A 57,671-nucleotide genomic window follows, 5' to 3' on the forward strand; every position below is an offset into this window, starting at 1 on the left:
ACGGCGATACGAGCAATAAGTGATGCCCATGCCGCCCCTTCGACATTCCAACCAAATCCAAAGATAAATAGAGGATCAAGAATCGCATTAACAATACCCCCAATCAGGGTGGCCCACATGGAGCGTTTAGCATCACCAGCGGCACGAAGGCCAGCACCTGCAGCCATACCGACAGCCAGTAGTGGTGTACTAGGAAGTAAGATATTTAGATAGGCTGCTGCACGTTCAGCCGCCACGCCCTTTGCGCCAACACTCGCAAGCAGCTCGGGCATGTAGATCATCATTAATGCGGTGAAGAAGGTACTAATGATAAATGCGACCACCATGATACTCGCACTGAGATCACGAGCGTGTTTCACTTCATCACTGCCTATCGCTTTAGAGACGAGTGCCCCCATTGCTATTGAGGTACCAATGGATACTGAAGTAGCAAAGAATAGCAGCGTACCCGCAAAGCCTACTGCAGCGGCTAACTCGACTTGACCAAGCATACTGATAAACAGCATGTCTAATAGGTCGACAATAAACAGCGCCATTAATCCAATTGAGCCTGAACCTGTCATCACCAGAATGTGACGCATTGTTGAGCCTTGGACAAATTTTGCTTGTGTTGTCATATGTCAGCCTTGGGGAAAGAATGTTAAAGAAAGGTAAAACAGGAAAGGCGCATAATGCGCCTTTCTTTGTTAAATTACAATATCTTATACGGGGTGTTTAAAGCAGGCTTCGAGGTTTTTCGCTATGGCTTTGAGTACGTCTCGTCGTGAAATAATACCAACCAGCTTTTTGTTATCGATAACCGGATACACCTTAGGCTTACCTACTTTCATGTGTTCAGCCAGTTCGATGATCGACATCTCTGAATTGACAGACAACACTTCTTGGAACATCAGATCACCAACGGTGTGCGTGTCTTGGCAGTGATAGCTCACCTTAACCAACTTCTCTAATAGATCTTGCTCAGAAAGGAAGCCGATGACATTTTCATTGCTATCGATAACTGGCCCACCTAGTACTTCGCCTTTGACCACTTTATCTAGTGCAGCACTGAGAGACATGTCCGTTGTAAACGTGATAACTCGGTGCGCCATATAATCTTTGACTTTCAGTGATTCCATTTTTCTTATCCTCTACCAAGTCCCATAACTATAGTGTTGTCTAATTTCTTGATTTTGCATAAAAGAATTAAACAATTTTATTAATAGATGTTTCCGATGGAACTCTTAACCGATGAATCCTCACTAGCGAACGTTTAAAAGATTAGGCACAATAGCCGACCTTATTGAGTAATTGACTGATCGTTATGTTTGATTCACTTTTGACGAAATTAAAACACTTTTTCCAAGATGTTCTCGATTTTCAATCCAGAATTTGGGTGATTACCATCTCTGGTGGTGGGTTAAAAGAAGAGTCTTTTATCATCAATGAAGACAGCTTCAAAGAGCCGCTTCAATGGATGAAACGCAAGAGTTACAGCGACGAGATGTTGCAGCGCGTAGAAAACATGAAGCTATCCCAGATTCAAATATTCCACGTCGATGATCTTGAGCATCGTTTGTTGAGAGTTAAGTAACCTCAACTCGAGATAATTTAAGTAGAGAGTATTAATGGGGGAGAAATCTGCCTCCCCCTAACCTACTTGCGCTAGGCGCACGCCCTTTCTTGAATTTGAGTAAACACCTCACCATCCACCACATTGACCGGCCAAGTTTTGATGCCTGCGTCAGCATTTTCTAAACACTCACCGGTACTGAGCTCAAAATGCTGTTTATAGAGTGGAGAAGCAACGCAAATCTTACCGCCAATATCACCAACAATGCCTCGATTCAGCACATAGGCTTGCCCAATCGGGTCCCAGTTTTGGATAACGTAAACTTGTTGGTCACTATTAGGGATCAGAAAGACGGCTACCGCTTCACCATCAATCAAAGCCGCTCGACCCTCATAAGGGGTTAAAGATGTTAAGTCACAGAGTTTGATTTCCATATTAAGACTCCTCTTTTACTGGGATACGTTGGCCACGAACGATTTGATAAGGTAATGCGATACTACCCTGCTCATGGTTGATGAATGGGCGGAACTTCTCCAGTTTGTGTTCATTTTCAACCGTGCTCTTCCACTCACATTGATAGGTCTCCACCACGTGTTGCATCTGTTTTTCCAGTTGCGCATTGATAGAGAGCGAGTCCTCAATCACGACTTGTTTGAGGTAGTCGAGTCCACCTTCCATGTTCTCCATCCATACCGAAGTACGCTGCAGACGATCAGCGGTTCGCACATAGAACATCAATACACGGTCAATCAGGGTGATCAACTCTTGTTTAGAAAGGTCAGATGCAAAGAGATCCGCATGACGAGGCTTCATACCACCATTACCACAGACATATAGGTTCCAACCGTTCTCTGTCGCAATTACACCTATATCCTTACTTTGCGCTTCTGCACACTCACGAGTACAGCCAGACACAGCAAACTTGATCTTGTGAGGCGCACGTAACCCCTTGTAACGATTTTCTAGCTCGATGGCTAAGCCAACGGAGTCATCCACCCCATAACGGCACCAAGTCGAGCCGACACACGACTTCACTGTGCGCAATGATTTACCGTAGGCATGGCCGGTTTCAAAGCCCGCATCAATCAGCTCTTGCCAGATTAGAGGTAACTCTTCGACTTGTGCACCAAACAGATCGACACGCTGACCACCGGTGATCTTGGTATAAAGATCATATTTTTTGGCCACCTGACCAAGAGCGATCAGCTTGTCTGGCGTGATCTCACCACCTGGCACACGGGGTACGACCGAGTATGAGCCATCTTTTTGTAGGTTCGCCATGAAAGCATCATTTGAATCTTGAAGTGGACTGAGTTTGGTTTCCATCACATGCTCATTCCATAATGAAGCAAAGATTGAAGCCGCAGTGGGTTTACACAAGTCACAGCCTAGGCCTTGGCCGTGCTCTTGAATGAGCGTTTCAAAGTCCTGAATCTCTTCAACCTGACAGAGGTGGAATAGCTCTTGGCGAGAATAGGCAAAGTGCTCACAGACATGGTTATTGACCTCCATTCCCATGCTCGCCAGTTCACCATCCAATACGGTTTTCACCATATTGGCACAACCGCCACAGCCCGTTCCGGCTTTGGTAACCGCTTTAAGCTCACCCAAGTCATGCGCCCCTGCATGAATAGCGGTCACCAGATCACCTTTGGTCACGTTATGACATGAACAAATCATCGTGGTATCGGATACTTCTCCTGACAACATAGAAGTATCAAACAGAAGATGTGCTGGATGATCAGGCAGTGTTGTTTCACTGAGATAGCACTGCAATAAGGCATCGTAGTCGCTATTATCTCCTACAAGAATAGCCCCAAGCAGCTGAGTCCCTGTTTTATCGACCACCAGCTTTTTGTAGCTGCCGATTTGACTATCGCGCAGCACCATTTCTTGCGCGCCTTCGGTATTCATTTGTGCATCACCAATCGAGGCCACATCAACGCCAAGCAGCTTAAGTTTGGTGCTCATATCAGCACCTTCGAATGACTTGTCTTTAATACCGGTCAGTTGCGCTGCCACGACTCGTGCCATCGTGTAACCCGGTGCCACTAAGCCAAAGATCCGCTGCTGCCACAAGGCACATTCACCAATAGCAAAGATATTCTCATCACTGGTCACACAATCATCGTTAATGACGATGCCGCCCCGCTCTCCTAGCTCGAGACCGGCTTGCTTACCCAATGCATCTTGAGGACGAATACCCGCAGAGAACACCACCACATCAACCTCTAAAGGAGCGGCATCTTTAAATACCATTCGATGATAAGCGGTTTCTCCGTCAATGATTTCATTGGTTGCGGTAGAGGTATGAACCGTTAAACCCAAAGATTCAATTTTGGCTTTTAAGATATCCCCTGCGCCATCATCTAACTGAACTGGCATCAGTCGTGGAGCGAACTCAACCACATGGGTTTTTAGGCCAAGGAGCCTTAGCGCATTGGCCGCCTCTAGACCTAGCAAACCACCACCAATCACCGCACCAGTTTTCGCACCAGAGCAAGCATTCTTAATCGCTTCTAAGTCATCCAAGGTGCGATAAACAAACACATTGTCGCGGTCTTTGCCGGGGATAGGTGGAACAAACGGATACGAACCCGTAGCGAGCACTAGCTTGTCATATCCCAGCATCTCATCGCTATCGAGCTTGATTGAGCGAGCCTCTTTATCAATCTCAGTGACGCACTTACCCAGTACGAGTTCAATACCGTGCTTTTCATACCACTCAACGCTACTCAACGCTAAATCTTGTGGTGACTTTCCTGCGAATACTGAAGAGAGTTGGACTCGGTCATAAGCGATATCCCTCTCTTCACCGATAACGGTGATCTTCTGCTCTAAGTGAGCATGCTTCTCTACTAGTTGTGCAACTAAATGGTGTCCGACCATTCCGTTACCCACGACGATTACTCTTTCCATAGTGCTTCCTTTCTAATTCTTAAACTACGAGCTCGGTTATGCACTTTTTGCGCTCTGTTGTTTTCCATCTTTTTTCTTAGCTGGCTTTGGTTCTGAATGGCCCTGTTTCTCATACAGGAATCGCAGCACGGACTGTCGATGAGATTGATAGGTTGCATCATCCGCCAATGTCACTCGGTTACGTGGGCGCTCCAGCTTAATGTCTAGAACCTCACCAATCGTCGCGGCTGGACCATTGGTCATCATGACGATTTTGTCCGACAGCAATACCGCCTCATCCACGTCATGAGTGATCATGATGACCGTGTTGTTTAGTTCGGCTTGAATCTTCATCAGTGCATCTTGCAGTCGAGCACGGGTTAACGCATCGAGCGCACCAAAAGGTTCATCCATCAACAATACTTTGGGCTTAAGCGCTAGTGCTCGCGCGATACCCACACGCTGCTTCATACCACCGGAAATCTCATCAGGCTTTTTGTCTGCTGCATGTTCCATCTGAATGAGCTCTAGATAATGGTCAACTTCCTGCTTGATCTCTTTTTTAGTCTTGCCTCGTGAAACCTGCTTGACCGCAAGTTCTACGTTTTCATACACGGTTAACCAAGGAAGCAAAGAGTGGTTTTGAAATACCACCGCACGTTCAGGACCCGGCCCACTCACCTCACGTCCATCAACAATGACACCGCCATCTGTCGGCAGTAATAACCCAGCGACCAAGTTAAGTACGGTTGACTTGCCACAGCCTGAGTGGCCAATAAGAGAAATAAACTCTCCCTTTTTAATTTCTAAATTCACATCTTTTAGGGCAATAAACTCGCCTTGCGGTGTCGGGAAGCGCATACCAAGTTGTGTTAAGTCTAATAGCGGACGTGCCACTGCTTTCGATTCTGTCTTTTCTTGGTTGGCTTCAACATTGGGTAGTGCGGTCACTACCGACTCCATTGCACTTTGCTTAATAAAATTCATCATCATTCCATTCCTTCTGAATGCATCTAATACGGGCGGTTAGATCAACTTTGGGTTGCTTAGCGTAGTTGCTGTGATTTGTCCCAAGACAACCACTTTTGAAGCATCAACATGCCTCTATCGAGCAATAAACCGATAAAGCCAATCGTAATAACGGCAACCATGATGCGACCTAACGATGCCGAGCTACCGTTCTGGAATTCATCCCATACGAACTTACCTAGTCCAGGGTTTTGCGCCAGCATCTCTGCCGCAATCAATACCATCCAAGCAATACCTAAAGAGAGACGCAGACCGGTAAAGATCATTGGGATAGCAGAAGGCAATACAATCGTCGTAATGTGTTTCCACCAAGAGAGGCGTAGTACTTTACTTACGTTGATTAAGTCTTTATCTACGCTCGTCACACCCACAGCGGTGTTAATGAGGGTTGGCCACAAGCTACATAACGCAACCGTCAGCAGTGAGTTAACAAATGATTTTGCGACCAGTGGATCACTGCTCACATAAGTTGCACTCACAACCATGGTCACGATTGGCAACCATGCAAGCGGTGATACTGGCTTAAGAAGCTGGATAATTGGGTTAAATGCCTGATACAAGCCTTGGTTCAACCCCAAGACGATACCGAGGGGAATGGCAATCACTGATGCCAATATAAAGCCGCAAGCCACGGTAAACAAGCTCGTTAGAATTTGATCGAAGAAGGTTGGCTTGCCCGTGTAAGGACGGATTTTTACTTTTGCATCTGGGTTTTTCTCTAGTTTGGCTGCATTGCGCTTTTCTTGGCGTTCGATGAAAGCAACTTCTTTGTCTCGCTCTTCCATATGCTCAACAACTAAGTTATTGAACTGCTCCGCGGTTTGTACGGGGCCTGGCAAGGTACCAAGAGAGGTTTGTACCTGCTTGGCAGAGAGGTGCCAAATCATTAAGAAGATGCAGATACCTAAAATCGGTAACACGATAAGTTTGCTACGATTCACCATCACCTCTCGGCTGGGAATCAGTGAAATTACATTGCTCGACATAATGACATCCTTGAATTTGAATCTTTGGGTAATTCCCTAAAGGGCGGTCAAGCTCGACCGCCATATACCTGTAATCAGTGTTTTAGTTTTTCGCTACGCTTCCTTCAGCCCCTTGAAGACCAATATTGAACTTCTCCAAGTAAGCATTGGGTTGGCGACCGTCGTAAACGATGTTGTCGATGAAGTGAGTTTGTGGAGAGCGGAAACCATCTTCTTTAGCAAACTCGGGGAAGTCAGAAGTTTCTAATACCCCATCTTCCACCAGTGCTAGTGCTGCTTCAGCATAGATATCCGGGCGGTACACTTTCTTCGCCACATCCATGTACCAAGAATCTGGTTTTTGCTCTGAGATCTGTCCCCAGCGACGCATTTGAGTCAGATACCAAATCGCGTCACTGTAGTATGGGTATGTCGCGTTATGACGGAAGAACACGTTGAAGTCAGGCACATCACGTTTATCCCCCTTCTCATATTCAAACGTACCCGTCATAGAGTTTGCGATAACTTCATAGTCCGCACCCACGTACTGACTTTTCGCCAGCAGTTTCACAGCTTCAGGGCGGTTTGCGTTGTCGTTTTCATCCAGCCAGTGTGCTGCTCGAATCAAGGCTTTTACAACGCGTAGGTGAGTGTTCGGGTATTTCTCAGCCCAAGACTTTGAGACACCAAATACCTTTTCTGGGTTGTTCTTCCAGATTTCATAATCTGTCACAACAGGTACGCCAATGCCTTTAAACACCGCTTGTTGGTTCCAAGGTTCGCCTACGCAGTAACCCTTGATCGTGCCTGCTTCCATTGTTGCTGGCATTTGCGGCGGTGGGGTCACACTAAGCAATACGTCAGCATCAATCTGACCCGTGTTATCCCCTTTTTCCGGAGCATAGAATCCTGGGTGAATACCACCAGCAGCTAACCAGTAGCGCAATTCATAGTTGTGTGTCGATACAGGGAATACCATCCCCATGTTGAACGGCTTACCTTCATCTAATTGGGCTTCAACCACAGGTTTTAGTGCATCGGCTTTGATTGGATGAACAGGTTTACCATCGGGTTGCATTTCGAGGTGTGGCTTCATCTGTTCCCAAGTGTCGTTTGATACCGTGATTGCATTACCGTTTAAATCCATACTAAACGCGGTAATGACTTCAGCCTGAGTACCAATACCAATCGTCGCACCTAGTGGCTGACCCGCCAGCATGTGCGCACCATCAAGCTCGCCATCGATGACTCGATCGAGTAATACCTTCCAGTTTGCTTGCGCTTCTAATGTGACGTACAGACCTTCATCTTCAAAAAAGCCTTTTTCATAAGCGACCGCAAGTGGCGCCATATCGGTGAGCTTGATAAAGCCAAATTTAAGATCCTCTAGTTCTGGCTCCCCGACCTCAGCATGAGCTAATTGCATACTTGGTTGCATGACTGCCACGCTCAATGCGACCAAGCTAATCAGCTTTTTCTTAGTCTTCACCTTATGCTCTAGGTATTGTTTAAATTGCATATGAATACTCCGTTTCATGATAAAAGCTTTTGTTGCGCTCCCCTGCCCATCATTGGTAATGACTTAACTCCCAAAAGGTCTAGCGCTCTTAAAAGCAAAAAGGCGCTACTGTGTCTCCACAGTAGCGCCTTTGCTATTTACGTTAGCTCTGCAACTTGCAGGGGTAACGCCTTTCAGAAGCCATAACGGCTTGGGGGTCTGTTTGTAATTGCTTACTTAAGATATATGTATCAAGGGTTGTGCCAACTTTTAATTAACATTACTTTCAGACACTTAATCAATATTACAACTCTTTGCATTGATACGGTGCGTTGAAATAGTGCGACCTGCACCACATTTTTATTTTTCTTATAACCCCAAAGTATTAGCGAGCCTTACTCAGTTCTTCGACCACTCGCTTAGCTATTTGATACATAGATTGATTGGCATTCATTGCTGTCGATTGAATCATTTGATGAGCCTTTTGCTCAGTTAGACCATGCTTGTCCATCAACAGGCCTTTCGCTCGATCAATCCACACTTTGTTTTTCGCTTCTTGCTCTAATTGGTGGAGCTTCTTCTCAATGGCATCAAATTCTTGTCGTGATGCATAGGCATACTCCAACCACGGATCCATATCTTCGTTTACGATAGAAGGTTGAATAACTGCCCCTTTAAGCGAGGCTAACTGGCTGAAACTACTTATTTTTGATAGTGAGGTAACGATAAGAAGAGGGAGTGATTGCGAATGACAATAGTCAATGACTAGCGAAACCTCGGCACTAAAACTGGGCCAGAACAGAACGACCACAGCACCTTGCTGATTTTGCGCCACCAGTTCGAAGTTACCTAATGTGCAATTGTGTATATTGGTGGTATTTGGGTCAAAGCTCGGCTCATCGACTTCCCCCATACTGTAATGGCAAGCAATCACATCCCTTGTGTTTTCTGCTCTCATCATATCCCACTCCTTGTGACTGAATCTTTCAATGTTTAATTCGTAATCACTAGGTTAGAGCAAAGCACATGCCAATCATGATTTAAAGCAAGCAAAGCACTCGACAAGCCAAGCAACAAGGCCGTGATCGGATTGCAGTGGGGAAAATAAAAAGAGGACTAGATATCTAGTCCTCAGCCAAAGCAGTTTTGCTATCTGTTTTCTTTATACAGGTGTGTTAGTTAAACAAGCCTTTCAGCAGACCATCGACGGCCTTCTTGGTCTTCTCATCTTTGATCTTGTCGGTGATCTTCTCTACTCCGCGGTCGAGCTCTTTCTGTGCTTTCTGTTTCAGCACATCATCAAATACAAGCTTGAATTTAGGATCCGCCCAAGAGCCAGAGATGTTCACAGGGATAGTGACATCTTTTAGCTCATCGATATCTTTACCACCTTGCCCTTCTAACGAACCAACAAAAGAAGTGCTAACAGTAAAATCAACCGTCTCTTTTAGATAGTTTGCAGAACCATTACCGCGGATACGAAGTAAAGGTGACTGCATTGTGAGGTTGTCTGTTGTAACAATGCCTTTGTTTAATTTAAGTGTCGCTTCCATAGCACTAAAATCAGTTTTTTCAGCCTCTGCAGTTGCTTCAACCTTATCGCCTTTAAACTTCGCGTAGTTCTCACGTATCAATTTAGCGACGTTGATACCGTTGACTGCACCGTCTTCAAACTTAATGCCAATCGTACCTGCCAGATTTTCCATAATGCCCGTTGGCGTTAAACTGCTTCCTTTCACATTAACCTGAATGTTACCCGTACCTTCAAGCATGTCGTTTTGTGCGACATCAATTAGCATTGGCTGTACCTTAACACCCTGAATGTTCTTCACTGCAGTGTAAGTTGCAGGAGTCTTACGTCCGTCGAGCTTTGCCGTTGCTGAGATAGACCCTTGGTACAAATTTGAAGTGAATGAAGTCAGCTCAGCTATGCCATCTTTGACCAAAAATGCCGCTTTAACATTTTGCAGTTTTGCATTGTTGGCTTTGAATTTATCAATCGAAATCTCACCTTTAACATCAACGATTTTAAGTGCCGATAAGTCAGGTTCGACTTCTGGTTGAGGTTCAGCTTTAGCAGAAGATGTATTTTTAGTACCTTCGCCTTCAGCTGCTCCTGTTTCCTCAGTAGATTGACTCAAACCTAGGAACTCATCGAGGTCAATGTTCGGGCTGTGCAGAGCAAAACGAACTTTAGGAATATCTGCCAGAGTCACCTCTGCGTTACCATCTAATTCAATCGCATTTGCTGCTAGTCGCTCTAGAATAAACTTGAGGTGGTTTTTAGTGATATCAAACTCTAGATCTGAGTTCATCGCAATCTTCATTGGAGATTGAGGTAGAGTCTCACCTTGGAGGTCAGCATCAAGTGTTAGCTTAGTTAATTTAACTAGACTAACCGCCTTATCGACCATTAATGACGTTGTACCATTCATATCAACATCTAAGCCTGCGGCTTGACCTTTTACGCCAAAAGTCACGGCATTTACTTTGTCAAACTCAAACGTATCCAAAGCGAGCTTTATCGATTCAATATCATTACTCGGATCTTTGTACGACGCATTCAGGTTGATATTACGCAGTGCATAATCAGCAAAGCCTTGGCTCAATAAGAACTCTAAATCACCACTTGCCGAAATGTTCTGCTCGTTGATTTCAGCCTTCGCAGCAAACGTTGCTTTAGTCCAAGTTTCAATAGCAAACTCAGATAAATTCAAGCTCACATCATAAAGTTTAGTCAGTGAACCCGCTTGCTTATCATTGATTTCAACCGCCGCATTCGAAACTGAAATACCCGCTAGCTGAAGAGTCCACTCAGAAGTTTCACTTGATGAACTTTCTGGGGTAGGAGCCGCCTCTGATGTTTCTGTAGCTGTCTCTTCAGTTTGCGCCGATTGAGCTTGCGTTAGTGCGTCTAGATTCGTACGACCATCTTTTAGGGTTTCGAGATTGAACTCTGCACCATCTAATACGACGTTACCAATCTCCAATGTTTGGCTTAGTAGTGGCTGAACCGATACCTCAATGCCTACTTTCTCTACTTTAAACAAATTCTGACTTTCAAAGCCTTGTGGGTTTCGAAGTTCTGTTCGGCCTAGCTCAAATCCGATAGCAGGGAAAAATTGCCAACTGATGTCACCTTCAATGACAAGATCGAGACCTGTATGGGTTTTCGCTTGCTCAACAATCAAAGGTTTAAATTGATTGGGGTTAATAAGAAGAATAAGTGCCAAAAATGCTGCAACAATGGCAAACAATGGGACACCTAAGAAAAGAAACAACTTTTTCATTAGCGTTTTCCTTGCTGACGAACGTTCCTAAAGAAAGGGGATGAAATAATTATAGAGCCCAATATACAAAAAGTGGCACCTAATGTGCCACTTCTCAGTAAATTAATTTATTAAAAATCGTTAAAAAAGCATTACGATTTTAATAGCTTAGCGATGTGTGCTTTAAGTACGTCAATTGCGATGCGGTTCTTACCACCTCGAGGAACAATAATATCCGCATGTTGCTTAGAAGGTTCGATAAACTGCATAAACATCGGACGAACTGTTTGTTGGTATTGTTTAAGTACAGAATCCATTGTACGGCCACGCTCTTCTACGTCGCGTTTAACGCGGCGAAGTAGACAAATATCTAGTGGGGTGTCCATAAACACCGTAGCATGCATTAACTTACGAAGGCGCGGGTCAGTCAGAAGCAGGATACCTTCAAGAATGATTACCTTCTTTGGGGTCATCGTATTAGTGTTCTCTGTACGAGTATGCTCTGTGTAGCTGTACTCTGGAACTTCTACTGCTTCTCCGCGAGTCAAAGACTCCAGGTGTTCACACAGTAAGTCATGATCCATTGCGTTCGGGTGGTCATAGTTCGTTTTAACGCGCTCTTCCATGCTCAAATGAGTTTGGTCGTTGTAGTAACAATCTTCCGTAATGACACCAATTTGCTCGTCACCCACTTTAGCACGCAACTCATTGTAAATTGTGCTAGCAATTAGGCTTTTACCTGACGCTGAAGCGCCTGCGATACCTACGATGACACATTGATTATTATCAGACATTATTTTTTGCACCCGATGATGTGGTTTAGAATGGAAACCCTAAAATTATAAGGCTTACAAATCAATGTGACTAGCGCATGATGCGCATTGGTCGAAAAAACTGTTTTTTCGGTCAAAAAGCAAACAGCCCACCTTATTTAAAAACTGTGATCCCTTAACCCTTTCGAGAAACTGGTTTGGTCGACATATGAATTAAGTCACACAAAAAGTGTGGATATAAAGGCAAACTAGAGTTATGTGTCATAACCATCATGGAAGTGTATGCACGAGGCGTTCCGGAAAGTTTGTTGGAAGACGATATGGCGGTAACCCCGCCTTACCAAATATGAAAGCGAGTCATAGCACTCAAGCGACCTGACTAAATGCGGCTCAGGGGCTTTATCAGGTTGGTAAATTGTCGAACAACACTTTCAAGGAGGCACTATGCCGATTAACCGAATCCGAAACATCGCCTTTGTTGGCCAAACGGGAAGCGGTAAGACTACGCTGATCGAAAAGCTACTCCACACCTCAAACTCCACCTCTAAACTAGGTAGCGTTGAAAGCGGCACTACTGTAACGGACTTTGATGCTCAATCAATTCATTACCAACACAGTATCGAAGCTACCCCCGTCACTCTAACCTGGAAAAGACACCGACTGAATGTCATTGATACCCCAGGACAAAGTGAACTATTAGGGCGTACCTTTAGTATTTACCCTGCTGTTGAAGCAACCGCGCTCGTCATTGACCCGCTACAGCCGTTAAATCAAGTCTCCGACCGTCTTTTTGAATTTTCTAAGCAACAAAACAAATGCCAAATGATCGTAGTGAACAAGCTTGATCTAGAAACAAGCACGCTTGAGCAATTGATCGAGCAGATCAACGCTACTTTTGGTGCACATTGCCTTCCAATCAACCTACCTTCAGAAAATGGCAAAGAAGTTGTCGATTGTTACTTCACTCCTCAAATTGGTCGAGAAACACTCTTCTCCGACGTCGAAGGCGCACACGAGACATTGATTGATCAAGTCGTTGAAGTCGATGAAGATTTGATGGAACTGTACCTAGAGCAAGGCTCTGCACTCTCTCCTGAACAACTGCATGACCCATTCGAAGAGGCACTAAGAACTGGCCATATAATCCCAATCTGTTTTGTTTCCTCTGAAACAGGAGCAGGTGTCGAGCATTTACTTGATGTATTGTCGCAACTCATGCCTATGCCTAGCGAAGGCAACCCTCCGCTTCTTGTGAAAAATGGTCAGCAAGTACGTGTGGACTGTGAAAGCTTGGAGCACAGCGTAGCTCACGTTTATAAAGTTAGCGTTGACCCTTATATGGGTAAATTAGCTTACTTACGTCTGTTCCAAGGCGAAATCCACGCTGGTAGTCAACTCTATATTGGAGAAAGTAATAAAGCGTTTAAAGTTGGGCACCTGTATCAACTCCAAGGTAAAGAACGTTTAGAGATTGAAAAGGCTATGCCTGGCGATTTCTGTGTATTAGCAAAAGTTGATGAGCTGGAGTTTGACTCTATCGTTCATGACTCTCATGACGAAGATGGTGTTCAATTAAAAACACTCAATATTCCTCAATCGATGTATAGCTTAAAGCTGATGCCCAAAAAACGAGGTGACGAACAAAAGCTCGGAGAAATACTTAAACGCATTGTAAGTGAAGACCCGTCACTCAAAGTCGAACACCGAGTTCGAACCAATGAGACCATATTAAGTGGACAAGGTGAGTTCCACCTAAAAGTCGCTCTTGAGAAAATGTCTCAGACCTACAAGCTCGATGTTGAGACGTCACCACCAAGCATCGAATACTTCGAAACGATCACTAAAGCAGCGGAAGCTCGTTATCGTCACAAGAAACAAAGTGGTGGCGCAGGACAGTTCGGTGAAGTTCATCTCAGTGTTCGTCCATTAGCACGTGGCCAAGGCTTTAAGTTCATCAATAAGGTTGTCGGTGGCGCGATTCCAACCGCTTTGATCCCAGCTGTGGAGAAAGGCATTGTACAAGCCTTGGAAGAAGGAGCCATTTCAGGCAACCCAATTAAGGATATCGAAGTCACTGTATTTGATGGTAAATACCACGCAGTTGACTCTAAAGAGATCGCATTTGTGATTGCTGGTAAAAAAGCCTTCCTTGAGGCGGTAAATAGTGCGGGTCCAATTGTCTTGGAACCGATTGTACAAATGGAGCTTTTAGTACCGACTATTTCACTGGGTGATATCTCCGGGAACCTTTCAGGAAACCGAGGCGTCATCGAAGGAACCATGCCAGTGACTGCAGACATGAGCCAGCTGAGCGCTAAAGTTCCTGCTAACGAGCTACAAGACTACGCACAAACGCTACGATCAATGACTGGCGGTCAAGGCTCATTCAGTATGACCCTAAGTCACTATGAACCAGCTCCACATACTGTGCAGCAACAGGTGTGTTTGGAGCCTTGATTATCCGATGACCTTTAACCAAAAACGCAGCAAAATTTGCTGCGTTTTCTCGTATAGGTGGCTTAGATTATCCTGAGTGAGGTTATTTTACTTCAGTGAACATAATCGAATCTGGCTTCACCTTGCCCTGCCAGTACAGTTGGCTACACACACGCTCAGCGAGGTCTAGATAACGCTCTGAATGTTCGCTTTCTGGACGGGAGACAACTGTTGGTGCGCCATTATCAATATCTTCACGTAAATGGATATGCAGTGGAATCTGCCCCAACAACGATAATCCAAACTCTCGTGCCATCGCTTCTGCACCGCCTGCCCCAAAGATATGCTCTTTAGAACCACATTGGCTACAGATGTGGTAACTCATGTTCTCAACAACCCCTACAACCGGTACCGATACTTTCTCGAACATCGCAACCCCTTTGATGGCATCGGCAAGCGCTAAGTCCTGCGGAGTCGTCACAATGACCGAACCTGTTACAGGGATTTGTTGTGAAAGTGTCAACTGGATATCACCAGTACCTGGTGGCATATCAACGATGAGATAATCTAGCTCCGGCCATTCGGTTTCATTGAGCAATTGCGCTAATGCCTTTGACGCCATTGGCCCGCGCCATACAGCGGCTTCATCTTGCGCGACGAGGTAACCAATTGAGTGGGCAAAAATACCATGTGCTTGAATGGGCTGCATCCAACGATTATCCCGTACTTCAGGGCGAGCATCTTGAGTACCGAGCATTAAAGGAACGGACGGACCATAAACGTCAGCATCTAGGATGCCGACCTTGGCACCAGATTGTGCGATAGCTAACGCAAGGTTAACCGAAGTGGTCGACTTACCTACACCACCTTTTGCGGATGTCACTGCGATGATATTTTTCACACCCTTGACTTGGTTACCCGTATGGGACTCGAGTGTTTTCGGCTTAACCTTAATTTCGTATTCGAAGCGACCGAGTTGCTGTGATTCAACTTGTTGTTCTATCCAAGCCGACAAGCTTTGTTTAATGTTATGGATTGCGAATGGAAACGTTAAAGTGACGACACCTTTATCGTTCACAGCCAGAAGTTGTGACCGTTCCGCCCAGTTTGGCGCTAAGTGCGGGTGTTCGAAGCGATTAAACCAATCGCACACATCTTGCTTTGACTTGAATTGAGTCATTTCGTATCCCATAGAGTAGTTATACGGTTACCCGCTAGAGGTAACTGTGTAATAAATATATTCTAGTTTTAAGCGCATCGTAACACTCTCGTCAAAAGTCCTGAACCCCGAAAAAACTAAGGTTTTGACCCCTCTCTCACCTTGGAGTAATACTCGGCTTAAGGTACTATTAGCGCCTTATATTTTATACCTATCAACATAAGCGATTATTAAGTATGGCAAACGATCCAAGAAAACTGCTGGTAACTTGTGCCCTTCCGTACGCTAATGGTTCGATTCACCTAGGTCACATGCTTGAGCACATTCAAGCTGACATCTGGGTTCGCTACCAACGCCTACGTGGCAACACTGTAAACTTCATCTGTGCTGACGATGCTCACGGCACGCCAATCATGCTAAAAGCACAACAGATGGGTATTACACCAGAAGAGATGATCGCTGCAGTAAGCGAAGAGCACCAAAAAGACTTTGCTGGCTTCGATATTAGCTTTGATAACTACCACAGCACACACTCGGAAGAGAACCGTGAGCTAGCGTCTCACATCTACCTAGAGCTTAAAAAGAACGGCTTTATCTCTAGCCGTACTATTTCTCAGCTATTTGACCCTGAGAAGGAAATGTTCCTACCGGACCGTTTCGTAAAAGGTACTTGTCCTAAGTGTAAAGCAGAAGACCAATACGGCGATAACTGCGATAACTGTGGTGCGACGTACAGCCCAACTGAGCTAATCAACCCTCAGTCTGCTGTTTCTGGCGCAACACCAGTAATGAAAGATTCTGAGCACTTCTTCTTCGATCTACCTCAGTTCGAAAGCATGCTTCAAGAGTGGACTCGCTCTGGCTCGCTTCAATCTGAAACTGCGAACAAGATGCAGGAGTGGTTTGAATCTGGTCTGCAACAGTGGGATATCTCACGTGATGCACCATACTTCGGCTTCGAAATCCCCGGTGAGAAGAACAAATTCTTCTACGTATGGCTAGATGCACCAGTTGGCTACATGGCTTCATTCAAGAACCTATGTGACAAAACTGAAGGTCTAGACTTCGACGAGTACTGGAAAAAAGACAGCACAACTGAGCTTTACCACTTCATCGGTAAAGACATCGTGTACTTCCACTCTCTATTCTGGCCAGCAATGCTAGAAGGTTCTGGTTTCCGTAAGCCAAACAACGTATTCGTACACGGCTACGTAACGGTAAACGGTGCGAAGATGTCTAAGTCTAAGGGCACGTTCATCAAAGCAGCAACGTACCTAGATCACCTAGACCCAGAGTGTCTGCGTTACTACTACGCGGCAAAACTAAACAGCCGTATCGATGACCTAGATCTTAACCTTGAAGACTTCACTCAGCGCGTAAACGCTGACGTAGTTAACAAGATCGTTAACCTAGCATCACGTAACGCTGGCTTCATCTCTAAGCGTTTCGAAGGCAAGCTATCGGCTAACTTTGCAGAGCCTGAGCTATACAAAGAGTTCGCAGAAGCGGCTGACCGTATTGCAGAGCTTTTTGAGACTCGTGAATTTGGTCGTGCTATCCGTGAAATCACCGCACTAGCAGACAAAGCTAACCAATACGTTGATGAAAAAGCACCGTGGGTTGTAGCGAAAGAAGAAGGTAAAGACCAAGAACTGCAAGACATCTGTTCTGTTGGTATCAACCTATTCCGCGTTCTGATGACTTACCTAAAACCGGTAATGCCAGAACTAGCAGCACGCACAGAAGCATTCCTAAACCAAGAACTGACTTGGGAAGGTGTTGCAGCACCACTTGTTGACCATGAGATCACTAAGTTCAAAGCGTTATTCAACCGCATCGATCCTAAGAAGGTTGAAGCAATGATTGAAGCTTCTAAAGAAGACGCAGCAGCAGAAGTTGCAGCGAAAGAAGCGGCAGAAGCAGCAAAGAACAAAGCAAGCCAAACAGAGCTAGACAAAGAACCTATCGCAGAAGAGATTGAATTTGACGCGTTCGCAGCAGTAGACATGCGTATTGCTCGCATCATCTCATGTGAAGAAGTGCCAAAAGCAAACAAACTGCTTAAGTTCCAACTAGACATCGGTGGCGAAACTCGTCAGGTATTCTCTGGTATTAAGTCAGCTTACAAACCTGAAGAGCTAGAAGGCAAGCTAACGGTAATGGTTGCAAACCTGAAACCTCGTAAGATGAAGTTTGGTATGTCTGAAGGCATGATCCTAGCAGCCGGCCCTGGTGGCAGCGATCTATGGATTCTTGAGCCGCACGAAGGTGCACAGCCAGGTATGCGTGTAATGTAACTGCGCTAGAAAGCTAGAAAGCTAGAAAGCTAGAAAGCTAGAAAGCTAGAAAGCTAGAAAGCTAGAAAGCTAGAAAGCTAGAAAGCTATTATCCCCACGGTAGTGATACTGTGGGGATTTTTATTTATACCGACCCATCACATTCTCTGATAGAGTCGCATCACTATTTGTCATTCAACGACGCCTACTAGGACTAACCTGTGACTATCAATGAAATCTTGCGCCGTATTCAGCACGCGCTAAATCTAAAAAACGCACAAATCATCAAAGCGTTTGAACAAGCAGACACCACCGTTGCCCACGACCAAGTTGGCAACTGGCTGAAAGCTGAAGGCGAGAAATCTTTCTCTAAAATGAAAGACAAAGAACTGGCGATCTTCCTTAACGGTTTCATCAATCTTAAACGCGGCAAGAAAGAAGGCGAGCAGCCAAAACCGGAAACATCTCTAACTAACAATATGGTTTTCATGAAGCTGCGTATTGCACTGAACATGAAAGCAGAAGATGTATTGGATGTTCTTGAAGTCGTAGGTATTAGCCTAAGTAAATACGAGCTTGGTGCTTACTTCCGTAAGCCAAACAACAAGAACTACAAAGAGTGTGCTGATGAGCTACTGTGTGATTTCTTAAACGCAGTGCAGTTTAACCATCGCCCAGATTCTGTTGAGTACGATGCTCAGTAAAACCTCTTTAAATGATGAGCCTCACTTCGGTGGGGCTTGTTAGGCTCCTTGCTAATTAGCGTGATATAAATCACAAAAGCGCGCATGATTGCACCAAATTGATCCATCACGACAATCAAAAACACATTAAGCCACTGATAAATAAAGAATAAATATATTGGCACAACAATAGCTTAACCCTTAAGTAGTAATAATATAAAAGGAGTTGGCTATGTTTATATTAATCTCACTCGCACTATCTGCATTGATACTTGCTGGCATATATAAGTACTCACAGCATCATGAAGCGTCTTTAAGCCGAAAATACACACTCATTATCAAGTTACGAGAAATTGTACATCTATGCAGACAACATCGCTCTGCTGTTCACTATACCTTTCAAAACCACCAGCAAAGACCTATTGAACTCAATCACATAGAAACTCAACTAAAGAAAAAAAGCGATGAACTTATCTCAATGGCGCACTCGGACAATAAACTTCTTTACCGTGTTTACCATTCAGAGATCGAGTTGCTTTTAAGGCGTTGGGCAGATGAAGGTGTCGTGAAGAATCAAATCATGCATGGTAAAGCCATTCGTGATGGGATGTTTTTACTCGACGAGTTAATGGTGTGTTGGTTATCAGAATCACATCGAGCTGAACTCGTTGAGGATTACCATAAGAACTGGCAAACCGTCGTTGATAGCATGGACCAATTGACGAAACTGAGGGTAAGCATTCAGTATCTAGATACTGAAGCAGGCCGAGAACGCTGCAGAACAGAATGCGAATTTGTTTGCCGTAAATTAAATCAACTGGCTTTAGTCTGCCCTCTCTCTATCTCATCGCCCATGGGAAATAAAGCGGTAAGAAACCTAATTGAAATCGCAGAAAGCCCTGACTACCCGTTAACTGAAAAAGAGCTATATCAACTATCGAGTGATGTCTCGCAACTCATCTTCAATGTCTATGACCAAGTACTTTCGGATATAAGCGAATCTTTGTTCCTTCCGCTACCTAGGTTGGCATTTGCGTAAAACAGTCTTCAAGAATGAAAAAAGGGAGCCTAGGCTCCCTTTTTGTATGCTGTTGATTAAATGTCAACTTTTTCGGCTTCCATCCGTCTTTTCTTATATTCCCTATATAGTAACAAGCTCAAGGTCATTACAACCTTCGAAGTCAACCATATCATTATTAGAGAGTACCCTACACTAAGTATGAAAAGTGGTGCTAGATAGTCGAATTGTTCAACTGCAGCACGTAAAGTATACCAAGAAAATAGGTCGAATTGACACTGTCTTGACAAACTTTATATGGAACGGCCTTCTTTTTATAAAATATCACGCAACCTTGTTTGACATACTTCCACCAACAAGTCTGGTTGAAACTTAGAGATGAAGCGGTCACAACCGACCTTTTTCACCATTGCTTCATTAAAACTGCCACTCAGAGAGGTATTCAAAGTCATATACAGGTCTTGTAGATTAGGGTCGTTTCTAACTTCATTGGTCAGCTTATAACCATCCATTTCTGGCATCTCCGCATCAGTGATCATCATCAGTAGCTCTTTAGCAACGTTCAGTCCCTCTGAGCTCCACTTTTTCAATAATTGGAGAGCCTCAAGGCCATCACTACACATGATGATTTCTAAACCCAGTTGAGAGAGTGTATCTCTTACTTGGTTACGTGCCGTTGAGGAGTCGTCCACAACAAGTACCTTACGACCTTGCATCTGAGCAATAAGACGCTCATCAAGTACCCCATCACTGATGGTGACATCGTAGTCGATGATTTCTGCGAGCACCTTCTCTACATCGATGATCTCAACGATACGGTTCAAATCATTTTCTTTGATCTGAGTGATGGCTGTCAGGTAATTAGAACGTCCAGTCGTCTTTGGTGGCGGTTGGATCTCGTTCCAAGCTGTATTGACAATATTACGTACAGAACCCACAAGAAACCCCTGAACAGAGCGGTTATATTCCGTCACAATCAGGTTCTGTTCTTGATTTTCCATCTTTGATGGTGGGAATCCAATCGCAGCACGAAGGTCAATAACGGGTACAGCTTCACCACGAAGTGTCGCAACACCGGTAATATTATGGTTAGCACCAGGCAACTTGGTCAGAGGTGGAACTTTCAATACCTCTTTAACCTTAAAGACATTAATAGCGAAGATTTGTGAGCTATTTAGACTAAACAGCAAAAGCTCAAGACGGTTTTCACCCACCAGATTCGTTCGCTGGTCGACCGTATTTAAAACACCTGACATAGAATTCCCTAAAATGTCTTTCTAACTTTGCCTATTTTGACACACAACAATGAATCAACACACGCGAAAACACATAAGCAAAACAAAGTGCAGATATTTCTTACTAGACGAAGCTGCAAACCATCTTAGCCTTCAACAACCTTCATTAACAGAAGCCCATCATAGAGTGCTTGTTTAACAAGGGCAGCCCCTGGCATAGTCGCCTGCTTATAAAAGCGAGACTCTATAAGCTCAATATCTTGGTGATAAACGGATAAACTCTGTTCTTTTATACATTTTTCGATTTGCGGATATAGAACAGACTTAGCTTGGTTGATGACGCCACCAATCAAGATTGTTTCTGGGTTAAAGAGGTTAATCACAATCGCGATCGCTGAACCAAGATAACGACCTAAGCTCTCAACGACGTCAATCGCCAGCTGATCGCCTTCCGCAGCGGCAATACAAATGCTTTCAATCGTGATTTCAGAGTCTTCACTCAGGCAAGATTGCTCCCCCCTTGCGAGGCGTTCTTCTACTTGCTCGCGAATCGCTTTTGAGCTCGCAACAGTCTCCAAACAGCCTCGGTTTCCGCAATGACAAAGCTTACCGTTTGGATCAATCTGAATATGGCCCAGTTCACCAATATTACCATGGCGCCCTTGCAGTACTCGACCATCAAGAATAATCCCTGCCCCTAAGCCGTGGTGAATAGAAATAAGAACTGAGTTATCACTGTTTTGTGAGTTGCCAAATAACCTTTCAGCCAGAGCCCAAGCACGAGTATCGTTGGCAACAAATACAGGTAGCCCCGTTGATTTGTAGATCTCTGGACCGAGTGCGAGATTCTTAACGTTGTAGTGTGGCATCTGAAGCACCACACCTTGCTCTGAATTCACTAAACCAGGAAGCGTTATCGCGATACTCGTTACACGGTCAAGCTGCTCGGAATAGGTTTGGAAGAACTCTTCGATCTCGTGCAGTAGACGTGCTAACACATCATCTTGTTCGGTCTCATGGATATCGATCTTGGTATCGATCAGTACATCACCACCAAGCTCGTGTAATGCGATAGTGAGGTAGCCTCGACCAAGGCGCATTGAAAGAAACTGCCAACCAGCATGATTCGCTTGCAGGCCCACAGCAGGGCGGCCACGACTGGTCGCTTCTTGAACAACCGTCTCATGAATAAGATGAGCGTCGATCAACTCACGAGTAATTTTGGTAATACTCGCCGGGGCTAGCTCACTCAATTTCGACAAATCGATACGTGAGATCGGCCCGTAGGTGTCAATCAATTTATATACACGACCAGCATTGACCTGTTTGATTTGATCAATATGGCCCGGTTGAGCCATGTACATATTACGCTCCAGAAATTAGAAAACGGGTAATTTTTTTACTTTGCGAAGTAATTGTGAAGTGTGAGACACGATCGCCGTGACAATCGTCACGTAACTAAGGTGAGGTTTGCGGAATCGCTCATATTTTTTAGCAAAAAAAACGCATTTCGAACAAATTTAAATCGCACTTATTTTTCGAAAAGAAAAAATAATTAGCTGACTTTATGAGCAATCTTGGTTTGGGTTTGTAGATACAGGTCAACGAAACGGTTGCCAGCGTCTAAACCTAATTGATAGTCATGCATTAAATCTTCCTTTGAGCTCATTAAAGACGATGATTTCAGTTCATCACTTGGTGCTATCTGAACAATAAAAACATCATCAGGTGGTGATTCCATAAATTGTTGAGTCAGAGAATAAGTCTGGTAGTGAACCATCAGCATATCGGCGAGCGAGGAATCAAACTTATCACCTAGCAAATGGTTCAATCGATATAGCTCTCCTGCACCAAATAACCACCGTCCTCCATTGAGGCTTTTAAATTGTTCATTCAAGGTAGAAGCGGCAATGCGTGATTGTAAGAACCCTAACCAATCCATCTTCCATTGGTCTACTCGGTTCTGCCACTGAAGCTGAAGTTGATTTAAAGACTCTCTATACCACTCTACAGGCGCGATAGTCGATGGTATGTCATTACTCTCATTTGGCTCCATTTCGCACTCTAGGGGCTCTGTGCGAATGACGACGATACTTCTGGCCTCATCTCGCCAAGCTTGTTGTACAGGAATGGCAGCAGATACACCTCCATCCACAAATTGTTGCCCTTTAATATCCACTGGATTCGCATAAAGGCGAGGTATCGCGCACGAAGCGGTTAACACGTCTACCCAATTACTCTCAAAAATATTGAAATAGTGATCCTTGAGATCTCCGGTGCTGGTTGCCGCAGCCCAAGCCTTGCGGTTGCCCAAGCTACGCTTTCCCAAATCTATGTCCAGTTTGTACGGATATTGCTGGATTTTCTCCATCGCCCAGTCCATATCTAAGTACTGCTTACGACGTATATAACCGAATAAATTAAAGAATTCTGAAGAGGTAGTGAGATCAAGAATAAAGGACTTACCTAAACCATGCTGTCGGCACAGATAGGCACACAGGTTAAGTGCACCAGCAGAGGTGCCGTAGAACTCTGAGAACGGGTCAAAATTAGCGAGTAGGAAAGAATCAAGAACGCCTGAAGTGAATATCCCTCTTTGGCCGCCACCTTGGGCTACCAAAGAGGTTTTGCCTGCAATAAAACGAGCGTAGTAGTCGCTATCGAGGCAGGTTTGATTAGCAGTAACTTTACCAGTATTCACTGTAATACCTGCGGTAAAAGTGAATGAAACGATAGAAAGTTATCGATTAGGCAGCAATGGCCATGATTCCAAATGCAATCAGAATCGTAAAGATGGTAGCCGTTGTGACGAGAGAAAAACGAAGATTTGCGTCCATAAAAACTCCTTGTAGAGACAGTTCACGTTATTATTGTTTTACTATCATTATAGATAGCAAGTACGTGAAACATGTTCAAGAAACGCGCTAATAAGATACTCAAGCTTGTTGTAAGTATCACAATATAGGGAATATTTTCGTATTAAGGACGCACTATGAAGCAACCGCTGTTACCCGCTTTGATCGCCCTCGCCTTTACACCACTCACTCATGCTGAGATCTTTGTCACGCCAAGTATTGGTTACACGATTGGAGGAGAGGTTTCAGACCAATTTGACAACAACTACGACATCAAAGGAGCCGAGAGTTACGGCATAGCGCTAGAAACCACATTGAGTAATGGCCGTATCGGTTTATTCTACTCAACTCAAAGTAGCGACGTGGAAGAGATTAAGGCCTCGGTATCAACCCACTACCTTCATTTTCAGAGCAGCCTCTATTACCCACTAGAGCGAGGGTTCTCCGGTTTATTTGGCTTAGGTATTGGCGCATCTTATATCGACGCGAAATGGGTAGATGACAATGTGGGGTTCTCAGCCAGTATTTTTGGTGGCTTAGCATATAAAATCAACGACACGCTCTCATTACAAGGGCAGCTACGCTGGCTTGGAACGGTTGTAGACAACGATACAACCAGTATTTGTAACCTTCCGACTCAAGACCAATCATGCCTAATTCGATTCGATACAGACTGGATGAACCAGTTCCAAACCAATCTTGGACTCACTTACCGTTTTTAATAAGCTTTCCCGATTTAGGACTTTTAAGAAACGAATACAAACAAGCCACCATTTACGACTCAGTAAATGATAGCTTTTATACCCTTCATACTTGAAGCTGCAGTGCGGCAGCTACGATAAACTCGAATAGTGACTAGAATTGATATTTCACACCAATCGCTGCACCAATACCCAACTCCCAGCCTTTATGCATGTTTAACTCAGGTTGGATCTGTGCGTATGTATCCCAGTTATCATAGAAACTCCACTCAGCACCTAGTGGGACTCGAACACCAAAATCATCATCCCACTCACCCCAAGCACCAACACCAACATACCAATCGATAGGGTGCTGATCGCTAAGAGAGCCTCTCTTCAAGAAGTAATCCAATGCAGCGCCTTCATTGCCGATAATGATATTGAACTTATCGTCTATTTGAACGACCATACTGAGTTGCTGATCCACTGCCATACCAACAGAAAAAGATGGAGAACTATTAGTATTAGCGAGCGCAGAAAAAGAGCTAAGACCTAAAATACTTAACGCTGCTACACGAGTTAATTGAGAAAACATCAGAAATTCCTTACAAACTTATCTGCGAATATTATAGAAACTCAAAGACTCAAACTGTCATACGTCGGTCAATTAGCGATTTCCAATACTACACACATAAAAAAAGCGCCGAATAATCGGCGCTTCTTGGATTAGTTGAGATGTTCGTTTACAGGGCGATTAGCCGTTGTTGCGAATCCACTCATCCATTTCAGTTTTTAGGTTGTCAGACTTAGTACCGAAGATAGCTTGAACACCACCCGCTACTACTACAACGCCTGCAGCACCTAGTTTCTTAAGTTTGTCTTGGTCAACAACTTCTGTGTCAGCAACTGCAACACGTAGACGAGTGATACATGCGTCTAGACCAGTGATGTTTTGCTTGCCACCGAATGCTGCTACTAGTTCACCAGCCATGTCTGAACCTGCTGCTGTACCTGCTTCTTCAGTTTCGTCTTCACGACCTGGAGTCTTAAGGTCCATAGCTTTGATTACTGCACGGAATACTACGTAGTAGATTGCTGCGTATACTAGACCTAGACCAACCATTAGGAACATGTTCTGAGCGTTGCCAGATAGAACCGTAAAGTCGATTAGACCGTGTGAGAATGAAGTACCGTGTACAATACCTAGCGTGTTAGTTAGGAAGAATGCAGTACCAGCTAGTAGAGCGTGGATTGCGTATAGTACTGGAGCAACGAATAGGAACGAGAATTCGATTGGCTCAGTGATACCTGTTAGGAATGAAGTCAGTGCAGCAGACGCCATGATACCCATTACTTTCGCGCGGTTTTCTGGCTTAGCAGAGTGAGCGATAGCAATAGCAGCAGCTGGTAGACCGAACATCTTGAACATGTAACCACCCGCTAGTTGACCGAAGCCATTACCAGCAGCACGAGATGCTTCATCAGCAACTAGGTAACAAGTTAGAACACCGTTTTGAGCAACACCGTTCGCGTCAACACAAGAACCTGCTTCGAAGAAGAATGGTACGTTCCAAACGTGGTGTAGACCGAATGGGATTAGAGAACGCTCAACGATACCGTAGATACCAAATGCAACTTGTGGATTTTGTTCAGCAGCCCAGTGTGAGAATGCACCGATAGCAGAGCCGATTGGTGGCCATACGATTGAAAGTACGATACCAAGACCGATAGCTGCGAAACCAGTGATGATTGGCACAGCACGCTTACCAGCGAAGAAGCCTAGGTATTCTGGTAATTGAATTTTGTAGAAACGGTCGAATGCCCAAGCAGCAACACCACCGACTAGGATACCACCCAGTACACCAGTATCGATCTTGTCAACGCCCATAACGCCAGCCATAACGCCAAGAGTAGCCGTCATGATGCCGTAACCTACGATAGCAGCTAGACCAGCTACACCGTCGTTGTTAGTAAAGCCAAGTGCAACACCCACAGCAAATAGCAGAGCCATTTGACCGAATACTGAGCCACCAGCTTGTTCCATTAGGTTAGATACGATGTCTGGGATGAAGCCAAGATCGGCTGCACCAACACCAAGTAAAATACCTGCAACTGGAAGTACTGATACTGGTAGCATCAGAGACTTACCAACTTTTTGCAGGTTAGCAAAAAGGTTCTTAAACATGTTTATGCTCCTGAAAGATTATAAGTATTAATTTTGGAAATCGGCGGCACACCCCCGTAAGCCTTTAGTGCCGACTTCCAATGAAAACTTAAACGAAGTTAGTTATTTCATTTTCGGAGCTAAATATATATCGCGATTTCTATTCCTGCATAGTCACTTTCGAGAATTAGTTCCAAATTACTAGATCGATCACAGCCAAAATCCTTATGTAACAAAGAGCAAGTTCACATATAAACCATTGATAATAAAGTAAATGCACTCATAATACTTTAGTCTAATAGAGCAATAGCACCACAAAGATACGTTATTTTACGTAACAAAATTACATTATGCGAATAATCACGACAAAACTCGTCAGAGTAGTAATAAGTGTGATATTTGTAACCAAACATGAATACATACACAAAAAAAGGGAGCAAACGCTCCCTTTTTGAACCAAAACTAATTTATCAACGTAAAAAAAGATCTTTAAAATTCTGAGTGGTTTTTTTAGCCACATCATTGAGGGCACACCCTTTCAGTTGTGCAATATATGCAGCAACTTCAACAACATAAGCCGGCTGGTTCTCTTTGCCACGATGAGGAACTGGTGCTAAGTAAGGAGAGTCCGTCTCAATCAATAAACGCTCCAGGGGAAGTGCTCTAACCACCTCTTTAAGTTCTGTGGCCTGCCTGAATGTAACAATGCCTGAAATGGAGATGTAAAAACCAAGCTGCATTGCTTGCTCAGCAAACTCTAAATCCTCGGTAAAACAATGAATTACACCACCACACTGCTCTGCTCCCCCCTCACGCAAGATTTGTAACGTATCTTCCCGTGCGTTTCGGGTATGGATGATCAAAGGCTTATTCAACGCTACTGCCACTTCAACTTGTTGCTTAAAACGCTCTTTCTGCAACTCAGCTGTTTCTGGTTGGTAGTGATAATCTAAGCCCGTTTCACCGATAGCAACGACGCGTGGATCTTGCGCATATTGTTTGAACTTATCAAAATCAAAATAACTCTCCACATCGAGCGGGTGTACACCACAAGACGCATATACATTCTTAAAGGGTTTGATCGCCTCTAACATCGATGGAAAAGAGTCCATTGTAACGCCAACAGATAACATAGACTCAACACGAGATGACTCTGCTTTTGCAACCACATCTGCAATATTTTCATGCAGATCTTGGTAATTTAGTTTATCTAGGTGGCAATGAGAATCTACGAACATTATTTAAAACCTAATAGCCAGTCTGTCAGAAGCAGTTCCAAGTTTAGGCCTGGAAACTGTTCCAATTGATTAATCATAGTGCGTAATTTTTCTGTCTGCTTATACGCCAGTTGATAGTCTAAGTGCTTTGCTAGTTCATTAGCACCTGTCAATAAAGATTCATTTTGAAGACCGAAATGTACTTTTTGGGTATCACTCAATAGTAACCAAAGCCATTCTAATTGCTGTTGGCTGTTGTCTTTAAGTAACGAAGCAATAGCTGCAGTATCCCAACTACCGTTAGAAATAAATTCAATAAAGGTGTCTGATAGTGCTTTATAAGCTTCTATACTCCCCTCATTAATCATTGTTAACGCATTGAGTGGCGCACCATAACTGAGTTTCAATATCTCTGATGACACTTGAGCGTCTGTTTGACTCTGCAACCAACTTAAGCTCGCACCTATGTCGCAAGCTTCAAGAGACCAACGCTGGCATCGGCTCAGTATCGTTTTGAGCAGCTTATGCGGTGCACTTGATAACAAAACAAAAATACATGACGACGCCGCTTCCTCTAGAGCCTTTAGTAAGGCGTTAGCTGCAGCCTCATTCATCGTTTCAGCAGGATTGATCACGATGATCCTCTTCCCGCCAAGTTGGGATGATTCTTGTGCCCAACGGTTAGCAAGGCGAATTTGATCGACAGAGATCGATTTCTTATCTTTCTCTGGTGAGACAAGGTGTGTATCGGGATGGGTACCTGATTGCATCAATAGACACGAATGACAAAAGCCGCAGGCCTCACTTTCATAGTTTTGGCACATGGTCGCATTGCTAAATAACTCGACCAAATGATCCGCACCATAGCCGTTAAGCGAATCGACTAAAATAGCATTAGGGACGCGACCATTTTCCAGCCTCGATTGCCAGCTCTTCCACGTAGATTCTAACCAAGGGTATTTCAGGCTCATGCGTCCAACCAAGACTCTAAAGCTTGCTCGATATCAGCTCGGACTTCTGGAATTGCTTGTTCGGCATTAATCACGATGACAGACTCATCTTTTGATGCTAGCTCTAGATATTTAGCACGAGTGCGGTGGAAAAAGCTGATATCCATTTTTTCAATACGATCAAGCTCTCCTCGGCCCCGTGCACGCTCTAGTCCTACGACAGGGTCAATATCTAAATAAAGCGTTAGATCCGGTTTAAAGTCACCTAGCGTCGTGTTCTTCAAGCTTTGCATAGTTTCTGCAGCGATTTCACGACCGCCACCTTGGTAAGCTTGTGAAGACATGTCATGGCGGTCACCGACAACCCATTGCCCTTTATCAAGCGCTGGCTTGATCACATTCTCAACCAACTGCACTCGAGCTGCGTACATCAGTAACAGCTCAGTCATGTCTTGTAGCACTTCACCTTCGTGTTCTTCTTTAACCAATGCACGCATTTTCTCTGCTAGTGTAGTACCGCCAGGCTCGCGCGTGTTAGTAATTGATTCAATACCAGCTTCGGCAAGCTTATCCAATACGGCTTGAATTGCAGTGCTCTTACCCGCTCCCTCAAGGCCTTCGACAACGATGAATTTGGCTTTATCTGTGTTCATTACTGATTCTTATATGTTTTTGATTTTTATGCTTAGGCAGCTTAGGTCACTAAGCTGCTAGCCTTATTTATATACTGCGACAGTTATATACTGCGATAGTTATATACTGCGACAGTTATATACTGCGATAGTTATATACTGCGACAGTTATTTATTGCGATTTGTTTATTCGTAGCTGCTTTAGATAAGCGCGTACTGCTCTGTTGTGCTCGGTAAGCGACTTTGAGAACACGTGCCCACCTTTACCACTTGCAACAAAGTATAGATATTTACTTGCTTCAGGATTTACTGCTGCGTGAATGGATGCAGGCCCAGCCATTGCAATCGGTGTTGGAGGTAATCCATTCATAGTATATGTGTTGTATGGCGTTGGTGTACGCAAGTCTTTCTTGCGAATGTTGCCATCGTAGCTATCGCCCATACCATAGATCACGGTTGGATCGGTTTGCAGGCGCATACCAATGTTCAAACGGTTAATAAATACGGAAGATACTCGCTCACGTTCGCTATCAATAGCAGTTTCTTTCTCGATAATAGAGGCAAGAATTAGCGCTTCGTACTCATTTTTAAGAGGTAATTTATCCTGACGTTTGTCCCAAGCTTCATTCACCACTTCGTTTAACTTACGGTGAGCGCGTTTTAGGATATCAAGGTCTGAAGTCCCTTTAGTAAAGTGGTAAGTTTCTGCAAGGAACAAGCCTTCGAGCTTATCTCTTTCAATACCTAATCTTTGAGCAATCTCTTTCTCACTGACGCCGTCTAAGGTGTGGACTACATCTTTAGACTCTGCAAACTGGAGCATCCACTCAGAAAAGCGGCTTCCTTCGATAAAGGTGATAGAAAACTGATGCTCTTTGCCTTCAACAAGGTAGGCTAACACTTGACGGAGAGATTGACTCGGCTGAACTTGGAAGGTGCCGACTTTTAACGAGGTTAACTCTGGTGCTAGACGTGAAGCTAATTTGCTAAAAGAGTTTTCCTCGATCAACTCCTGCTGTTCGAGTGAATTCAAAAAGCTTCTGAAATGCATGCCCGGCTCGACCGTCATCAAGGTCTCTTGTTCGATCTGAACCGGTTGGTCTAGATAAGCATTGGTTTGTTGATAAGCATAAAAAGCAAGGGCTGCAGAGATAAGCAGCCCTAACACAAATAGAATTCCAATTTTCTTTAGCACTGGAAGTATCTCTCCTGATATTGGCGGCTCATTGGGCCGCGTCTGAACTGGTATTGACCGACTTTTATCACTGGAGCAACACCAAGAATACTGTTTGAAATAAAAACTTCATCGGCATTGGCTAGGTGGTCTAAATCAAACTTACCAATCACCGCTTTATGACCAAGCTGCTCTGCATCTTGGATTATCAGACGCCTAACAATACCAGAAACACCGCAATCTTCTAGGCTTGGTGTGTAAATGGTTTTGTCCTTACACCAAAACAGATTGGCCATAGTGGTTTCAACAACATGATCGTGTATGTCGAGAACGACTCCATCGACCAAACCTACTCTATCCATTTCAGCTTTAAGTAATATCTGCTCTAAGCGGTTGTTGTGTTTATGCCCCGCTAACATAGGATTAATTCCTAACTTAGCTTCACATAAACCAAGCTCAATACCTTGAGATTGTATCGAATGATAATGCTGAGGATAATCGAAAGCACTGATGGTGATATCGGGGTTCATTACACCACTAGGGCTATAACCACGACCGCCACTGCCGCGTGAGATATGCAGCTTTAAACCTGACAGAGGGGCATCAATCGCAGCCTTTGAGAGCCATTGAATCACCTCTGCCCAGCAAGGGACAGGTATGCCCAGTACCTTTAAACACGCTTCCATACGTTCAATATGAAAGGTTAACCATTGTGGTTCGGCCGCCTTTACCAAGATAGTGGTAAAACAACCGTCACCATATTGAAACGAACGGTCTGTGAGTGAAATGCTATCCGCTTGAGTTCCATTCAGCCAATACATGCCTGTCTCCCTGTTTTCCGTTACCGAAAAAATAAAAACGGCTTAATGCTAAGCATCAAGCCGTTTTAAAACAAGTTAAAGTAATAAGAATTTACTTATTAACTGATTCGATTTTTAACCTTGGTAACGCTTAAAGATAAGCGAGCCGTTCGTACCACCGAAGCCGAAAGAGTTACATAGTGCATATTCCATGTTTTCTACTTTACGCGCTGTATGTGGAACTAGGTCTACATCAATCTCTTCTTCTTGGTTGTCTAGGTTGATTGTAGGTGGAACCATTTGATCAACCAGTGACATCGCAGTGATGATTGCTTCAACAGAACCTGCAGCACCTAAAAGATGCCCCGTCATCGACTTAGTCGAAGAAACAAGTACTTGCTTAGAGCCTTCTTCACCTAGTGCACGTTTGATGCCTTTAATTTCTGCAACGTCACCAGCAGGAGTTGATGTGCCGTGTGCGTTTACATAGCCAATCTGCTCACCGGTCAGGCCAGCGTCACGCATTGCTGCTTCCATCGCTAGTGCGCCACCAGAACCATCGACACTTGGTGAAGTCATGTGGTAAGCGTCACCAGACATACCAAAGCCAACGAGCTCACAGTAAATCTTCGCACCACGTGCTTTAGCGTGCTCGTACTCTTCCAGAACCATGATGCCTGCGCCATCGCCTAGAACAAAACCGTCGCGGTCTTTGTCCCATGGACGAGAGGCTTTTTGAGGCTCATCATTACGAGTAGATAGCGCTTTAGCCGCTCCAAAACCAGCCATACCAAGTGGCGTAGATGCTTTCTCCGCACCACCTGCAACCATTGCATCTGCATCACCGTATGCAATCATACGAGCAGCATGGCCAATATTGTGAAGACCAGTAGTACACGCTGTAGAGATAGCGATGTTTGGACCACGTAGACCTTTCATAATAGACATGTGACCAGCAATCATGTTCACGATAGTAGACGGAACAAAGAAAGGGCTCACTTTACGAGGGCCTTTCTCAACAAGTGCTGAGTGGCCAGTCTCAATAAGATCTAATCCGCCAATACCAGAGCCGATCGCTACACCGATTCGTGCAGCATTCTCGTCTGAAACTTCTAGACCAGAATCGTTAAATGCTTGAATGCCTGCTGCGATACCGTATTGGATAAATAAATCCATTTTACGTGCATCTTTTTTAGACATGTACTCTTCGCAGTTGAAGTCTTTAACAAGACCTGCGAAACGAGTTGTAAAATTGGTTGTATCAAAGTGCTCGATATCAACGATACCACTTTGACCTTCTAGCAGGGCTTTCCAAGAAGACTCAACTGTGTTGCCCACAGGCGACAACATACCCATACCAGTGACAACTACACGACGCTTGGACACGATCATATTCTCCGGATTTGAAACTTTTGAGGGGGATTGGATGACTATTTAAAAATTCGTCTATCGGATAAAAAACTCAGGCGGTCAAGGTGACCGCCTGGGAGAGATAATTACTGAGCGCTAGTTACGTAGTCGATAGCAGCTTGAACAGTAGTGATCTTCTCAGCTTCTTCGTCTGGAATCTCAGTATCGAATTCTTCTTCTAGAGCCATTACTAGCTCAACTGTGTCTAGTGAGTCAGCACCTAGATCGTCAACAAAAGAAGCTTCGTTCTTAACTTCTGCTTCGTCTACACCTAGCTGTTCAACAATGATTTTTTTTACGCGTTCTTCGAGGTTGCTCATTTTTTCTTTTCCTTTACAGATGTCGCTTAAATGCGATGATTCCGTAGTTTATTCAAACTATTAAAAGTTGCAAGGGGCTCCTTGCTGGTCAAACCACAATTTGCGCGATTTTAACCGAAATTCAGTACATTTTTGACTGAAGTCATGCACAAATGTTGCGCATGTCGTATCTACAGCAGCAAGTTTAGCACAGATCCAAACGTTGCAAATGTATTTAACTTGCTGCGATCTGCCGTTAACACACAAAGTAGCCAACACAGCTACGCTGGCGTCAAACCAACAGATTATACCATGTACATACCACCATTAACGTGCAGTGTCTCACCAGTAATGTACGCAGCTTCTGGAGATGCTAAGAAAGCAACTGCTGATGCGATTTCACGCGGGTCACCTAGGCGGCCAGCTGGTACATTAGAAAGCGTTGCTGCGCGTTGTTCATCATTTAGTTCACGAGTCATATCCGTTTCGATAAAACCTGGTGCAACTGTGTTTACTGTTACGCCACGAGACGCAACTTCACGAGCCATAGATTTAGTGAAACCAATGACACCCGCTTTTGCTGCAGCGTAGTTTGCTTGACCTGCGTTACCCATAGTACCTACAACAGAACCTACATTGATGATGCGACCAGCGCGCTTCTTCATCATGCCACGCAGAACCGCTTTAGACATACGGAAGATTGGCGTTAGGTTGGTATCAATGATGTCATCCCACTCGCTGTCTTTCATGCGCATAAGTAGGTTATCACGTGTGATACCAGCGTTGTTCACTAGAATATCAATCGCACCGAACTCGTCGTTGATTGTCTTTAGTGTAGCAGCGATAGAGTCTACGTCTGTAACGTTAAGTGCAAGGCCTTTACCGTGCTCACCCAGGTACTCACTAATTGCTGCAGCGCCATTCTCAGATGTTGCTGTGCCAATTACCGTTGCGCCGCGTTCAACTAAAAGCTCTGCGATCGCACGACCAATACCACGGCTTGCGCCAGTTACTAGAGCAATTTTGCCCTCTAGATTCATCATCTTATCAATCCTTCTTTACGATTTTACTGCATCTAGAGATGCAACATCATTAACTGCAGCCGCAGTTAGTGACTTAACGATACGTTTTGTTAGGCCTGTTAATACTTTACCAGGGCCAAGTTCTAGCAGTTTCTCAACGCCTTGCTCGCTCATTAGCTGCACGCCTTCAGTCCAACGAACTGGGCTGTATAGCTGACGAACCAATGCATCTTTGATCTTTGCAGGGTCTGTCTCTGCAATCACATCAACATTGTTGATAACAGGTAGCAACGGAGTGTTGAACTCAATGTTTTCTAGTGCAAGAGCCAGTTTATCTGCCGCAGGCTTCATTAATGCACAGTGAGACGGAACAGATACTGGTAGCGGAAGAGCGCGCTTAGCACCCGCTTCTTTACATAGTGCACCTGCACGCTCAACTGCATCTTTGTTACCAGCGATAACGACTTGACCAGGAGAGTTGAAGTTTACTGGAGAAACGACTTCACCTTGTGCGGCTTCTTCACATGCTTTAGCAATTGCGTCATCAGCGAGACCGATGATTGCATACATCGCACCTACACCTGCAGGTACTGCTTCTTGCATTAGTTGACCACGTAGCGCAACAAGCTTGATTGCTTCTTTAAAGTCGATAACGCCAGCACATACTAGCGCAGAGTATTCACCAAGGCTGTGACCAGCAAGGTTAGCAGGTTGCTCAAGACCTTGTTCTTGCCACACACGCCAGATTGCTACAGATGAAGCAAGCAGTGCTGGTTGAGTACGGAATGTTTGGTTTAGATCTTCAGCAGGGCCGTTTTGAACTAGCGCCCATAGGTCGTAACCTAGAGCCTCTGATGCTTCAGCAAATGTTTGCTTAACCACATCGTACTGTTCGCCAAGATCAGCAAGCATACCAACAACTTGAGAACCTTGACCTGGGAATACAATCGCAAAATTGCTCATTGTTTTACGTCCTTAAAACTTTCAAAAACAAATTAGGTTCCAACATGTTCTCTACATATTAGAACCCTAAATCCTAAAACTTAACTAGGGCACTGCCCCAAGTAAATCCGCCGCCAAACGCTTCTAGAAGCAGAGTTTGACCACGTTTAATTCGACCGTCGCGTACCGCTTCATCCAAGGCTGTTGGAACGGTTGCCGCTGAGGTATTGCCATGCTTATCAAGGGTAACCACCACTTGATCCATAGACATAGAGAGTTTCTTCGCTGTCGCAGAAATAATGCGCAGGTTTGCTTGGTGTGGAACAAGCCAATCAAGCTCTGACTTGTCCATATCGTTCTCCTTTAGTGTTTCTTTTACTAAACGAGACAACTGAGTTACTGCAACCTTGAATACTTCGTTACCAGCCATGTGTAGCCAGCTATTAATATCATCGCTGTGCTCGAAATTGCCCGGCATTTCATCACGACGATTAGGGAACTTAAGACTCAGAAGCTCACCAAAGCGGCCGTCAGCATTAATCGTTGTAGAAAGGATACCAGGCTCCTTACTTGCTCCCACGATAACAGCACCCGCAGCATCACCGAATAGAATGATGGTTGAGCGATCAGTTGGATCACAAGTCTTTGACAGTGCGTCGGCACCAATCACAAGAATGTTCTTGCAGTGACCTGTCTTAATGTATTGGTCTGCAACAGATAGTGCATAGACAAAGCCTGAACATGCTGCTGCCATGTCAAATGCTGGACAGTGTTTAATGCCTAGAAGTGCTTGGACTTGGCAAGCTGACGATGGAAAAGCGTGAGAACCACTGGTTGTCGCAACAAGAATCATGTCGATATCGTTCTTATCGATACCTGCCATTTCAATGGCTTTTTTCGCAGCTTCATAACCCATATCCGCTACAGTTTCATTCTCTGCAGAGATACGACGTTCTTTGATGCCAGTTCTTGTTACGATCCATTCGTCGCTCGTATCTACCATTTTCTCTAGGTCTGCGTTCGAACGCACCTGAGACGGCAGGTAGCTGCCTGTACCTAAAATTTTGCTATACATGAAGACTGTTAATGCCTCTCTTGGGGTTGCTGATCGAGCAGAACCGCTTCCAAACGATCGCTTATGCGGCTTGGGACTTGTCGCTTGACCTCATGTACTGCCTCTCCAATAGCATTGAAAACTGCAGTAACATCGGCACTTCCGTGACTTTTAATGACAATGCCGCGCAATCCTAGCAAACTTGCACCGTTATACTGGTCGGGGTTCAATGTTTTTAGTTCTTTAAATAGCTCAGAAAATAATTTTCTTGCAATCCAGCCCTTTACCGAAGATGCCATCATATGCTTTCTCAACTTCTCGATAAAGATCTGAGCTGTCCCTTCGCAGCTTTTTAAGGCGACATTGCCGACAAATCCATCACATACGACGACATCTGCAACATCTTGGAGGATCTGATTCCCTTCAATATAGCCAATATAGTGGATTGAAGGAGTATTAATTAGCATCTCTGCGCAACGCTTGACGAGGTCGTTACCTTTAATTTCTTCTTCACCAATGTTGAGAATGGCGACTCTTGGCTGTCGACCTAAATGCTGCTCAACAAGGGATGCACCCATAACAGCGAACTGAAAAAGAGAATCGGCGTCGCTAGATACATTCGCTCCGAGATCCAGCATCCAGGTTTTACCACCAGAAATAGTCGGTAAGGCGGATACAAGGGCTGGGCGCTCTAGACCGGGAAGAAGTTTAAGTCTGAAACGTGACAAAGCCATTAAGGCGCCGGTATTACCACCGCTAACACAGGCATCTGCAGATTGCTCTGCGACAAGATCAATAGCTCGACGCATCGATGTGCCGTTGCTTTTTCTAAGGGCTAATGAAGGCTTTTCGTTATTCGATATGACAGAGTCACAATGCTCAATGACTAAGCGAGGATGAGATGAAATACCAAGCTTGGATAGCTCGGTGGTAATCACTGACTGATTACCCGTGATTATGACTTTTAGCTCTGGGAAATGTGACAATGCCTGCACGACGGCAGGCACTGTTACGCGTGGACCGAAGTCCCCGCCCATTGCATCAAGTGCAACGGTTATATTTTGCAAAGGTCAACCTTACTTGTTGATAACCTTTTTACCGCGGTAGTAACCTTCGGCAGTCACGTTGTGACGTAGGTGAGTTTCACCTGAAGTTGCGTCTACAGATAGTGCAGCTGTAGTTAGCGCATCGTGTGAACGACGCATGCCACGCATTGAACGTGATTTCTTGCTCTTTTGTACGGCCATTGACCCTACTCCTATGTTAGGGCTTAAAGATCTATTATTTCTTCAAGCTTTTTAAAACATCGAATGGATTTGGTTTATCTTCCACAATCTCTTCTGGAATTTCGCCAAACACCAAATTGTCTGATTTTACGCTACATTCTGATTCATCATGCATTGCTACTTGAGGCAAACTTAGAATGAACTCGTCTTCAACTAACTGTATTAAGTCGACTTCACCGTACTCGTTCAGATCTACCAAATCGTACTCTTCCGGTGCATCCTCTTCACTTTTCTCACTGTAGTAAGGAGTATAAGTAAATTGGACTTCGCATTCATGTGCGAAAACTTCATTACAGCGTTGACACTCTAAACCGACTTCGATGTTAGCTTTACCAGAGATAACAACGAGTCGCTGTTCATCAAGCCCAAATGACAATGAGACTTCAGCGTCGCGTTTCACGCTTTCAACAGATTCAAACAAACGCTTAAACAGACTGACTTGGATGATGCCATCGTAATCAAGTCTCTTTTGAGCAGTTTTTGCTGGATCCACTGCGCGTGGAATTTTTACCTTTTGCATAGGGCGCGAATCTTATCTTTCTATTACCGTTTAGTCAAAGGAAAAGGGAAAAAACTTGTAGATTTTTTCCCTAGTGTTTGTTCTTACCAATTAGGGGCTATAAACTCAGGTTTATTATGCGCTAACTGATGATAAAACCAAATGAAAAATGCTAAGTCGCCGCAACTTGTTCTAGCCTCAACCTCCCCTTTTCGCCAAGCATTACTAGGCAAATTAGAGCTGCCTTTTATTGCAATAGCACCAGATTGTGATGAAACACCATTAGTGAACGAAACTGCTATCGAACTGGTTGAGCGTCTTGCTATTGGGAAGGCAACTTCTTGCCAATTAGACTCCCCTTCCTTAGTTATAGGTTCAGACCAGGTTTGCGTCATCGACGACAGAATCATAGGGAAACCACTCACACGTGAAAAAGCAATTGAACAGTTAAAAGCTCAAAGTGGCCGCTCAATAACCTTTTATACAGGTTTAGCGTTGTACAACTCACAATCCGAGAGCATTACCAGCAAAGTCGATACCTTCACCGTTCATTTTAGAACCCTTAGCCAACGCGTAATAGAAAGCTACGTAGATAAAGAAGAGCCATTTTGGTGTGCCGGCAGCTTTAAAAGCGAGGGGCTGGGTATTGTGTTGTTTGAAAAACTAGAGGGGAAAGATCCGAATACTTTAGTTGGTTTGCCGCTAATTGATTTAGTGGATATGTTGGAGGAGCAGGGTTTTAGTGTGCTTTAAAGAGAGAAGACAGTTCCTAGTCTCTAGTTCCTAGAAAGGAGTTAGGACTAGGAACTAGGAACTCTTATTTCCTCAATCCCGCCAACGCCTTCTCCAGCTTAGGTTCCATTGGAGCGTTGAACTCTACCCACTCTTCGTTCTTAGGGTGAACAAAGCGGATGTTTGCTGCGTGCAAGAACAAGCGGTCTAGGCCTACTTTTCCTGTGTAGGCATCAAAACGGCGGTCGCCATAACGGTCGTCCCATGCAATTGGGTGTCCTGTGTATTGAGTATGAACACGGATCTGGTGTGTGCGACCAGTAATCGGGCTAGCCTGGATTAACGTAGCGTTCTCGAACTTTTCGATGACCTTAAAGCGAGTTTCCGACGGTTTGCCTTTAGGATTCACTCGAACAATGCTGTTCACTTCATTTTTAAGCAAAGGTGCATTCACTACCTTGCAGCTGTTTTTCCACTGACCCATGACCAATGCAAAGTAAAACTTCTTCACCGTCTTCTCACGAAATTGCGCTTGCAGGTGACGTAATGCAGAACGTTTCTTAGCAACTAGCAGAATGCCAGATGTATCTCGGTCGATTCGGTGGACTAGCTCAAGGAAGCGAGCATCAGGACGAAGTGCTCGAAGTGCCTCAATTGCTCCAAACTTCAGTCCACTACCACCATGAACCGCAGTACCAGATGGTTTGTTCAATACAATAACGTGATCATCTTCGAACAAGATTTGAGATTCGAGTTCTGCAACCTTATTTAGTTTAGTGCTGATCACAGGGGCATCGTCTTTTACTTCCATCGTTACCGGTGGGATTCGGACAATATCGCCAGCTTTTAGTTTGTATTCTGCCTTGATGCGCTTTTTATTTACGCGCACTTCACCCTTGCGCACAATTCGATAGACCATACTCTTTGGTATGTCTTTCAATTGGTTGCGCAAGAAGTTATCGATTCGTTGACCGGCCATATCATCGTCAATATCGACGAACTGGACTTTAGTTTTAATTTCGCTCATGGCGTTATTGTAACATCGCTTTTTTTATTAAGAAAACCTAGCGCATTTATTCACGAATTTAAGGTAAATTCATTTCACCTAACTCTTTCGGGTGCACTTTGTTGAGAAAAAACGCATTTCAACAAACAAAGAACAAAAAAACACCGACAAGTCAGTGAGATACCAGTTCAAAAAACTAATTGTTATGAATTTTTTACACCGAACAATGCAAAGCAGATTGCTGATATTTCTTGGCACTGCTATAGTTCACACCTGCAATACGTAATCTGGTTACCTTTTACACAAACCAAGGAAGTTTATTGCGAGATAATGAGTAGATTACTTTATTTTTCAGTGCAGCAGCTGGCGTAAGACACATGAAATTGAAGTCACCCTATCGCTCTACTCAACGGATACTCATGTCGGAGTATTTAACCGCCACAGTTTGCGGATCACTGCGTGAAACTGCGCTAGTGATGACTAGAAGTGCCCCAGAGCATCCCTTCCAGCCGTGAGGCTGCACCGAATAGCCATGGGATCTGGCACCATGAGTACCGACACAAAGCGATAGGAAATAAAAGAAAATACAACGAGAATTTCAACAATGAAAAGAATGTTAATTAACGCAACTCAAAAAGAAGAGTTGCGTGTTGCTTTGGTTGACGGCCAAAAGCTTTTCGATCTTGATATCGAAAGCCCAGGTCACGAGTCAAAGAAAGCAAATATCTACAAAGGACGTATCACCCGTATCGAACCAAGCTTAGAAGCGGCGTTCGTTGATTACGGCGCAGAGCGTCACGGTTTCCTCCCTCTTAAAGAAATTGCCCGCGAATATTTCCCTGAAGGATACACATATCAAGGCCGTCCTAGCATTAAAGAAGTGCTAACTGAAGGTCAAGAAGTGATCATCCAAGTAGAGAAAGAAGAGCGTGGTAACAAGGGCGCAGCTCTTACAACTTTCATTTCTTTGGCTGGTAGCTACCTAGTATTGATGCCTAACAACCCACGAGCTGGCGGTATTTCCCGCCGTATCGAAGGTGACGAGCGTACTCAACTAAAAGCAGCTCTAAGCACGCTTGAACTGCCACAAAGTATGGGCCTAATCGTTCGTACCGCTGGTGTTGGTAAAAGCGCTGAAGAACTCGAGTGGGATTTAAACGTACTTCTAAACCACTGGGGTGCAATCAAACAAGCTTCAGATTCAAACGAAGCTCCGTTTTTGATCCACCAAGAAAGTAACGTAATCGTGCGTGCGATTCGTGACTATTTACGTCGCGATATCGGTGAAATCCTAATTGATAGCAACACTATATACGAGCGTGCTCTTCAGCACATTCAGCTTGTACGTCCTGACTTCGTTAACCGTGTTAAGAAGTACGAAGGCGAAGTGCCGCTATTCAGTCATTACCAAATCGAAAGCCAAATTGAATCAGCATTCCAACGTGAAGTTCGTCTTCCATCTGGTGGTTCAATTGTAATCGACCCAACAGAAGCACTGACTTCTATCGATATCAACTCAGCTCGCGCTACGAAAGGCGGTGATATCGAGGAAACAGCACTCAACACTAACCTAGAAGCAGCCGATGAGATCGCTCGTCAACTGCGTCTGCGTGACCTAGGTGGTCTAGTGGTTATCGACTTTATCGATATGACACCAGTTCGCCACCAGCGTGAAGTAGAAAACCGTCTGCGTGATGCCGTTCGTCTCGATCGTGCCCGTGTTCAGATTGGTCGTATCTCTCGCTTTGGTCTACTAGAAATGTCTCGCCAACGCCTGAGCCCATCTCTGGCGGAAGCTAGCCACCACATCTGTCCTCGCTGTACTGGTACTGGTGTGGTTCGGGACAACGAATCTCTAGCTCTTTCTGTTCTTCGACTGATTGAAGAAGAAGCACTAAAAGACAATACAGCTCAAGTGTTAGCTGTTGTTCCTGTGCCAATCGCTTCATACCTACTGAACGAAAAGCGTCGCTCAGTAAACCACATTGAGAAGAACCAAGAAGTTAAGATCACGGTAGTTCCTAACTCTGATATGGAAACACCACACTTCGAAGTGATTCGTGTTCGTGAAGGTGAAGAATTCGACCTACTTTCTTACCTACTTCCTAAGAAGCTTGATGCTCTTAAAGAAGCAGAGAGCAAAGAGAGCGAAACAGAAGCTAAGCCGAAGAAGATTGAACAGCCTGTATTACAAGGTTTTGCAGCGCCAAGCCAAGCTCCGGCTCCGAAACCAGCTCCAGCAGCCTCTACAGCACCGGCTCCAGTAGCAGAAGCTAAGACTGAACAAAAACCTGGTCTAGTTGCTCGTTTCTTCAAAGCTATCGCTAACCTATTCTCAGCCCCAGAAGAAGCAGAGAAAGTCGAAGAGAAGAAAGAAGAAGAGAAGCCTAAGTCTAACCGCCAAGGTCAGCGCCAACGTCGTGATCGTAACGATCGTCGCCGTAACAACCGTAATGGTAACCGTGATGACCGTCGTAAGCGTAAGCCTACGAAAGAGCAAGACGAGCGTAACGCTGAAGCAACTGACAACCAAAACCGTCAAGAGCGTAAGCCTAAGCAAGATCGTCGCAAACCTCGCAACGAGCGTAATGACAACCGTCAGAACAAGCTTGCTGAACAAGGTCAACAACTTGCTGCAGAAGCTTCTAGCGAAAACAAGCAAGAAGAGAAAACAGCTCAAGTTAAGCAACGCCGTCAGCGTCGTCAGCTTCAAAAACAAGTTCGCCTGAAAGATCAAAACAAGGCTGAGCAAAAGAAAGCTGAAAAAGCGCAAGCTAAGCAAGAAGAGAAAGCCGTAGAGCCAGTATCAGAAGCTAAAGCAAGCCAAGAAACGCAACAAGAAGAGCCGAAACAACGCCGCAATCGTCGTTCACCACGTCACCTACGTGCAAGTGGTCAACGTCGTCGTCGTGGTCGCGATCGTCGTCCTAACCCATTCCGCCTGCGTGCAGGTGGTGTAGCGTCTCCAGAGATGGCGATGGGTAAAGTGATGCCTCGTTATGACCTAGCTAAGCCGAAGCGTGACAACCGCAAACCGAAGAAAGCCGAACAGAAAGATATCGTTCTACTAGGTGGTGTAGCATGTCCTGAAGCAGCAATGGGTAAAGTAATTATTGTTAAACAACCAGAAGTGAAAGCACCGATTGTTGAAGAACAAGTAATCGCTCCAGTTGAAGCTACTGTTGAACAAACTCCTGCGGTTGAAACTAAGGTCGAAGCACCAGTTGTGGAGCCTGTAGTAGAAGTCACTGAAGCACCTCAACAAGAAGTCGTTGAAGCAGTTGTAGAAGAGACGCCTGTCGCAGAAGCTCCTGTTGTTGAAGAAGCTCCAGTAACCGCTGCACCGGTTGCAAATGAACCAGCTTCTCAGCCAGCAGTACAGACTTTCAAAGGTCATGCCTCTTCAACGATGGCAAGTGCACCTGGCCCTCAAGAACTTAAAGAGATTGAGGTCGTTGCCGCTGCATTCCGTGAAGAGCGCTATGTTGCAAAAGGTGCTGGTAGCCAAGTGGCAACCAACCAAGCAACAGCAGGAATGACGAAGCCAAACTTCTAAATCGTATAAACGATTGATATCCAAAGGGGTTGCGTTAGCAACCCCTTTTTGCATTTACAATTTACCGAACAAACTTTAATTCCACTTAAATAGAAATGAAGACATTCTAATCAGCTTCATTCTTGAACTTTGTCACACTTTTCTGTAGCATTCCGCCGACTAATATTTCGAAGCCTAGTTATTTAATCGGCAGCTCTTTTCCATCGCATTTTGCTTTGCTCGCTTAACAGCTTTGTTTCGACCCTAAATCACTGACAACTATACTGAGCAAACATGTTCGAATTTCCTCAATTTTCTAAGCACTCTGTAAAAAATGACGTGCTTTCTGGTCTTACAGTTGCGCTTGCACTGGTACCAGAAGCAGTAGCATTCGCATTCGTTGCAGGCGTAGACCCAATGGTTGGTCTATACGCAGCATTCATCGTAGGTTTAATCACTTCTATCTTTGGTGGCCGCCCAGGCATGATCTCTGGTGCGACAGGCGCAATGGCAGTTGTAATGGTTAGCCTAGTTGCTGAGCACGGTGTTCAATACCTATTTGCAGCCATCTTATTGGCAGGTATTCTTCAGATCGCAGCAGGTATCTTTAAGCTCGGTAAGTTTATCCGTATCGTTCCACACCCTGTGATGATCGGTTTTGTAAACGGTCTTGCTATCGTGATCTTCCTTGCTCAGTTAGGCCAGTTCAAAGCACCAGATATGACAGGTGCGTTGACGTGGCTACCTCAAGGCCAAATGATGCTGATGCTGGGACTCGTTGCGCTAACGATGGCGATCATTCACTTCTTGCCTAAGTTCACGACGGCTGTGCCTTCTTCTCTTGTTGCTATCGTTACCGTTACCGCTCTTGTAGTTGGTTTGGATCTCGAGACTCGTACAGTTGTAGACTTCCTGCGTACTATGTCTGGTGACGACGCTGCAACACTTGCGGGCTCACTACCAACATTCTCTATTCCTGCCGTTCCTTTTAACCTTGAGACGCTATACATCATCCTGCCTTACGCAGTGATCCTTGCGGCAATCGGTCTAATCGAATCACTGCTTACTTTGACGGTACTTGATGAGATGACAAATACTCGTGGTCAATCTAACCGTGAGTGTGTTGGTCAAGGTATGGCGAACGTAACTTGTTCTGTATTCGGTGCAATGGGTGGTTGTGCGATGATTGGTCAATCAATGATCAACGTAAATTCTGGTGGTCGTGGTCGTCTATCAGGCATCGTTGCAGCGGTAGCCCTACTGATATTTATCCTGTTTGCTTCGTCTCTTATTGAGATGATTCCACTTGCAGCCCTTGTTGGTGTTATGTTCATGGTGGTTATCGGTACATTTGAATGGGCAACGTTCAAACTGGCTCGCCGTGTACCTAAACAAGACTTCTTCGTTATTGTGCTAGTAACAGTAGTAACGGTTATGACTGACCTTGCTGTTGCTGTATTTGTCGGTGTTATCGCATCTGCTCTTATGTTTGCATGGCAACACGCTAAGCACATCTACGCTGACACGTGCATCAACGAAAAAGGCTCTAAAGAGTACAAGATCAACGGCCCTATCTTCTTCGGTTCGACAGCAAATTTCCTCGAGCTATTTGATGCGCCGAATGATCCTCAAGATATTATCGTTGATTTCGCGAACTCTCGTGTAACAGACCACTCTGCAATTGAAGCGATTGATACTATTGCTGAGCGTTACTCTGCACTAGGTAAAACCTTGCACTTACGTCACTTAAGCCAAGACTGTGTGAAGACACTTCACAAAGCAGGTAACTTGGTAGAAGTGAATGATGTAGAAGACCCTATCTACAAGGTTATGTCTCAGTAAGACTTCTATGCTTTCTGCATAAATAATCAAACGCCCAGTCATTTTGATTGGGCGTTCTTGTATCTACTCATCACATGAGTGAGCATTAATTGATTTTGCCATCCAACCAAACCATATATCATTCCTATATAGGTCATCCCTCCTCAAATCCGTAACCAAACAGAACACATCAACCATTTAATTAGTCACATTAAGTGAATAAAACCTCAAAAAAGGCTTGTGTCAGCTTATTTTGGCGATATAATCACTAATATTGAAAACTTATGCAGTTTTATTGAATTTATATATCACCATTAAGAGGTAATAACATGAGTGATACAGTTCTTAGCCAACAGAATTATAAGAACAAAAAGAATGTTCTGATGTTTGCAGTTCCATCATTGCTTGGTCTGTTCTTTTTCCTTGCACCACTGACCATCGACGGAAACTTCACCTTCCCATTAGCACTAATGGCAAAAGGGGCAAAAGCCGTATTAGGCGATGCGATTTTGCCAACGGTGACTGGTGTGATTTGCTTTTCTGCAATCGCGTCCATCATCGCAAGTCTTGTTAAGCCAGCATTTGTAATTAACTCCCCTTTAATGACAAGACTTTTCCTTTTAACACCAACCTGGTTAGTTATTCGTACACTTGGTGCGGTGTTTACAGTTATGGCTCTAAACCAAATCGGTCCAGAATTAATATGGAATGGTAATACAGGAGGTTTGGTTCTGAACGACCTTCTACCATCGCTTCTCGTTACCTTCTTTTTAGCTGGTCTATTACTGCCATTGCTTCTCAACTTTGGGCTTTTAGAGCTGTTAGGTACATTGCTAAGTAAACTGATGCGACCTCTGTTCCGACTACCAGGCCGCGCAGCTATCGACTGTGTGTCTTCTTGGTTAGGTGATGGCACCGTTGGGGTAATCTTAACGAGTAAGCAATACGAAGATAAGAAGTACACAGCACGTGAAGCAGCGGTTGTCGCAACGATGTTCTCTCCTGTTGGCATCTCTTTCTCGCTTGTGGTTCTAACCCAAGTTGGCCTTGAGAACTACTTTGTTCCTTTCTACTTCGCTATTTGTCTTTCTGGTGTTGTGGCTGCAATGGTTATTCAGTTCTTACCACCACTGTCTTTCAAAAAAGACGTTTACATTGATGGTTCTGCGCCAAACAGAGATGATGAACTGGTTCCAGAAGGAAAAACAACGTTAGGTTACGGGTTAGACTTGGCGCTTGAGCGTGCTGATAAAGTAAAGAGCCTTGGCTCTGTGGCTAAAGAAGGCCTTGGAAACGCGCTAGACATGGTTATCGGTGTTTTGCCTGTGGTTATGGCTATCGGTACTATGGGCCTTGTCGTAGCAGAAGGTACACCAATCTTCTCACTATTGGGCGCACCATTTGTTCCATTGTTAGAAATGCTAAACGTACCTGAGGCTGCAGCAGCTGCAGAAACCATGCTAGTAGGCTTCACTGATATGTACGTCCCTTCTATCATCGCGGCATCTACGGTAAACAGCGAACTGACACGCTTTGTTATTGCAGCACTGTCGGTAACGCAGCTTATCTTCATGTCGGAAACAGGCTCAGTCATCCTGAGCAGTAAGGTGCCAATTAACTTCTTTGAGCTAGTAGGCATCTTCCTTCTGAGAACGCTAGTCACACTACCAATTATCGTTCTTGTTGCTCATGCATTCTTCTAAAAACTAAAGCTGTCAAACACCGTGCTCCAATAGCGCGGTGTTTTACTTTGGATAGCTGACAATATTTTGGAAGATTGCTGAACTTGATACCGCTTCATATCCATGTGGCTGGTCACTGTAAAAACGCACACTCTCCCCCGCTTCCAACTCATGCCACTGGTTATCAAATAATACTCTCAAACGGCCACTCAGTACGTGAACATGCTCAATAACACCCACGCTGTGAGGTGTAGAAAGCTGTTGATGGTATTCTGACAATGAAATCTCAAACACTTCAATTCCAGTATCAGATTGATATGGAAACAACGTTTTCACTGCCATACGAGCATCGTCCGGAAACACTCGTTCTTTAGATTGAAGATCCGGCTTGGTAGCAAAGAACGCTGAAAAAGAGCTTCCGAGTCCACTCGCGATCTTCCACAACGTTGCTATCGTTGGGCTTGATTCTTCTCTCTCGATCTGTCCCAACATAGCCTTCGACACGCCTGTCAGCTTAGCGGTTGCATCTAGACTCAGTCCCTGCCTAGTTCGCTCTTCCTTCAAACGCTTTGCTATTTCAGATTTAAATATTGAATCGTTCATTATTTATCCTGTTGTGCGCTATAGCGCACAATGCTATTGTTGCTTGTACGTTATAGCGCACAAGAGTCACTTTACATGAAAATCGAGACAGCCACGAATCAAAGGTTATCTACCTTGAGCCACATCACTGCAGGTTTCAGCGCTGTATTGGTTGGATACACGAGTTCGGTAGTGATTATCATGCAAGCGGCGACGTCAGCTGGCGCATCAGCTAGTCAAATAGAGAGTTGGTTGTTGGCCTTAGGGTTAGCAATGGGGCTTACCTCAATTCTTTTTTCTTGGTATTACAAGACTCCGATTCTTACTGCTTGGTCAACGCCAGGAGCGGCAATATTAGTGAGTTCGGCGAGTCAGTACGACCTACCTGTCGTCATAGGTTCTTTCGTTTTTTCCGGCTTACTGATCGTAATTACTGGATTAATCACCCCATTATCCAAGTTTCTACAACGAATACCCACGCCACTCGCAACAGCAATGCTTGGGGCGATTTTACTCCCGTTTTGTGTTGACGCTTTCCAGCCCGTTATGTCCATGCCAATCGCCTTTTTTGCCATGTTTATAGCTTATGTCATTACCAAGCGACACTATGCGAAATACACAATGCTAACGCTTTTGGCTATTGGTGGTATTTGTGCTTATTTCTTGGGTGACAACTCGAGCTTGGCAACCGAGCTAACTATAGCTAAACCTATTTGGATAACCCCAAAACTAGAGCTCACAGCACTACTGAATATTTCAGTTCCACTCTATCTCGTCACCATGTTGTCACAGAATTTACCCGGTATTGCGATGATGAAGAGCTACCACTATTCGGTCCCTGTGAAGTCAGTACTAATGGGTACGGGCGTAACCAATGTTTTAGCGGCCCCTTTCGGTGGATTCAGTGTTAACCTCGCCGCTATTTCTGCGGCAATCTGTATGAATGAAGAGGTCGACGAAGATATATCCCAAAGATACAAAGCGGTGTTATGGGCAGGACTTTTCTACATATTCGCAGGATTGTTGGCCACCTCTGTTGTAGCAGTATTTATCTCTTTTCCTAAAGAGATCACACACATGCTCGCTGGGTTTGCCTTGTTGGGTACCCTACTTATGTGCTTGCAATCTGCGTTCAATAACGAACAGTTTCGAGAAGCAGCACTGATTACCTTCTTAGTTACCATTTCTGGAATCACGTTTGTCGGTATTGGTTCAACACTATGGGGCCTCATTGCTGGTTGGTTCTTTTACCAGCTAACAAAAAAAGAAACCTAACTTTCCTAGCAGTTATCTATTGATAAGCTATTGTTTTAGATAATAGTTCAAAGCAAGCCTACTGTTTAGTAACAGTAATCGTTGAGTAGAACGAACTATCGAAAATGCAGGCATGTTAGATGGCTACAACAAGGAACTGTGATGACTTCTGAAATCATATCACTCACACTGGCAGGTATCGGTGTACTCGGACTATTTTGTCAGTGGGTGGCGTGGCAATTTAAACTTCCCGCGATACTCTTCCTACTCATCGCTGGATTACTGATTGGCCCGATATTCGGCGTCATTCGCCCACAAGATACGCTTGGCGATCTTTACTTTCCTTTCATTTCTCTCGCAGTTGCCGTCATCCTTTTTGAAGGCAGTCTCACCCTCAACTTCAAACAGATTAAGGGAATCAGTAAAAGCGTATGGAGCATAGTGACTATTGGCGCGATAGTCTCTTGGGCGATCACTTCAACTGCCACGCACTACCTATTGGGCTTTGATTGGACACTTTCTTTACTATTTGGTAGCTTGACTGTAGTAACCGGACCGACTGTTATAGTTCCTCTTTTAAGAACGGTTAGACCAAGTACTAAGCTGTCTAACATACTCCGCTGGGAAGGGATTTTAATCGACCCATTAGGCGCTTTGTTTGTTGTAATGGTCTATGAATTTATCGTTTCGCAGAGCCAAGTTCATAGCCTTGTCGTATTTGGGTTAATACTACTGATCGGATTTTCGTTGGGTATCGCGGCGGGTGTATTAGTTGCAACCATGATGCGAAGACATTGGCTACCGGAATACCTACAACCTTTCGCAGTATTAGTCATATTGCTCGGCGTGTTTGCCGGCTCAAACTATCTCGAACACGAATCTGGCCTACTCACCGTCACCGTAATGGGTGTGTGGTTGGCGAATGCGAAGGGGGTGAATATTAGTCATATCCTCCACTTCAAAGAGAACCTCACAATACTCTTCATCTCCGGGCTCTTTATTCTGCTCGCTGCCAGAGTCGAACTTGATGATTTCGAACAACTTGGGCTCTCCGCCATTGCCTTGTTTGTGGTCATCCAATTGATATCGCGTCCAGCATCTATCTTCCTCTCAACGTTGAAAAGCAACCTCGACTTCAAAGAGAAAGCTTTTCTAGCATGGGTAGCTCCGCGAGGCATAGTTGCAGCCGCTGTTTCATCACTGTTTGCCATTAAGTTAACTAACATCAATATCGACCAAGCTAACCTGCTTGTTCCCCTCATTTTCATGGTCATTATTGGTACTGTGGTTTTACAAAGTGCAACTGCGCGTCCAGTCGCTGGACTATTAGGTGTTGCTGAACCTTCACCTAGAGGTTTCTTATTAGTTGGCGCTAATGATGTGGCTCGCACCATTGGTAAGGCCTTACGAACCTACGATTGCCGAGTGTTAATGTCAGACACTAACTGGGATTATGTCAGTAAGGCACGTATGGCAGGGTTTGATAGTTATTACGGCAACCCGACATCGAGTCACGCCGACGAGCATCTTGACCTTATTGGGATTGGTCAGGTTCTGTCCGTCACTCCCGACCAACATCTTAACTCAGTAGCTGGCGTTCACTTTTCGCATGAATTCGGCCACAGAAAGGTCTTTAGTCTTCAGGATAGAAAGAACCAAGACTCACTCGACAAGCTTTCGCACAATGAAGAGCACGCATACTCACTCTTACTCGGCGGAAACATCAGTTACAAGAAGATGGCGAGCCTGATCAGTCAAGGTGCCGATATTAAACACACCAAGATCAGTGACAACTTCACTTTCGAAGATTATCAAGCACAGTATCAATCTTCGACCGTTGTGCCCCTCTTTATAGTGAGTGCAACACAACGTATTCATCTTATTACTCAACCGAGTAACGTTAAGCCTGAAAGTGGAGAGATCATGGTGGCGTTGATTAAGGATGGTTCTGAGTGAATGAATTTGAAGAGTAAGTGCATACAGAAACCACTCATTAATAACCTTGCCCAATCAATTGCAAGCATCTGATAAATATAATAATACCTTTATTTAAACGGTAATATTCTGCAACACTAATCATCACAATTTCTGCTCAAAAAGAGACCAGAACAAAGCATGTAAAGAGCTTGTTGATCTAGGTTAATTTTTAACCTCACTGTTAGTCATAAAATTTCTATTGCTCAAACAAAAAAATCAAAAATAGGATAGAAGTATGAAAGCAGTCGCTAAAGTTTTACTTAGTTCGGTATTGATCACACCACTTTCTGTACAAGCAGATCACACCGTCATAGATGGAATGGATTTCGGAGTTCTTGCCCAGCTTGTAGGTACTTGGAAATCCGTTGATGCTGGTGGAGTAGATATTGCTCCAGCTCAAGAAGGTAGCACTCAGGGGAAAGGGGCACCGGCTGTAGTGCCCTTTTACGAAACAATTACATTCGAAGTTGCTGCGGACGCAGTAAATGCAAGCGACCAAAGCCTTGTTGCTCTGTACTACAAACAAGAAGTCTTTAAAAAAGAAGATGACTCAAAGTTCCATGACCAGCGTGGTTATTTTATCTACGATCAAGCCAATCAAACTGTCTACAATTCTTTTTGTGTGCCTCGAGCGACTTGTGTCGTGGCCGAAGGTGCAGCTGGGAACACAATGACATTAACAGCACCTGACGGTGGAATCGCAGAATCCAGCTATATGAAAGACAATGCCAGTACAACTGGCTTTACCATGAACATCCAAATTGAGGGGGACACCCTAACCTACACTCAATCAACAATCTTAGATATCTATGACTCGGAGTTTTCTCATACTGACTCCTCTGTGCTTGAGCGAGTGAAGTAGGCTCTGTTTAACACTTTACTATCACGTTTCAGTTAAACGCTTTTCAGGTCTAACACCGATACCTCATCGGTGTTAGATCTGTTAGGACGATTGTTTCAATTCGATGGGATGAAGCGAGTAGACACTTAAGTATTAACTTTTACAGCCACCCTAATGCGTGTCCAGACCCTGCTACCTAACCTAAGTTTCTATTTTATGTCGTAACTAATTTGCTTACTTACATTTTTTAGTTGTACCCCAGCCTTATTAAATGCCTTCTGAATAGTTTTAGAGACGTGCTGTTGCCCTTCTCCCTGTAAAAAGTTGGCTCTATCTTGATTCGTCTCGAATACGCAAATAATTTTTAAACTTTGCGGAAAAGAGGAAAAATTCACTGTGTGAGTAACCCAAAGAAAACCATCGTAGCCTTTTAACGTATCTTCACAAACTTCGGTCAACACGCCTCTAATTAGATTGTCGACCTTTTTATCTGATTTGCGCATAAAGGACATTTCCTGTCTGTGTGAATGAGTAAATGTGACTACATGCTTCCCTTATGTTAGGAAACGTATGTCGAGGAACAGAGTTTGCAATGAAAGTATACCCACATCAACATCATAAAGGTGGCTTCTCAGTTTTGAAGTGGTAGCTGAGAAGGCTCTGGACAGAAACGTGTCAGCAATATTGCTAATTTAGTCTCCACTAAATTAACTCAGGTATGGAAAGTCAGCTTTGTTGAGCATCCAGTCTGAGTGATGCAGAACAGGATACTTATCTCATGATATTGTGCCCAATCGTCGGTTTTCATAGAATGGAGTGAAAGAATATGGCAAAGTTCATATAAAATATATGTTGGTCAATGGGCATAAGTATCACCAAAGAACTTGCGTTAGATTCCTTCTTAATGGCGGTTTGGTGATGTAAGCCTGATGGGAATATGTTGGTTCACTCAGATCAGGAAAGTAAGTATACGAGCTACGATTGGAATGAGTTTCTAAGTGCTCATGGCGTCGAAAGCATGAGTCGTCGAGGTAGTTGCATGATAACGCAATAACCAAGAGCTTCTTCCAACTACTAAAAGTCGTCTAGTTAAGTAGTAGCGATTCTAAAACTGTAGTCCTTTAAGCTATATTTATAACTATAACCAGCTAATAAAATGAGAAAAATAGAACAAGAAAGTTCGAGAGAACATAGCCTTCAGATTCAGAAGCAGCAAAAACGAAAGGCTTCTTCTGGTGGTAAGAAAGTACACAATAGAAACAGTATTGGTAGTTTATTTCTTGGGAAGCACCCAAAGATTCCTGCTCCTAGAGAAATTGATTTGATTGATGGCTCTATGGAAATATGTGATAACTTTTTTACTCTTCTCAGAAATGAACTAGAGAAGAATCCAAAGTTCTTATACATAGACTTCAGTAACACCACCATGCTTAAGGCAATGCCTCTACTGGTTATCTACTCCATTATTGATGAGGCCAGAGAGGAGCATGGGGTAACAACTGAAATCCGGGTGATATGGTCGAAGCGTAAGAAGCAAGTAAACAACGTTATTAACATTAGTGGTAACTTTGCAACTGCTTCAGAACGTGAGGACAAAATAGGGTCGTCTTCCTATCTTCCTGTCATTATGGGAGATAATTCAAGAGCAAATGACTTGAGTAATGTCTTTGTCGACTACATATTAGAAAAGTACTACCCAGATGCAGATGCAGAAAAAGAACAAGAAATTTCTTCAGCTATTCAAGAAACTGTAGATAATGTCGGTCGCCACGCATACCCAGATGAACACGATCACAGTCGCAAGCGTTGGTGGTTTAGTTGTCACAGAGTCGAACATAACCTGTATATCGTGATTTATGATACTGGCGTAGGCATCCCTAATTCATTATCAAAAAATAATGCAGTGTTTCTATCACGTATAAACGATTTGTACCCAGATGAGTACAAAGGTGCTACAAGTGAAACCGTAGAACAAGAATCCACTAACATGTTCGATGCTTTAAGGGTTTGGTTTCAGAAGAATTTAAATGATGGTCAATTAATTCGCGCAGCCATGCACACCAATGTTACTTCCACAGAGTTGGACCAGCATGGGCAAGGCAGTAGAAGTATTAAGGCACTGATTAACGAAGATGAGAACAGCTACCTGTTGATGTTTAGTAACAATGGTTTTTATTGTTACACGAATGATAGAGACGACAATGAAAACAGTGTTGATACTATGAGTCGTAAAGTACCAGGTACGTTGATTCAATGGAGCATTTAAAAGTGAATGAGATAACAATCACTGTAGTTAAAGACTTTCATCCTAAGCCGTATGGCCGCTATATCACAGACGGCCCAGATTGCGATAAAACATCAGGGGAAGTATTTAGAGATAAGCACTTGGCTCCTGCGTTAAAAAAACACGACAAAGTAACTGTCGACTTAACTGGTTATAACCGGTATGGACGTTCATTTCTTGATGAGTCTTTTGGCGGTTTGATTAGAAAATGTGGTTTTACCAAAGCTCAGTTAGATGAGAAGTTGATATATGTCCACAATGACTTAACGTCAGTGATAGCGATCATTGATGAGAGAATTCAAAAAGCAGAGCTAAAGCGTATAGCGGGGTAACATGAGTTACTTGATTTATGCTGTTAGTTGGCTGTTAGCGGTATTTATCCATATCAATACCTTAAAGCGAACATCGCTGACTAATACCAAAGAAGCTCTGGTCAGTGAAATATATAGCCTTTTAGACGTCAACAAGGATGATGCGGAGCTTCTTGTTAAAGAAACTACTTTTGCACATAAATTCACTCGCATAGAGAACAAAGTAAAAGAGTTTAATACTCTGTGTAAGAGTTCTTTGATTTCTACTGAAAATGATGATTTTGAAAGTCTGTTTACTTACGATGTTGAAGCTGGGGATCACTCTGATTTAACCCGTAAATGCTATGACGCTGTTGATTATGTAGATAGAACGTTCCACCGACACATACAAAACAAATATTCATTCTTCTATTTGAGTCGATTCGAACTAGCAGGGACGTTTTGCACTCTGTTTTGCATTTATTCGGCTATAAAGATTGTCACCTGGCTTTATGTGTAGACTTTGTAACATTACAAAAACTTGGTTCACTAACGAATTTCCATAAGGACGGCAAGAAGCTTCTCTGGCATGCTTTGGGGCAGAACCCTCTTAGAAGCATTACTTAAGCTTGGAGAACACGGTTATTGAAGTGTTGACGAAACGAAGGGGGAATTTGAAAGCGAAATTGCCACTTTCCATTCGTTTTTACGGTGAGCTAGCGCATAGTTTAGTACCGTCTTTTAGTACCAAGATTATTTTCGCGTTTTAGCTTACTTTTGACTGTGGTAAGCACACGATTTGAAAGGATTTTAGATAGCAAAAAGCCGTTACATTAGTAACGGCTTTTTCAAAGGGTGGGAACCCAGCCACATCCCGGCACACAAGTCACTCGCTGCGGCTGCTTCCTTCCGGACCTGACCGAGTTCACGAGCTATTGTTGCGAGAGGACCAGGCCCCCATAGATTCGTTTGACTTAGAATTCCTAAGTCGTGCGGGGATTATTAAGCATCCCCTGCTCTATTGCAAGCCTTGAAAGCGCATTTTTCGTCAATAGTGAGTTAAGTGATTAGCCCTTGTTCAATTTATTGAAAACTCAGCCTAATCTTGCTCCATATCTTCTTGGCTACGCAGTATGTAATCGGTCGTCCAAGCGGTTCCAAGTAAGCAGAGCCACACAACGAAAACTGGATTAGGTACTTCAATGCTTGGTGAGATTACCAGTGCTGCAAATCCAACTGTAGGTAGCGTCCAACACAGTAGCTTATTCCAACGGAAGCTACTTGGCTTACGCAGCGTCTCAATCGATGCAATAATGCCTGTGATACTCAGAGCGACGAGCGCCGCATAAGGAAGATCGGCAATCCAAAGTGGCAGGATAAAACCCAAACTCCACCAGCTGTGTTTATTTGATGGTTTCCAGTGTGAGGCCGCATACCAAGTCACCATAACGGCAAAGGTCTGAATCGCAGTAACCGTTGCACTACCCTCTAGTCGACCACCTGACTGCGTGACCATAATCCCAACCTGCATTGTAATGAGAATTAGGAATGTCGTTGCCATAACGCCAATGCTTGAGCGCCTAGAGAACGCCACCATCATCAATGGAAAAATGACCCAAACTGCGACGGATAAAGTAATGGGCTGCAATGGCAGTGTTAAACCAAAAACGGTCAGTGAAGCTAATAGAATTAAACCTGAAACGCCCCCTTGTGGGAATATCCACAATGCAGGGATAATAAGCGCAAGTACGGGAATGTCGCCTTCGCTAAGACTAATAGCACGAGCACAAACAACCGCTAGTATTGTTGTGATTATGAATTGAAGTGTTGAAAATACCATAGCTCCTCCCTCTACCAATCCGTGGCAATAATGAACTAGGACAATTTCAGTATGGACCAATTTCTCGCACAAATCTTTGCAGTAATTCACCAAATTCCAATAGGTAAGGTTTCAACCTATGGAGACATCGCACAGTTTGCAGGATACAAAGGTTACGCGCGTCATGTAGGCAGAGCGCTTGGAAATTTACCTAAGGATTCAAAGCTTCCCTGGCACCGGGTGATCAATAGTAAAGGTGAGATTTCTTTAAAGGGTGAAGCATTCGAGCGCCAAAGGGGGCGACTTGAGGAAGAGAATGTAGAAGTGTCTGACCTAGGAAAAATAAAGCTACGACATTACCGCTGGCAGCCGTAGCTAAAGAATCAACTAACGAACACCAACCAAACGAAGATTTACATCAGACGTATTGTTCGGATCGGTGATGACTGGATAAGAGCTGTCTGTTGTAAAACGTAACTTTCCATTCACGTGAATCGTTGCGCGAACACTGTAGCGGTGGTTTGGTTTGATATCGAGATTCGAGTAGCTCAATCTAAAATCGAGTGGCACTTGGTCACCATCAGATGTGAACTCTTGCTCTGAAATCACTTTTGCTGGTGCATCTGCCAATGAGACATCCTCTAGACGTACAGTAATGACTGCATCTGCAGGTAACGCAATACGCTCACGATAAGCCATAGTGCCAGAAATCGACAGAATCTCTTCTTTCACCTGTTCCTCTACCTTAGAAGGTTGCTCGACAGGTGCTGTCTGACAACCAGCCAAAAACACACTGGCAACCACTGCACTGGCTACCCAAAATTGTTTTTTCATTTGACCCTCACTCGGGAATTAATAACCGACGAAGTATAGACAGAGATAATAGCTCTGTCTTGACGTGTGGTTCTAAATTGACAAAACTTTGACTATGCTAGTTTTTTTGCTCTTTGACTAAACTAGCTTTTTCGCTCGATAATCTGACGTGCTAACAAAACTATTATAAAGATTAGGAAAGAATTCCAACATGAGTAAACCATTACAAGAACTCTTGAGCTTGTTGCAATTAGAGAGATTAGAAGAAGGACTATTTCGAGGACAGAGTGAAAACCTCGGCTTGCCACAGGTGTATGGCGGTCAAGTTATCGGCCAAGCCCTGTCTGCGGCTCGCTATACCGTAGATGAACAACGCACTGTTCACTCATTTCACAGTTATTTCCTTTACCCTGGCGATCCAGAAAAGCCAATAATTTATGATGTAGAGAACCTTCGTGATGGTAAAAGTTTCAGTACTCGCCGTGTAAAAGCGATTCAAAATGGTCGCCCTATATTCTATCTGACGGCGTCTTATCACGGAGATGCGCCTGGGTTTGAGCATCAAAACACAATGCCAATGATTCCTGGCCCAGAAAACTTTGCTTCTGAGTCTCAACTTGCAGAGAAAGTTGCACACCTGCTCCCAGAGAAAGTGAAACAGATTTTCTGTGGTGAGAAGCCGATCGAAATTCGTCCCGTTACTGTGGTGAATCCTTTGAAACCAACCAAAGAAAAGCCAAAACAGTACCTCTGGGTTAGAACAAATGGCGCATTGCCAGACGACCAACTGATCCACCAGTATATTCTGGGCTACGCGTCAGACTGGGGATTCTTAGTCACAGCGCTTCATCCACATGAGGTGAGCTTGATGACACCGAATTTCCAAGTAGCGACTATCGACCATTCAATTTGGTATCACCGCCCATTTAAGATGGATGAATGGCTACTGTATGCAATCGAAAGCCCAACCGCGAGTAATACGCGCGGTCTAGTGCGTGGTGAAATCTACAACCAACAGGGTGATCTTGTCGCAACGGCGGTGCAAGAAGGCGTGATGCGCTTTACTAAGTAGCGATTTATCGAAATAAATTGCTCGGGATAAATTAGCGAGATAACTAGCTCTCACAAGGATGTGATTATGAGACTAATTCTAATATTTTTAACCACCTTATTCATGACCTGTACCGCATTCAGTGCAGTAGATAATGAATCTATCACCAGTGCGATGCCTGCGACTGCGTACTCGTTTGAAAACTCAGT

The 57,671-nt window shown here is 44.2% G+C and carries 54 protein-coding genes, 1 other RNA gene and 1 pseudogene (2 of these 56 cut by a window edge); 20 read left to right on the top strand and 36 right to left on the bottom strand.

Features of this window, described 5'->3' with window-relative positions; genetic code table 11:
• Together DPF91_RS04520 and DPF91_RS04525 are read right to left on the bottom strand one after the other, a co-directional pair.
• Positions 1-617: the beginning of an MATE family efflux transporter gene (locus DPF91_RS04520; protein WP_117233262.1), read on the bottom strand. Its footprint begins 847 nt before the window's first position; only the first 617 of its 1,464 coding nucleotides appear in the window; its start codon is at positions 615-617; its stop codon lies off the left edge, out of view.
• An 84-nt stretch (positions 618-701) separates the two neighbouring features.
• Positions 702-1,118 carry a CBS domain-containing protein gene (locus DPF91_RS04525; protein WP_117233263.1) on the bottom strand — a complete coding sequence of 139 codons (417 nt, stop codon included), beginning with the start codon at positions 1,116-1,118 and terminating at the stop codon, positions 702-704.
• 185 nt (positions 1,119-1,303) lie between these two features.
• Between DPF91_RS04525 and DPF91_RS04530 the strand changes: the two genes are divergently transcribed.
• Entirely contained in the window at positions 1,304-1,573 is a 270-nt protein-coding gene (locus DPF91_RS04530; protein WP_117233264.1) for a hypothetical protein, read from the top strand.
• 71 nt (positions 1,574-1,644) lie between these two features.
• Here the strand turns inward: DPF91_RS04530 and nirD are convergent, their stop codons facing one another.
• The 8 genes from nirD to udk all read right to left on the bottom strand — a co-directional run bounded on the left by nirD (position 1,645) and on the right by udk (position 12,005).
• Positions 1,645-1,986: a nitrite reductase small subunit NirD gene (nirD, locus tag DPF91_RS04535; protein WP_117233265.1), complete on the bottom strand. Its 342-nt coding sequence runs from the start codon at positions 1,984-1,986 to the stop codon at positions 1,645-1,647.
• A gap of 1 nt (position 1,987) precedes the next feature.
• A complete protein-coding gene (gene nirB, locus DPF91_RS04540) occupies positions 1,988-4,471 on the bottom strand; it encodes a nitrite reductase large subunit NirB (RefSeq protein WP_117233266.1) in 2,484 nt (827 codons plus the stop codon).
• Between the two features lie 36 nt (positions 4,472-4,507).
• Positions 4,508-5,347, bottom strand: coding sequence for an ABC transporter ATP-binding protein (locus DPF91_RS04545; protein ID WP_117233780.1), 840 nt, complete (start codon positions 5,345-5,347; stop codon positions 4,508-4,510).
• A 149-nt stretch (positions 5,348-5,496) separates the two neighbouring features.
• Positions 5,497-6,465 (bottom strand): ABC transporter permease, encoded by a 969-nt coding sequence (locus tag DPF91_RS04550; protein ID WP_117233267.1) that lies wholly within the window; start codon positions 6,463-6,465, stop codon positions 5,497-5,499.
• An 82-nt stretch (positions 6,466-6,547) separates the two neighbouring features.
• Positions 6,548-7,882 (bottom strand): CmpA/NrtA family ABC transporter substrate-binding protein, encoded by a 1,335-nt coding sequence (locus DPF91_RS04555; RefSeq protein WP_241033769.1) that lies wholly within the window; start codon positions 7,880-7,882, stop codon positions 6,548-6,550.
• A 445-nt stretch (positions 7,883-8,327) separates the two neighbouring features.
• Entirely contained in the window at positions 8,328-8,903 is a 576-nt protein-coding gene (locus DPF91_RS04560; RefSeq protein WP_117233269.1) for an ANTAR domain-containing protein, read from the bottom strand.
• A 214-nt stretch (positions 8,904-9,117) separates the two neighbouring features.
• The gene (locus DPF91_RS04565; RefSeq protein ID WP_117233270.1) at positions 9,118-11,232 is read right to left on the bottom strand and encodes an AsmA family protein; all 2,115 of its coding nucleotides are present in this window, start codon (positions 11,230-11,232) and stop codon (positions 9,118-9,120) included.
• Positions 11,233-11,363: 131 nt separating this feature from the next.
• The gene (gene udk, locus DPF91_RS04570; protein WP_117233271.1) at positions 11,364-12,005 is read right to left on the bottom strand and encodes a uridine kinase; all 642 of its coding nucleotides are present in this window, start codon (positions 12,003-12,005) and stop codon (positions 11,364-11,366) included.
• A 423-nt stretch (positions 12,006-12,428) separates the two neighbouring features.
• Between udk and fusA the strand changes: the two genes are divergently transcribed.
• A complete protein-coding gene (gene fusA, locus DPF91_RS04575) occupies positions 12,429-14,441 on the top strand; it encodes an elongation factor G (RefSeq protein ID WP_117233272.1) in 2,013 nt (670 codons plus the stop codon).
• An 82-nt stretch (positions 14,442-14,523) separates the two neighbouring features.
• Here the strand turns inward: fusA and apbC are convergent, their stop codons facing one another.
• Positions 14,524-15,600, bottom strand: a complete 1,077-nt coding sequence (apbC, locus tag DPF91_RS04580) for an iron-sulfur cluster carrier protein ApbC (RefSeq protein WP_117233273.1) — start codon at positions 15,598-15,600, stop codon at positions 14,524-14,526.
• Between the two features lie 215 nt (positions 15,601-15,815).
• Between apbC and metG the strand changes: the two genes are divergently transcribed.
• The 3 genes from metG to DPF91_RS04595 all read left to right on the top strand — a co-directional run bounded on the left by metG (position 15,816) and on the right by DPF91_RS04595 (position 19,577).
• Positions 15,816-17,876 (top strand): methionine--tRNA ligase, encoded by a 2,061-nt coding sequence (gene metG, locus DPF91_RS04585; RefSeq protein ID WP_117233274.1) that lies wholly within the window; start codon positions 15,816-15,818, stop codon positions 17,874-17,876.
• A gap of 200 nt (positions 17,877-18,076) precedes the next feature.
• Complete coding sequence (locus DPF91_RS04590; RefSeq protein WP_117233275.1) at positions 18,077-18,559, top strand: YehS family protein; 483 nt, start codon at positions 18,077-18,079, stop codon at positions 18,557-18,559.
• 211 nt (positions 18,560-18,770) lie between these two features.
• Complete coding sequence (locus DPF91_RS04595) at positions 18,771-19,577, top strand: hypothetical protein (RefSeq protein ID WP_117233276.1); 807 nt, start codon at positions 18,771-18,773, stop codon at positions 19,575-19,577.
• Between the two features lie 293 nt (positions 19,578-19,870).
• Here the strand turns inward: DPF91_RS04595 and DPF91_RS04600 are convergent, their stop codons facing one another.
• From DPF91_RS04600 to cydH, 4 genes are all read right to left on the bottom strand, one after another.
• The gene (locus tag DPF91_RS04600) at positions 19,871-20,812 is read right to left on the bottom strand and encodes a chemotaxis protein CheV (protein WP_117233277.1); all 942 of its coding nucleotides are present in this window, start codon (positions 20,810-20,812) and stop codon (positions 19,871-19,873) included.
• A 125-nt stretch (positions 20,813-20,937) separates the two neighbouring features.
• Entirely contained in the window at positions 20,938-22,155 is a 1,218-nt protein-coding gene (gene mlc / locus DPF91_RS04605; protein WP_117233278.1) for a sugar metabolism global transcriptional regulator Mlc, read from the bottom strand.
• Between the two features lie 191 nt (positions 22,156-22,346).
• Positions 22,347-23,492, bottom strand: coding sequence for a patatin-like phospholipase family protein (locus tag DPF91_RS04610; RefSeq protein ID WP_117233279.1), 1,146 nt, complete (start codon positions 23,490-23,492; stop codon positions 22,347-22,349).
• A gap of 46 nt (positions 23,493-23,538) precedes the next feature.
• Positions 23,539-23,628 carry a cytochrome bd-I oxidase subunit CydH gene (cydH, locus tag DPF91_RS04615; protein ID WP_117233280.1) on the bottom strand — a complete coding sequence of 30 codons (90 nt, stop codon included), beginning with the start codon at positions 23,626-23,628 and terminating at the stop codon, positions 23,539-23,541.
• 155 nt (positions 23,629-23,783) lie between these two features.
• Here cydH and DPF91_RS04620 point away from each other — a divergent pair, with 155 nt between their 5' ends.
• On the top strand, positions 23,784-24,368 hold the full coding sequence (locus DPF91_RS04620) for a porin family protein (RefSeq protein WP_117233281.1): 585 nt from the start codon (positions 23,784-23,786) through the stop codon (positions 24,366-24,368).
• A 133-nt stretch (positions 24,369-24,501) separates the two neighbouring features.
• Here DPF91_RS04620 and DPF91_RS04625 read toward each other — a convergent pair whose 3' ends face one another.
• The 15 genes from DPF91_RS04625 to yceD all read right to left on the bottom strand — a co-directional run bounded on the left by DPF91_RS04625 (position 24,502) and on the right by yceD (position 37,796).
• The gene (locus tag DPF91_RS04625) at positions 24,502-24,921 is read right to left on the bottom strand and encodes a hypothetical protein (RefSeq protein WP_117233282.1); all 420 of its coding nucleotides are present in this window, start codon (positions 24,919-24,921) and stop codon (positions 24,502-24,504) included.
• Between the two features lie 159 nt (positions 24,922-25,080).
• Entirely contained in the window at positions 25,081-26,511 is a 1,431-nt protein-coding gene (gene ptsG, locus DPF91_RS04630; RefSeq protein ID WP_117233283.1) for a PTS glucose transporter subunit IIBC, read from the bottom strand.
• 449 nt (positions 26,512-26,960) lie between these two features.
• Positions 26,961-27,728 (bottom strand): TatD family hydrolase, encoded by a 768-nt coding sequence (locus DPF91_RS04635; RefSeq protein WP_117233284.1) that lies wholly within the window; start codon positions 27,726-27,728, stop codon positions 26,961-26,963.
• A complete protein-coding gene (gene holB / locus DPF91_RS04640; RefSeq protein ID WP_117233285.1) occupies positions 27,728-28,678 on the bottom strand; it encodes a DNA polymerase III subunit delta' in 951 nt (316 codons plus the stop codon). The genes DPF91_RS04635 and holB overlap by 1 nt, the downstream gene beginning before the upstream one ends.
• On the bottom strand, positions 28,675-29,310 hold the full coding sequence (tmk, locus tag DPF91_RS04645; protein ID WP_117233286.1) for a dTMP kinase: 636 nt from the start codon (positions 29,308-29,310) through the stop codon (positions 28,675-28,677). The genes holB and tmk overlap by 4 nt, the downstream gene beginning before the upstream one ends.
• Before the next feature lie 151 nt (positions 29,311-29,461).
• Positions 29,462-30,484 (bottom strand): endolytic transglycosylase MltG, encoded by a 1,023-nt coding sequence (gene mltG, locus DPF91_RS04650; protein WP_117233287.1) that lies wholly within the window; start codon positions 30,482-30,484, stop codon positions 29,462-29,464.
• Positions 30,478-31,284 carry an aminodeoxychorismate lyase gene (gene pabC, locus DPF91_RS04655; protein ID WP_117233288.1) on the bottom strand — a complete coding sequence of 269 codons (807 nt, stop codon included), beginning with the start codon at positions 31,282-31,284 and terminating at the stop codon, positions 30,478-30,480. The genes mltG and pabC overlap by 7 nt, the downstream gene beginning before the upstream one ends.
• Before the next feature lie 114 nt (positions 31,285-31,398).
• Positions 31,399-32,649, bottom strand: a complete 1,251-nt coding sequence (fabF, locus tag DPF91_RS04660; RefSeq protein WP_117233781.1) for a beta-ketoacyl-ACP synthase II — start codon at positions 32,647-32,649, stop codon at positions 31,399-31,401.
• A gap of 110 nt (positions 32,650-32,759) precedes the next feature.
• Complete coding sequence (gene acpP, locus DPF91_RS04665) at positions 32,760-32,993, bottom strand: acyl carrier protein (RefSeq protein WP_004737381.1); 234 nt, start codon at positions 32,991-32,993, stop codon at positions 32,760-32,762.
• Positions 32,994-33,277: 284 nt separating this feature from the next.
• Positions 33,278-34,012, bottom strand: a complete 735-nt coding sequence (gene fabG / locus DPF91_RS04670) for a 3-oxoacyl-ACP reductase FabG (protein WP_164684070.1) — start codon at positions 34,010-34,012, stop codon at positions 33,278-33,280.
• A gap of 18 nt (positions 34,013-34,030) precedes the next feature.
• Positions 34,031-34,957, bottom strand: a complete 927-nt coding sequence (gene fabD / locus DPF91_RS04675) for an ACP S-malonyltransferase (RefSeq protein ID WP_117233290.1) — start codon at positions 34,955-34,957, stop codon at positions 34,031-34,033.
• 73 nt (positions 34,958-35,030) lie between these two features.
• On the bottom strand, positions 35,031-36,011 hold the full coding sequence (locus DPF91_RS04680; protein ID WP_117233291.1) for a beta-ketoacyl-ACP synthase III: 981 nt from the start codon (positions 36,009-36,011) through the stop codon (positions 35,031-35,033).
• Positions 36,012-36,019: 8 nt separating this feature from the next.
• Complete coding sequence (gene plsX / locus DPF91_RS04685) at positions 36,020-37,057, bottom strand: phosphate acyltransferase PlsX (RefSeq protein WP_117233292.1); 1,038 nt, start codon at positions 37,055-37,057, stop codon at positions 36,020-36,022.
• Between the two features lie 9 nt (positions 37,058-37,066).
• Positions 37,067-37,237 carry a 50S ribosomal protein L32 gene (gene rpmF, locus DPF91_RS04690; RefSeq protein WP_004414666.1) on the bottom strand — a complete coding sequence of 57 codons (171 nt, stop codon included), beginning with the start codon at positions 37,235-37,237 and terminating at the stop codon, positions 37,067-37,069.
• Positions 37,238-37,271: 34 nt separating this feature from the next.
• Entirely contained in the window at positions 37,272-37,796 is a 525-nt protein-coding gene (gene yceD / locus DPF91_RS04695; protein ID WP_117233293.1) for a 23S rRNA accumulation protein YceD, read from the bottom strand.
• Positions 37,797-37,937: 141 nt separating this feature from the next.
• Between yceD and DPF91_RS04700 the strand changes: the two genes are divergently transcribed.
• Positions 37,938-38,528 (top strand): Maf family protein, encoded by a 591-nt coding sequence (locus DPF91_RS04700; protein ID WP_117233294.1) that lies wholly within the window; start codon positions 37,938-37,940, stop codon positions 38,526-38,528.
• A gap of 64 nt (positions 38,529-38,592) precedes the next feature.
• On the opposite strand, the gene rluC is transcribed toward DPF91_RS04700, so the two are convergent.
• The gene (rluC, locus tag DPF91_RS04705; protein WP_117233295.1) at positions 38,593-39,534 is read right to left on the bottom strand and encodes a 23S rRNA pseudouridine(955/2504/2580) synthase RluC; all 942 of its coding nucleotides are present in this window, start codon (positions 39,532-39,534) and stop codon (positions 38,593-38,595) included.
• A gap of 583 nt (positions 39,535-40,117) precedes the next feature.
• On the opposite strand from rluC, the gene rne reads away from it, so the two are divergent.
• The 3 genes from rne to DPF91_RS04720 all read left to right on the top strand — a co-directional run bounded on the left by rne (position 40,118) and on the right by DPF91_RS04720 (position 46,572).
• On the top strand, positions 40,118-43,069 hold the full coding sequence (rne, locus tag DPF91_RS04710; RefSeq protein WP_117233296.1) for a ribonuclease E: 2,952 nt from the start codon (positions 40,118-40,120) through the stop codon (positions 43,067-43,069).
• 273 nt (positions 43,070-43,342) lie between these two features.
• Entirely contained in the window at positions 43,343-44,890 is a 1,548-nt protein-coding gene (locus DPF91_RS04715; protein ID WP_117233297.1) for a SulP family inorganic anion transporter, read from the top strand.
• Positions 44,891-45,198: 308 nt separating this feature from the next.
• Entirely contained in the window at positions 45,199-46,572 is a 1,374-nt protein-coding gene (locus DPF91_RS04720; RefSeq protein WP_117233298.1) for a YjiH family protein, read from the top strand.
• A gap of 42 nt (positions 46,573-46,614) precedes the next feature.
• Here the strand turns inward: DPF91_RS04720 and DPF91_RS04725 are convergent, their stop codons facing one another.
• Positions 46,615-47,154 carry a helix-turn-helix domain-containing protein gene (locus DPF91_RS04725; RefSeq protein WP_117233299.1) on the bottom strand — a complete coding sequence of 180 codons (540 nt, stop codon included), beginning with the start codon at positions 47,152-47,154 and terminating at the stop codon, positions 46,615-46,617.
• A 75-nt stretch (positions 47,155-47,229) separates the two neighbouring features.
• Between DPF91_RS04725 and DPF91_RS04730 the strand changes: the two genes are divergently transcribed.
• The 3 genes from DPF91_RS04730 to DPF91_RS04740 all read left to right on the top strand — a co-directional run bounded on the left by DPF91_RS04730 (position 47,230) and on the right by DPF91_RS04740 (position 51,226).
• Entirely contained in the window at positions 47,230-48,408 is a 1,179-nt protein-coding gene (locus tag DPF91_RS04730; RefSeq protein WP_117233782.1) for a benzoate/H(+) symporter BenE family transporter, read from the top strand.
• Between the two features lie 141 nt (positions 48,409-48,549).
• Positions 48,550-50,343, top strand: a complete 1,794-nt coding sequence (locus tag DPF91_RS04735; RefSeq protein WP_117233300.1) for a cation:proton antiporter — start codon at positions 48,550-48,552, stop codon at positions 50,341-50,343.
• Between the two features lie 256 nt (positions 50,344-50,599).
• On the top strand, positions 50,600-51,226 hold the full coding sequence (locus DPF91_RS04740) for a heme-binding beta-barrel domain-containing protein (RefSeq protein ID WP_117233301.1): 627 nt from the start codon (positions 50,600-50,602) through the stop codon (positions 51,224-51,226).
• Positions 51,227-51,414: 188 nt separating this feature from the next.
• Here the strand turns inward: DPF91_RS04740 and DPF91_RS04745 are convergent, their stop codons facing one another.
• Positions 51,415-51,708 (bottom strand): Fis family transcriptional regulator, encoded by a 294-nt coding sequence (locus DPF91_RS04745; protein WP_117233302.1) that lies wholly within the window; start codon positions 51,706-51,708, stop codon positions 51,415-51,417.
• 344 nt (positions 51,709-52,052) lie between these two features.
• Between DPF91_RS04745 and DPF91_RS04750 the strand changes: the two are divergent.
• The 4 genes and pseudogenes from DPF91_RS04750 to DPF91_RS04765 all read left to right on the top strand — a co-directional run.
• Positions 52,053-52,285 (top strand): annotated as a pseudogene (locus DPF91_RS04750) (DDE-type integrase/transposase/recombinase); the annotation flags it as partial.
• Between the two features lie 76 nt (positions 52,286-52,361).
• Positions 52,362-53,471 carry a hypothetical protein gene (locus DPF91_RS04755; RefSeq protein WP_117233303.1) on the top strand — a complete coding sequence of 370 codons (1,110 nt, stop codon included), beginning with the start codon at positions 52,362-52,364 and terminating at the stop codon, positions 53,469-53,471.
• A 2-nt stretch (positions 53,472-53,473) separates the two neighbouring features.
• Positions 53,474-53,821 carry an STAS-like domain-containing protein gene (locus DPF91_RS04760; protein WP_241033760.1) on the top strand — a complete coding sequence of 116 codons (348 nt, stop codon included), beginning with the start codon at positions 53,474-53,476 and terminating at the stop codon, positions 53,819-53,821.
• A gap of 1 nt (position 53,822) precedes the next feature.
• A complete protein-coding gene (locus tag DPF91_RS04765; RefSeq protein WP_117233305.1) occupies positions 53,823-54,299 on the top strand; it encodes a hypothetical protein in 477 nt (158 codons plus the stop codon).
• Positions 54,300-54,637: 338 nt separating this feature from the next.
• On the opposite strand, the gene ffs is transcribed toward DPF91_RS04765, so the two are convergent.
• Positions 54,638-54,734: signal recognition particle sRNA small type (gene ffs, locus DPF91_RS04770), an RNA gene on the bottom strand.
• A 144-nt stretch (positions 54,735-54,878) separates the two neighbouring features.
• The gene (locus DPF91_RS04775) at positions 54,879-55,619 is read right to left on the bottom strand and encodes a VP0952 family biofilm-associated protein (RefSeq protein WP_117233306.1); all 741 of its coding nucleotides are present in this window, start codon (positions 55,617-55,619) and stop codon (positions 54,879-54,881) included.
• Between the two features lie 51 nt (positions 55,620-55,670).
• Here DPF91_RS04775 and DPF91_RS04780 point away from each other — a divergent pair, with 51 nt between their 5' ends.
• Positions 55,671-55,973, top strand: a complete 303-nt coding sequence (locus DPF91_RS04780; protein ID WP_117233307.1) for an MGMT family protein — start codon at positions 55,671-55,673, stop codon at positions 55,971-55,973.
• A 12-nt stretch (positions 55,974-55,985) separates the two neighbouring features.
• On the opposite strand, the gene DPF91_RS04785 is transcribed toward DPF91_RS04780, so the two are convergent.
• Complete coding sequence (locus DPF91_RS04785) at positions 55,986-56,432, bottom strand: YbaY family lipoprotein (RefSeq protein WP_117233308.1); 447 nt, start codon at positions 56,430-56,432, stop codon at positions 55,986-55,988.
• A gap of 190 nt (positions 56,433-56,622) precedes the next feature.
• Here DPF91_RS04785 and tesB point away from each other — a divergent pair, with 190 nt between their 5' ends.
• Together tesB and DPF91_RS04795 are read left to right on the top strand one after the other, a co-directional pair.
• Complete coding sequence (tesB, locus tag DPF91_RS04790; RefSeq protein ID WP_117233309.1) at positions 56,623-57,483, top strand: acyl-CoA thioesterase II; 861 nt, start codon at positions 56,623-56,625, stop codon at positions 57,481-57,483.
• A 66-nt stretch (positions 57,484-57,549) separates the two neighbouring features.
• A protein-coding gene (locus DPF91_RS04795; protein WP_117233310.1) for a patatin-like phospholipase family protein crosses the window boundary here: on the top strand, positions 57,550-57,671 show its 5' end (the start). It continues 1,225 nt past the right edge of the window; only the first 122 of its 1,347 coding nucleotides appear in the window; its start codon is at positions 57,550-57,552; the stop codon falls past the right edge of the window.

Origin of the sequence: Vibrio maerlii, from assembly GCF_003415655.1 — a bacterium.
GTDB lineage: Bacteria > Pseudomonadota > Gammaproteobacteria > Enterobacterales > Vibrionaceae > Vibrio > Vibrio maerlii.

Bases quoted from the DNA above. Each gene is read 5' to 3' on its own strand.
- DPF91_RS04625 (WP_117233282.1), bottom strand. From the start codon at position 24,921: ATGTTTTCTCAATTAACTCGTGTAGCAGCGTTAAGTATTTTAGGTCTT.
- DPF91_RS04740 (WP_117233301.1), top strand. From the start codon at position 50,600: ATGAAAGCAGTCGCTAAAGTTTTACTTAGTTCGGTATTGATCACACCA.
- metG (WP_117233274.1), top strand. From the start codon at position 15,816: ATGGCAAACGATCCAAGAAAACTGCTGGTAACTTGTGCCCTTCCGTAC.
- DPF91_RS04730 (WP_117233782.1), top strand. From the start codon at position 47,230: ATGAAAATCGAGACAGCCACGAATCAAAGGTTATCTACCTTGAGCCAC.
- tmk (WP_117233286.1), bottom strand. From the start codon at position 29,310: ATGAACACAGATAAAGCCAAATTCATCGTTGTCGAAGGCCTTGAGGGA.
- DPF91_RS04525 (WP_117233263.1), bottom strand. From the start codon at position 1,118: ATGGAATCACTGAAAGTCAAAGATTATATGGCGCACCGAGTTATCACG.
- tesB (WP_117233309.1), top strand. From the start codon at position 56,623: ATGAGTAAACCATTACAAGAACTCTTGAGCTTGTTGCAATTAGAGAGA.
- DPF91_RS04715 (WP_117233297.1), top strand. From the start codon at position 43,343: ATGTTCGAATTTCCTCAATTTTCTAAGCACTCTGTAAAAAATGACGTG.
- DPF91_RS04780 (WP_117233307.1), top strand. From the start codon at position 55,671: ATGGACCAATTTCTCGCACAAATCTTTGCAGTAATTCACCAAATTCCA.
- rpmF (WP_004414666.1), bottom strand. From the start codon at position 37,237: ATGGCCGTACAAAAGAGCAAGAAATCACGTTCAATGCGTGGCATGCGT.
- ptsG (WP_117233283.1), bottom strand. From the start codon at position 26,511: ATGTTTAAGAACCTTTTTGCTAACCTGCAAAAAGTTGGTAAGTCTCTG.
- DPF91_RS04745 (WP_117233302.1), bottom strand. From the start codon at position 51,708: ATGCGCAAATCAGATAAAAAGGTCGACAATCTAATTAGAGGCGTGTTG.
- DPF91_RS04595 (WP_117233276.1), top strand. From the start codon at position 18,771: ATGTTTATATTAATCTCACTCGCACTATCTGCATTGATACTTGCTGGC.
- DPF91_RS04720 (WP_117233298.1), top strand. From the start codon at position 45,199: ATGAGTGATACAGTTCTTAGCCAACAGAATTATAAGAACAAAAAGAAT.
- pabC (WP_117233288.1), bottom strand. From the start codon at position 31,284: ATGTATTGGCTGAATGGAACTCAAGCGGATAGCATTTCACTCACAGAC.
- nirD (WP_117233265.1), bottom strand. From the start codon at position 1,986: ATGGAAATCAAACTCTGTGACTTAACATCTTTAACCCCTTATGAGGGT.
- fusA (WP_117233272.1), top strand. From the start codon at position 12,429: ATGCCGATTAACCGAATCCGAAACATCGCCTTTGTTGGCCAAACGGGA.
- mlc (WP_117233278.1), bottom strand. From the start codon at position 22,155: ATGTACATGGCTCAACCGGGCCATATTGATCAAATCAAACAGGTCAAT.
- DPF91_RS04755 (WP_117233303.1), top strand. From the start codon at position 52,362: ATGAGAAAAATAGAACAAGAAAGTTCGAGAGAACATAGCCTTCAGATT.
- cydH (WP_117233280.1), bottom strand. From the start codon at position 23,628: ATGGACGCAAATCTTCGTTTTTCTCTCGTCACAACGGCTACCATCTTT.
- rne (WP_117233296.1), top strand. From the start codon at position 40,118: ATGAAAAGAATGTTAATTAACGCAACTCAAAAAGAAGAGTTGCGTGTT.
- DPF91_RS04680 (WP_117233291.1), bottom strand. From the start codon at position 36,011: ATGTATAGCAAAATTTTAGGTACAGGCAGCTACCTGCCGTCTCAGGTG.
- DPF91_RS04700 (WP_117233294.1), top strand. From the start codon at position 37,938: ATGAAAAATGCTAAGTCGCCGCAACTTGTTCTAGCCTCAACCTCCCCT.
- DPF91_RS04565 (WP_117233270.1), bottom strand. From the start codon at position 11,232: ATGAAAAAGTTGTTTCTTTTCTTAGGTGTCCCATTGTTTGCCATTGTT.
- DPF91_RS04600 (WP_117233277.1), bottom strand. From the start codon at position 20,812: ATGTCAGGTGTTTTAAATACGGTCGACCAGCGAACGAATCTGGTGGGT.
- DPF91_RS04555 (WP_241033769.1), bottom strand. From the start codon at position 7,882: ATGCAACCAAGTATGCAATTAGCTCATGCTGAGGTCGGGGAGCCAGAA.
- DPF91_RS04785 (WP_117233308.1), bottom strand. From the start codon at position 56,432: ATGAAAAAACAATTTTGGGTAGCCAGTGCAGTGGTTGCCAGTGTGTTT.
- DPF91_RS04635 (WP_117233284.1), bottom strand. From the start codon at position 27,728: ATGTTCGTAGATTCTCATTGCCACCTAGATAAACTAAATTACCAAGAT.
- yceD (WP_117233293.1), bottom strand. From the start codon at position 37,796: ATGCAAAAGGTAAAAATTCCACGCGCAGTGGATCCAGCAAAAACTGCT.
- DPF91_RS04775 (WP_117233306.1), bottom strand. From the start codon at position 55,619: ATGGTATTTTCAACACTTCAATTCATAATCACAACAATACTAGCGGTT.
- acpP (WP_004737381.1), bottom strand. From the start codon at position 32,993: ATGAGCAACCTCGAAGAACGCGTAAAAAAAATCATTGTTGAACAGCTA.
- fabD (WP_117233290.1), bottom strand. From the start codon at position 34,957: ATGAGCAATTTTGCGATTGTATTCCCAGGTCAAGGTTCTCAAGTTGTT.
- udk (WP_117233271.1), bottom strand. From the start codon at position 12,005: ATGTCTGATAATAATCAATGTGTCATCGTAGGTATCGCAGGCGCTTCA.
- DPF91_RS04735 (WP_117233300.1), top strand. From the start codon at position 48,550: ATGACTTCTGAAATCATATCACTCACACTGGCAGGTATCGGTGTACTC.
- rluC (WP_117233295.1), bottom strand. From the start codon at position 39,534: ATGAGCGAAATTAAAACTAAAGTCCAGTTCGTCGATATTGACGATGAT.
- DPF91_RS04620 (WP_117233281.1), top strand. From the start codon at position 23,784: ATGAAGCAACCGCTGTTACCCGCTTTGATCGCCCTCGCCTTTACACCA.
- DPF91_RS04725 (WP_117233299.1), bottom strand. From the start codon at position 47,154: ATGAACGATTCAATATTTAAATCTGAAATAGCAAAGCGTTTGAAGGAA.
- DPF91_RS04560 (WP_117233269.1), bottom strand. From the start codon at position 8,903: ATGATGAGAGCAGAAAACACAAGGGATGTGATTGCTTGCCATTACAGT.
- holB (WP_117233285.1), bottom strand. From the start codon at position 28,678: ATGAGCCTGAAATACCCTTGGTTAGAATCTACGTGGAAGAGCTGGCAA.
- nirB (WP_117233266.1), bottom strand. From the start codon at position 4,471: ATGGAAAGAGTAATCGTCGTGGGTAACGGAATGGTCGGACACCATTTA.
- DPF91_RS04765 (WP_117233305.1), top strand. From the start codon at position 53,823: ATGAGTTACTTGATTTATGCTGTTAGTTGGCTGTTAGCGGTATTTATC.
- fabG (WP_164684070.1), bottom strand. From the start codon at position 34,012: ATGAATCTAGAGGGCAAAATTGCTCTAGTAACTGGCGCAAGCCGTGGT.
- apbC (WP_117233273.1), bottom strand. From the start codon at position 15,600: ATGACTCAATTCAAGTCAAAGCAAGATGTGTGCGATTGGTTTAATCGC.
- DPF91_RS04530 (WP_117233264.1), top strand. From the start codon at position 1,304: ATGTTTGATTCACTTTTGACGAAATTAAAACACTTTTTCCAAGATGTT.
- DPF91_RS04550 (WP_117233267.1), bottom strand. From the start codon at position 6,465: ATGTCGAGCAATGTAATTTCACTGATTCCCAGCCGAGAGGTGATGGTG.